A 41,270-nucleotide genomic window follows, 5' to 3' on the forward strand; every position below is an offset into this window, starting at 1 on the left:
AGTTCTTCGAGCAGGCCGTACTGCAGCTCGCCCGCTCGGTCGGCCTGCCCGCGCCCCCACGCTGAGCCGGCGGCCGACAGGTCCGCGCGCGGCGGAACGCCCCCGGCCGCGCTTCCCCGCCCCGTACTCCCCGCGGAGTACGCGGGCGCACCGCGCTCGGGGGACGTCGTGCGAGGTCGCAGCGGGCTAGCGTGACCGTATGGACAAGGGACGGCCGTCGTGGGTGCGGCACTGCCTCGCGTACGTACGCGGCGGGCGCCGGTCGCCCGCACCCCGAGGCACGCCGCCCTCCGCCGACCTCCCGGACGCCGACGGCCTGCCGGGTGCCGACGCTCTGCCGGGCGCCGACGCCCTGCCGACCGGCGACGCTCTGCCGGGCGCCGACGCCCTGCCGGACGGCGGCATCGGAGGCGGGCCCCACGGGACACATCGCCCGGCCCCGTTCCGCTCCCTCCCCTGGCGTTCGACGGTGTTCATCGCCGCGATCGTCCAGGTCGGTACGCGGTTCGCGGCGCACGGGCAGCCGGGGCGGGTGGCGCTGGACGGTCCGGCCGAGGTGCTGCTCGTCGTGGGCTCCCTCCTGTTGCTCGTACGGCATCGGTGGCCGCGCGTCGCCGCGTTCGGTACGGCGGCCGTGGCGACGCTGTACCTCGCCGGCGGCTATCCGTACGGTCCGGTCTTCCTGCTCGTGGCGGTCGGCTGCTTCGCCGCGGTCGTGGCGGGGCGGCGGATCGCCGCCTGGAGCGCGGTGGGGCTGGTCTGGGCCGGGCACCTCCTCGTCGCGCACTGGCTGTACCGGTGGCTGCCGCCCGGCACCGACGGCGCCGCCCCCTGGGGACAGGAACTGGCCGTCACCGCCTGGGTGGTGGCGATCCTGGCCGCCTCCGAGCTGGGCCGCGTACGCCGCGAACAGCTCGCGCACGCGCGGGCCGAGCGCGCGGCCGCCGAACGCCGCCGGGCCGACGAGGAGCGGCTGCGGATCGCCCGCGAGCTGCACGACGTCCTCGCGCACAGCCTCTCGGTCATCAACGTCCAGGCCGGTGTGGGACTCGCCCTGCTCGACGACGACCCCGAGCAGGCCCGTACCGCCCTGACGACGATCAAGGGGGCCAGCAAGGAGGCGCTCGGCGAGGTCCGGCAGGTGCTCGACTCGCTGCGCGCGCAGGGGCGGGCGCCCCGCGCGCCGGCGCCCGGACTCGCCCGGCTGCCCGAACTCACCGAACAGGCGAAGAGCGCGGGCCTGCACGTGACGGTGACGGTCGAGGGCCGGACGGCCGGAGTGCCGCCGGGCGCGGACCTCGCGGCGTTCCGTATCGTCCAGGAGGCGCTGACGAACATCGTGCGGCATTCCGGAGCCCGCACGGCACGCGTCCACGTGGCGCGTACGGCCGACGCGCTGCGCATCCGTATCGACGACGACGGTCCGGCCACCGGTGGCGGCCCGGCCGGCGGCGGGAACGGCCTGGTCGGCATGCGGGAGCGCGCCGCCGCGCTCGGCGGCGAGGCCGAAGCGGGGCCGCGCGCTGACGGCGGCTTCACCGTGCGCGCCACGATTCCGCTGCGGGGCGGCGGCGGGGCCGGCCGGACGGCGGCCGGGGACGACGAGGAGGGCACGTGATCCGGGTACTGCTCGCTGACGACCAGGTGCTGGTGCGGGCCGGCTTCCGGGCGCTGCTGGCCGCGCAGGCCGACATCGAGGTGGTCGGGGAGGCCGCCGACGGGGACGAGGCGCTGGCGGCCGTGCGGGACCTGCTGCCGGACGTCGTGCTCATGGACATCCGGATGCCGGTCGTGGACGGCCTCGAGGCGACCCGGCGGATCACCGGGGACGAACGGCTCGCCGCGGTGAAGGTGGTCATGCTGACCACCTTCGAGCTGGACGAGTACGTGTTCGAGGCGATCCGGTCGGGCGCCTCCGGCTTCCTCGTCAAGGACACCGAACCGGACGAACTGCTGCGCGCCGTGCGCGCGGTGGTGGCGGGCGACGCGCTGCTGTCCCCGGGGGTGACCCGGCGGCTGATCGCGGAGTTCGCCGCCCGCTCCAAGGAACCGGCCGCCGCGGCGGAACTGGACCGGCTGACCGAACGCGAGCGGGAGGTGATGGCGCTGGTCGGCATCGGGCTCTCCAACGAGGAGATCGCGCGCCGGCTGGTCGTCAGCCCGCTCACGGCCAAGACGCACGTCAGCCGCACCATGGTGAAGCTCGGCGCCCGGGACCGGGCCCAACTGGTCGTACTGGCCTACGAGTCGGGGCTGGTGCGCCCCGGCTGGCTGGGCTGACGCCACCGCCACAGGACCCGCACCACCCGGAGCGCGCACGCCGCGCCGCCGAGCACCGCGGCCGCCATGAGCCAGGAGCCGCGCCAGGAGGCGGACACCAGTCCCCACAGGACGGGCGCGGCGCAGAGCAGGAAGACGAGGCCGCCCGCGAGCGCACCGGTCACGACGGCGAAGGCGATCTCGACGGTGACGGCGTCCCGTTGGGCCTGTGAGCGGGTCGGAGACACGGAAGGAGTCTGTCATGCGCCCGGGATTGCCGCTGCCCTCCGGCCCTACATAGGCTGAGCGCTCCCGGCCGGTCACCGGCCGGAACCCGCGCATGCACGGCAGTGGCGCACGCCTCGTGCCGGGGCTGTTCGCGCCCGAAGAACTGGTGCCGGAGGAAGGCGAGCGGTCATGAGGCATTGGGACGTTGCCGTACGGTCGAGTGCGCGGCTGGGCGAGGGGCCCACGTGGGACCCCGCGCGGGCGCTGCTGATCTGGGTCGACATCCTCACCTGCCGGGTGCACTCCTACGATCCCGCCACCGGCCGCCGGACCGTCATGGTCACCGAACAGCACGTCGGCGCGGCGAAGCCGCGCGCGGGCGGCGGGCTGGTCGTCAACCTCCGGGACGGCGTGGGCCTCTACGACGCCGACGGGGCCTTCTCCTGGCTGGCGTACGAGGCCGTGCCGGGGCGGCGCGGCAACGACGCGGCCGTGGCCCCCGACGGCGCGCTCTGGGCCGGGACCATGCGGTACGACGAGGCGCCGGGCGGCGGCACGCTGGCGCGGATCGCGCCGGACGGCAACGCGGAACCCGTGCTCCCCGACGTCACGGTCAGCAACGGCATCGGCTGGAGCCCGGACGGCCGGCTGATGTACTACATCGACACCCCGACCCGGCGGATCGACGTCTTCGAGGCGGGCGAAACGGGCTGGGGCGGCGCGGTGGAGAAACTGGTGCCCACCCGCCGCGCCTTCGTGGAGATCGAGGAAGGCGCGGGCTTCCCGGACGGGCTGTGCGTGGATGCGGAGGGCGGCGTCTGGGTGGCCCTCTGGGACGGCGGCCAGGTGCGCCGCTACACGCCCGAGGGCACCCTCGACCGCACGGTCGACCTGCCCGTACGCCGCCCGACGGCCTGTGCCTTCGGCGGCCGCGACCTCACCGACCTCTACATCACCACGGCGCAGGAGGACGCGCCGCGGCACCCCCTGGAGGGCTCGGTGCTCGTCGTCCCGGGCGCGGGCAGGGGGCTCGCACAGCCGGCGTTCGCCGGCTGAGGAGCGCCGCCAGGCCCGTCTCGGGGCGGTCAGACGGCGAAGAGCTCCCGCCAGAGCCGCGCGAACGAGCCGTCCTCGTCCGACGTCACCGTCACGGCCGCCGAACTCTGCCACGGCAGGCGGTTCCACAGCATCGCGTAGAGATCCGCCGCCGGGCCTTCGAGCACGCAGTCCGGCGCCGGGCCACCGGAGCCGGTCGTGGCGCCGTCGTCCTCGCCGGTCGCCGTCACCCGCTCCGTGCGCGGCGGTTCGTCCGAAATCCGCACTCGCCAGGCGGCACAGCCCGCCCCCGAGGCGTCGGGTGCGTCCGTGGTGCGTATATACAACTCCTTGGCGGGCGTCGTGCGCGCGCGGTCCCGGTCCCGGGGGAGGAAGCCGGTCAGCAGCTCGTCGATGCCGTCGGCGGCGAACACGGGGTCGACCGCGGAGAAGCCGGCGCCCAGCGCGGTCTCGGCGTCGATGCGGTGCATCGTGGTCTCGTGCGCCTGCCGGCGGGCCCAGAACGCCAGCGGGGAAGGGGCGGACAGGAACGTCCAGCAGGACAGGTCGGCGGGCGCTGCGGACAGCGCGGCGACCAGCGCGTCGTGCCCCTCGCGCACCCACGCCACCAGCTTCGGCCCGTCCAGGTCGGGCGCCTCGGGGAACGGCACGCGTCCTCCCGGCGCGCCCGTGACGTATCCCGTCGCCCAGCGGTGGACGCTGCCGATGTGCGCGAGCAGGTCGCGGACCTGCCAGTCGGGGCAGGCCGGGACAGAGGCGTCAGGGCCGGCCCGGTCGGCGGCGTCGGCGAGCAACGAGCCCTCCCTGCGGAGGATTTCGACGTAGTCAGTGATCTCCATGGCGTTGAGTGTGCCAGCCGCCACTGACAACCGGCCGGGGCGCGGCGGGCCGGCCGCGCAGACCGCGGTGTACCAGGCCGAGCAGCAGCGCGTTGACCAGCGCGGCGAGGGCGAGGGTGGTGACCGAGTACCACGCGGGCGCACCCGCGCCGGACCACAGCGCGTCCCCGGCGAACCACAGCGGGAAGAGCGTCGGGGAGGTGAGCAGCGCGGCCCAGACGCCGGACATGGAGGCGTCCGGGTGGTCGATGAAGAGCGAGTCGACGACGGCGAAGACCACCGCCGCTGCGACCAGCGCCAGGTAGACGCGCGAGACGGGATTCCCGAAGGTCAGCCGTCCCAGGCCGCGCAGCCAGGGCGCCTGCTGTGCGTCGGGGCGGGGCTTATCGGGGGCGCGGAGCCGGGGTGTGGCGTTCATGTGTCCCCCCAGGGGCGGTCCAAGTGCGGATACAGCGGTACGCGTCCAGTCGTACGTGCTCCGGGCGGGACGGACATCCGTGTTCGTACTCACGAAGCGGTGTCCGTACTCAAGTATCGAGCCGGTTCCGGCGGCTGTCAGTGCGTGGTTCCGGCCGCGTCCGCGCCGGGCGTACCGGGGCGGGCCGGGCGCTCCTGCCCGCAACGGAGCGGTGGGTGCGGTCCGTACCGGGGCGGGCGCGAGGTAGCGTCTCGGTGTGCGGTGCGCGACGGGGCGATTTCCGTGAGGCGGCGGGCCGTGTTTTGTTCATGACGGATACAAAGTCAGAATGGACGGCGTGACCCACACTCGGACGACCAGGCTGGAGCGGGGCCGCGGGGCGCTCGGACCCGCGCTGGAGCTCGTACACACCGGGCGCGCGCCCACGCGTGCCGTACTGACCTCCGAACTCGGCGTGACGCGCGCGACGGCCGGCGCGGTCGCCGCCGAACTCGAAGCACTCGGCCTCATCACCGTCGACGCGCACCCGACCGCCGCGGCGGGCACCCAGGGCCGCCCCTCGCACCGGCTGTTCATCGCCGAGCGGGGGCCGGTCGTGCTGGCCGTGCAGATCCACGCGGACGGCTACCGGGTCGCGCTCGTGGGGCTCGGTGGCCGGATCGTGTCCACCACGTCCGGCTGCGGCACGATCCCCGCCGATCCCGCCCGCATCCTGTCCGAGGCCGTACAGGCCGGCTCCGGCCTGCTGCGGGAGAGCGGGCGGCGCTGCCTGGGCGCGGGGCTCGCCGTGCCGTCGGCGGTCGCCGAGCCGGACGGTGAGGCGCTCAACCCGCTGCACCTCGCCTGGCCCGCCGGCGCCCCCGTACGGCGGCTGTTCCACCAGGCGCTCACCGACGCCAAGATCCCCGGCGTCACCCCGGACGTCGGCTTCAGCGGCAACGACGTCAACCTCACGGCCCTCGCCGAACACCGCCACGGCGCCGGCCGCGGCGCCCGCGACCTGCTCTGCGTGGCGTCCGGCCACCGCGGCGTCGGCGGCGCGCTGGTCCTGGACGGGCGGCTGCACAGCGGCAGTTCCGGGCTGGCCCTCGAAGTCGGCCACCTCACCGTCAACCCCGAGGGCGCGCCCTGTCACTGCGGCAGCCGCGGCTGCCTGGACGTCGAGGCGGACCCGCTGGCCTTCCTGGGTGCAGCGGGCCGCGCTCCGGGGCCTGAGGGCTCGCTGCTCAAGCAGGCGACCGACCTGCTGCGCGAGCAGTACGCCGACCCGTCCGTACGGGCCGCGGGGGAACTCCTGATCGACCGGCTCGGCCTGGGCATCGCGGGGCTCGTCAACATCCTCAACCCCGACCGCATCATCCTGGGCGGGCTGCACCGCGCGCTTCTGGAGGCCGATCCGGAGCGGCTGCGTGCCGTGGTCGCGGACCGCAGCCTCTGGGGGCGCAGCGGCGGCGTACCGATCCTGCCGTGCACCCTGGACCACAACGCGCTCGTGGGCGCGGCGGAACTGGCCTGGCAGCCGGTGCTGGACGACCCGCTGATCGTCCTCGGCGCCGAGTCGGCCGGCTGACCTCCCGGGTCTGCGGTCGGCTGCCCCGTACGTCAGGCCCGTCACCAGCGTGAGCCGCGCGTGTACGTCCGGGCCGCGGTGTGGACGGCGCTCCCCCCGGCGTACTCCCCGAGAGGTAGCCGGGGTGCCGCTGTCCGTACGACGACGGCGGGCGGCCGGCGGAGGAGGCTCGAACTCGAAGGTGCTGCAGAAGCGGCACGGCTTTCGAGGAGCTGATCATGATGGACGTTCTGGCGATGCCCTGGTCCGGCGGTGGCCCCGGGCCCTGGATCCTGTTCTTCCCGCTGCTGTGGGCGGTCGCCGTCATCGGTGCGGTGGCCGTGCTGCGGCGCTTCGTGTGGCGCGGCCGCGGGCCCTGGCAGCGGCCCGGCGGACCCGTTGGCGCGGCGTCCGGCGCGCCCTCGCCCCTCACCGTGCTCGGCAACCGGTTCGCGTCCGGCGAGATCGACGAGGACGAGTACTGGCGGCGGCTGTCCGTCCTGGAGGAGCAGTTCGGGGTCCGTGACAAGCGCAAGGGGAGTGCGCCGTGACCCCGGCCGCCACTGAGAGGCGGCGGCCCGCGTACACGAAGGCGCCCCGGCCCGCGAACGGCTGAGCGCCCGGCCCCCGAAGGGACCGGGCGCTCAGCCCACGTGTGCGCCGCGTGCGGACGCGCGTGCTCCGCCGCTCGCCTCCGTGTGCTCCGCCTCGGGCGGCGCCGTCGGCAGGGCGGTGAGCGCGTGGCCCGGCTCCTCGCGGCCCCGGGTGGGCGCGGGCAGCGTGAACCAGACGACCTTGCCGCTCTCCTCCGGGCGGGCGCCCCAGCTCTCGCTCAGCTCGGCGATCAGGGTGAGGCCCCGGCCGCCGACGTCCAGCGGCCCCGCCGTCGTGGGCTGCGGCAGCCGCGGGTCGAAATCCCGTACGGACACGGTCAACTGGTCCAGCAGGACCGACAGTTCGACCGTGCACTGTTTGCTCGGACGGGCGTGCTGATGGACGTTGGCGAGCAGCTCCGTCACCCCGAGGGTCGCGGCGTCGATCAAGGCGTCGAGACGCCAGTAACGTAGCTGTGCCGATACGATTCTGCGCATCTGTCCGATGCGTGCCGGCAGGGCTTGGAGCTCCACCGCGCAGTGCCTGCTGGGCTGCCTGATCACGACCGCGACTCCCTGATGAGGCCGGGCGCGCCCGCCGCTACGGATCGCGAGGACCGGGTCCGGCGATGTCCCGTCCACCGAGAGTCACCGATGGTGAACTCTCGGTGATACGAGTACCAGGGTCGGCCCGCTCCCGTACTCCCGCAACCGCAGGCCGCCCGCAACCCCAGCGCGTCCCACCGGTCTTCACTCGAATGCAGTCGGCGTTCCCCCGCATGCGGACGCGTGCTCCCGCTGTCGTCCGCGTGCGGCCCGTAGGCCCCGTCGTGCCGTGTCCGTCCGCCGTCCCCGGCGTCAGGTGCGTGCGCCCGCCGCCCGCACCGCATCCATGAAGCGCTCGGGCGCGCCCATGGTCAGCGAGTAGCGGTGTCCGTTGAGCGTGGCGAAGGCGCGGTCCCTGGCCAGCAGCTTCGGGCGGTGGGCCTGCACCGACGACAGCGGGGCACTGTCGATCTCCGTGCCGTAGCTCGTCAGCAGCGCCAGCCTGCCGTCCCTGATGATGACCTGACCCGCACGGGTCAATGAACGCAGCCAGCGCTCGATGCGCACACCGGTCGCGTTGAACTCCGGCTCCCTCATGGAGCACCGCCTCCTCCGCACACATGGCCCGGGGGTGAGGCCCCCGCCGTCAAGAAGTCTGCCCGGAACCCGGCCCGGGCACCAGTTCCCCTGGTCGCAAGCCTCTCGAACACGCATACCCAGATCGCTCCTTGGGGCTACCCAAAGCGCTGTTTATGCAGGTGAGAACTGTGAGGCGGATGGTTATCATCGACCCGGCCCGGCAGGAGCCGCGGGCCGGACCCACCGCGAGGAGCACGCCGATGAGTACCGCACAGCACACGGACGGGCGGGACGGCGGCCTCACGGGCGACAGCCGTCCCTCCTGTGCCGCGCCGGCCGCCCCGGAAGGCGCGCCGCTGCCGACCCTCGACGTCGACCGCACCGACGCCGACTACCGCAACTGGCTGAAAGATGCCGTCCGCAAGGTGCAGGCGGACGCCAACCGCAGCGCCGACACCCATCTGCTGCGCTTCCCGCTGCCCGAGCAGTGGGGCATCGACCTCTACCTCAAGGACGAGTCGACGCACCCCACCGGCAGCCTCAAGCACCGCCTCGCGCGCTCCCTCTTCCTCTACGGGCTGTGCAACGGCTGGATCCGGCCCGGCAAGCCGGTCATCGAGGCGTCCAGCGGCTCCACGGCCGTCTCCGAGGCGTACTTCGCCAAGCTCATCGGGGTGCCGTTCATCGCGGTGATGCCCGCGACGACCAGCCGCGAGAAGACCCGCCTGATCGAGTTCCACGGCGGCACCTGCCACCTCGTCGCCGACCCGCGTACCGTCTACGACGTCTCCGCGCGGCTCGCCGCGGAGACCGGCGGCCACTACATGGACCAGTTCACCTACGCCGAGCGGGCCACGGACTGGCGCGGCAACAACAACATTGCCGAGTCGATCTTCCAGCAGCTGCGCCTGGAGCGGTATCCGGAGCCCGCCTGGATCGTGGCCACCGCCGGCACCGGCGGCACCTCCGCGACCATCGCGCGCTACGTGCACTACACCCAGCGCGACACCCGGGTGTGCGTCGCCGACCCGGAGAACAGCTGCTTCTACGACGGCTGGCTCAACGGCGACGCCGAGACCGACTGCCGCACCGCCTCCCGCATCGAGGGCATCGGACGGCCGCGGATGGAGCCCAGCTTCGTGCCCGGCGCCATCGACCGGATGATGAAGGTGCCGGACGCGGCCAGCGTGGCGGCCGTACGGGCCCTGGAGGGCGCCATCGGCCGCAAGGCGGGCGGTTCGACCGGCACGGGGCTGTGGAGCGCCCTGCGGATCGTCTCGGAGATGGTCGCGGCGGGCCGTACCGGCTCGGTGGTCACGCTCCTGTGCGACCCCGGCGACCGCTACCTGGACAAGTACTACTCCGACGCCTGGCTGGCCGAGCAGGGGCTCGACATCACGCCGTACGAGCGGACCCTGCGGACGTTCCTCGCCGAGGGCACCTGGCCGGACTGACGTAGCGGGAGCCCGTGCCGTACCGGGGCGCCGGGTGCTTGCGCCGTACCGTGGCGCCGGACGGTCACACCGAGCCGAGACGCGGCACGGTCACACCGTGACCAGGCGCCGGTCGAGCCGGCGCATCGAGTCGCGGAAGGCGCGGCCCAGCATGGGCCGGGCCAGCTGCATCACCGTGCGGAACGCCGCGGGGCCGTCTGCCGCGAACGTCCAGCGCACCAGCGTGCCGCCGGTGCCCGGGGTGAGCCGCCAGTCCTCCAGCAGGGCGCGGAGGCCCGGCGCGTTGGTCTCGTCGACACGGTAGGCGTAGTGCTCGGCGGCCTCGGCCGCCATGATGCTCTCGCGGAAGCGGGTGCCGCCCGTCAGCCGTACGACGCGGCCCTTGCCGCCGTCGACGGGCGTGATCCGGGAGACGCCGGTGAACCAGGCGCTCCAGGCGCAGACGTCGTCGGCGAGCGCGGCGTACACCGCTTCCGGGGGCGCGGACAGCTCGGCAGCGAAGACCATCCGCAGCGGCGCGGACTCGGCGAAGTCGAGCCCCACCGGGCTCAGTCGGCGCGTCATGGGACGGACACCCCCTGCAGACGGTGACGAAGCGGACACCGGCCGTCGAACACACCGGCGACGCACACCATAGCTGGCGCCTCGTCACATGTCTGCGTCGTCCTCCGGCTCACCCGCCACCACCAGCCGCGGCGGCAGCTCGGCGAACTCCGCGCGCGCCCGAGCCGGCAGCCCGGAATCGGTGACCAGCACGTCCACCTGGTCCAGCGAAGCGAACGAACTCAGACCCACGGTGCCCCACTTCGTGTGGTCGGCGACCACCACGACCCGGCGCGCCGACCGCACGAAGTGGCGGTTGGTCTCCGCCTCGGCGAGATTCGGCGTCGACAGCCCGGCCTCGACGGATATGCCGTGCACGCCGAGGAAGAGCACATCGAAGTGGAGCGAGCGGATCGCGGCGTCCGCGACCGGCCCGACCAGGGTGTCCGACGGCGTCCGCACGCCCCCGGTCAGCACGACCGTGGCCGCACCGGGGCGCGGGCCGCCGGCACCGGCCGCCGCCCGCTGCGCGGCGTAGAAGACGTCCGCCACCCGGACGGAATTGGTCACCACGGTGAGGTCCGGCACGTCCAGCAGCTGATGGGCCAGCGTGAACGCCGTCGTGCCGCCCGCCAGCGCGATCGCGCTGCCCGGCGCCGCCATCTGCGCCGCAGCCTCGGCGATGGCCTCCTTCGCCGACAGCTCCAGCGAGGACTTGGCCTCGAAGCCCGGCTCGTGCGCGCTCGGCTCGCTGACCGGGACCGCGCCGCCGTGCACCTTCTCGACCACGCCCTGGCGGGCCAGCGCGTCCAGGTCCCGACGGACCGTCATGTCCGACACGCTCAGCTTGCGCGTGAGCTCGTTGACCCGGACGCCGCCGCGCCGCCGCACCTCGTCCAGGATCAGGGCGCGCCGCTGCTCGGCGAGGAGGTTCTGGTTGTCACTCACCCGGCCTGTCCCTTCGTCCCGGCTCACCGCGCGCCGCACAAGCGCTGTCGTTCGGAGACATCCTCGCACGGCGCACTGACACCGACTCGCGGGCCCGGACGAGGTGAATGCGGTGCCCGGGCGGGCAAGAAAGAATCCGGGACGCACATCGACGTACGGACAACGGGGGAACCACCGTGGACAGCACGCACCGGTCCGCACCCGCGGCCACGACCGACCCGGAGGGCGACGCGGAGGCCGGCGCCGCGCACAGACCACCCGGGACCGCCCTCGAACTGCTGGTGCACGGCGTCGGCGGCACCACGCCCGCCGAGATGCTGGACGACCCCCGGGTCGTACGGGTCACCGGCGACGACACGGCCGCCATCTACCGCCGCACCACGGACGCGGAGGCCGAGGAGCACCCCGCGGACCCGCGCGAGGGCCGTCCCGAGGAGCCGATCCCCGAGGCGTACGTCTGGTGCAACCTCACCTCCGGCAACGGCAGTCGCGCCCTGTGGCTGATCCTGCTGCCCTTCATGGTCGCCAACCTCGCGCACTGGATGCGCCCCGCCGCTCCGCGCGGCCACCCCGCCCAGCGGCTCTACGACGTCCTCGTACGGATCCTCGCGCTCACCCTCACCGTGCTGCTCGCCGCCGCGGCCTGCGAGGTGGCCCTGGACCTGATCGCCTGGCAGTGCGCGGGCAGCGCCGCCTGCTCCGCCGACCGCTCCTGGCTCGGCTTCCTCACCACCGCGCACCACGGCTGGTGGAGCCTGCCGGGCCGCCGCCTCGTGGTCGCCGCCGTCCTCCCGCTGCTCCTCGTGGGCCTGCTCTGGTGGCTCTCGCACCGCACATGGAGCGCGTACGAGTCCGCCTCGCCGCCGCCCCGGCGGCCCGCCACCTCGCGCGACACGCCGCCCTCGGAGCGCCCCGCGCTCTGCCTGGACGGCTTCTGGTACGGCCGCCGGGTCGTCGCCCGGCTCCGCTCGGCGCACGCCACGGCGGGCCTGCTCACCATCGCCACCGCGCTGCTGCTGACCGCGCACGACGCCGACGTCCGGCCCGGCGCCGACCCGGTGCTGCGCTGGACCGGGTACGCCCTGGCCGCGCTGGTCGCCGTCCTCGCGGTGCTCAGCGCCGCCATCGTCTGCCGTACCGCGCGCAGCGAGGCGGAGCCCGACGTGGAGACCGACCGGCCCCTCGTCCGCTGGCTGCCGTACGCGGCGCTCGGCGTCCTGGGCCTGACCGCCCTGCACACCGCCTGGTGGCGGCCCGGCTGGACCTCCTCGGGGCACCTGCCGGGCGCCGAGGCGTTCGCCGTCATCGCCGTCCTCCAGGGGGCGCTGGTCGTCGGCCTGCTGCTGACCGCCGCCGTGCTCCAGCGGGCCGCGCGCGGCACGGAGCGCACCGCGCTGGCGGGCCTGGCGGGCGGCTCGGTCGCGCTGCTGGCCTGCGCGCTGGGCGGGGTGTTCACCGGGGGAGCGGCGCAGCGCACCGCCGACTGGCTGGACCGCGGCGCCACCCCGGGGGACCCGCACGACTCGATGGCGGGCCCGCCCGTGCTGCTCTCGTGGCAGGCCTCGGTCATCCCGCTGCTGCTGGTCGTCGTCCTCGTGCTGGTCGCCATCGCCGCCTTCCAGGTGCTCGCCGTCCGCCGCAAGGTCCTCCCGGACATCCCGGGCCTGTACGAGGGCGAGGAGAAGCCCGACGCGCAGCGCGCCCGCAGGATCGCGGGCACGATCGCCCGTGCGGGGCTCACCGACCGGGCGCCGGTGCTGATCGGCGTGATCACCGCGGTCACCTTCGTGCTCGGCACGGGAGCGGTGCTCGGCGCCTGGCTCACGGGGCTGCCACCGGGCCGCGCCCTGGACGACGCGCCGGCGTTCGTGGACGCCGTCGCCGAGACGGCACAGGCGCTCGGCTCCTGGCTGATGGGCGCGGGCGTCGTCCTGATGCTCGCCATGGGCCGCCGCGCCTACAAGGACGCGTCGGCCCGCCGCACCATCGGCATCCTCTGGGACGTCGGCACCTTCTGGCCGCGCGCGGCGCACCCGTTCGCGCCCCCGTGCTACGCCGAGCGGGCCGTACCGGACCTGACCTGGCGGATGGCCACGTGGACCGAGACCTACGACGGGCGCCTGGTCCTCTCCGGGCACTCGCAGGGCAGCGTCCTCGCGGCCGCCGCCGTCTGGCAGCTGGACCCGGTGACGCGCAGCCGGGTCGCGCTGCTCACCTACGGGTCGCCGCTGGAGCGGCTCTACGGGCGCTGGTTCCCCGCCTTCTTCGGGCCCTCCGCGCTCACCGGGCTGCACCGGGAGATGGACGCCTGGCGCAACCTGTGGCGCTTCACCGACCCCATCGGCGGCCCGGTCCGCCTCACCTGTGAGGACGGCGCCGCGATCGACCGCGGCCCGCTCCGCGACCCGCTCGTCTTCGGGCGCACGCTCCGGTACCCGCTGCCGGCCCAGATCCTCGGCCACGGCGACTACCAGGCCGATCCGGAGTTCGGCGTGGCCCGCGCGGAACTCCTCGCCCACCTGGCCCCCGGAGTGCCGCAGCAGCCGAGGGGGCCGGAAGCCGAGCGCAGTCCGGGGGAGCCGCACGCCGCGCCTCGGGGCAGCGCGGGCGCGGCGCCTCAGGGCAGTGCCGGGAGATCCTCGGCGTAGAGGTGCGTGAGGTCGTCGGTGCTCGGGTCGGGGAGCTGCGCCACCCGGCCCGCGTGCCGCTCGACCATCGCCTCGAACGTCTGCCGGGCGGTGCGCCCGTTGCCGAACGACGGGCCCTTCGGGAGCGCGGTGAAGTACTTCAGCAGCGCCTCGGAGGTGCCGTCGGCGAGGTGGTACTCCTGCTCCTCGGCCTGCTGTCCGACGATCCGCAGCAGCTCCTCGGGGTCGTAGTCGCCGAACCTGATGGTCCGCGAGAAGCGCGACGCGACGCCGGGGTTGACCGCGAGGAAGCGCTCCATCTCGGCGGTGTAGCCCGCCACGATGACCACCACCGCGTCCCGGTGGTCCTCCATCAGCTTCACCAGGGTGTCGATGGCCTCGCGCCCGAAGTCCCGCCCGGAGTCCTCCGGGGACAGCGCGTACGCCTCGTCGATGAAGAGCACCCCGCCGCGCGCCCGGTCGAACGCCTCCTGGGTACGGATGGCCGTCGAGCCGATGTGCTCGCCCACCAGGTCCACCCGGGAGACCTCCACGAGGTGGCCGCGCTCCAGCACCCCGAGGGACGCCAGGATCTCGCCGTACAGCCGGGCGACGGTGGTCTTGCCCGTACCGGGGGAGCCGGTGAAGACCAGATGGCGGCGGACCGAAGCGGCCTTCAGGCCCGCCTCCTGCCGGCGCCGCCCCACCTCGATCATGTTGATCAGGCTGCGCACCTCGCGCTTGACGCTGTCCAGGCCGACCAGCGTGTCCAGCTCGCCGAGGACGACGTCGGAGGGGCGGGTGTCCGGGACCGGTTCGGCGGCCGCTGCGGGCGGCGCCGCCGGCGCCGGGGGGACGCCTCCCAGCAGGCCCGCCGTGCCCGCCGGCTGGGCCGCCGGCACGGTCGCCGGGGGCGTCGTCGGCGGGGGCGGGACGGCCGGTGCCGCGGCGCCCGCCGGCTGGGTCATCCGGCTCTCGTCGCTGGTGCAGTCCACCGCCGACGGCCCGTCCTCGGCGAACTCGTACCCGCCGCGCGCGCACCGCTCCGTACGGCACCGCGTCAGCGTCGTGCGGCAGCCGTCGATCACGTGGAAGCCGTACCCGGAGCTGCCCGTCACGCGGCAGTTGTGGAACGTGCCGCGGCCCTCGGCGGACACGTAGAAGCCCGCCTCGGCCGGCGTGCTGACCGTGCACCGCTCGACGGTCGGGTCGGCGCCCTTGGTGACGATCACGCCGGTCTGGGTGTCCTCGAACGTGCACCCCGAGAGGGTGCCGCCGCTGCCGTGGTCCCGGAACCACGCGCCGGTCGCGGCCTCCCGGATGCGGCAGTCGTCCAGCTGCACGAGGGCGCCGTCGCTGACCGATACGGCGGTGTTCCGCACCTGCGCCAGATCGGAATCGACCACATCGGCGCGTGAGCCGCGGTCCAGTACGAAGAGCGCGTCCGGCACGTCGTGCACCCGCGTCGAGTCCAGTACGGCCGTCGCGCCGTCGCTGACCCACACCGCCGGGTAGTCGCCCGTACTGTCGTGGATCTCGCACTGGTTGGCGTCCACCCGGGTGCCCGGGTCCCATACGGAGAGGCCGTTGCGCCCGAAGTGCCGCACCCGGCTGCGGGTCAGCGTCAGGACCGAACGTGACCGCAGGTCCAGCGCGTTCTCGGGTATGTCGTGGATGTCGCAGTCGGCGACCGTGAGCACCGCGTCCGTGTCCAGCGTGACGCCGTCCGCCGAGGTCCGGTGCACCGTGCAGTCGGTGAGGTGCCCGGTCGCGCGCGAGGCGATCTGCACGCCCGCGCCCTTGATCTCGTACAGCTCGCAGCCGATCGCCTCGACCGCGCTGCCCTCGCCGTTCACCGACAGTCCGGCACCGCTCGCGTGGTGCACCCGGCAGCGCTCGAGCCGCGGGTGCGCCCCGCCGCGCACCGCTACGCCCGCCTGCCCGGCCGCCAGCACCTCGCACTCCTCGAAGACACCGCCCGCGGCATCCAGGACGCTGATGCCCACGCCGCCCGGATTGTCCACCGTGCAGCGCCGTACCGTGGGCCGGGCGCCGCCGCGCACCTCGATGCCGGCCGCCGACCGCGTCACCACGCGCAGGCCGGCCAGCTCCGGCGCGCCGTCCTCCACCAGCAGCGCGGGCGCGGCCGAGTCCTGCGCCTCCACGTGCAGGTCCTGCACGGTCGCCGAGGCCCGTACGGTCAGCGCCACGCCGTCCGCCGGGGCGATCCGCACCGAGCCGCGCGCTCCGTCGGGCCCGCGCAGCGTCACCGCGCGGCGCAGCACGAGGTTCTCCCGGTACGTGCCGGCGGCGATGGTCAGTACGTCGCCGTCCCCGGCGGCTTCGAGGGCGGCGGCCAGGGAGCTGTACTCCCCTGTACGACGCCGCCAGCGCGACGTCCCGGAGTGCGTGACCTGGACCGAGCCCTGTGCCATGGCGATGTCGTGCCCCCACCTCGTGCGGCGTGCTTCCGGCCCGCGGTGGTACGCACGAAAATGTCCGCGTACGGGCTGCGCAGGCCCCAGCCGAGCGGCTGGCTGCACCACCGTAGCGCGCTCCGGGCAAGGCAGTTGACGTGGTCGGCGGCTCGTGCGCGAGGGCGCGGGAAGGTCAGCTGCCGGCGCCGGCCCGCCCCCAGTCCTGGCCCGCGCGCTCCCACGCCTCGTCCCAGGCGCGGTACCGGCGGCGCATCAGCTGCCACAGCACCAGCCGACGGCCGCCCTCGACCACGGCGCCGACGAGGGCACCCGTGCCCAGTCCGGCGAGCACCGCGTGGGAACTCGCGGTGGAGGTGTCCATCGGGCGGGGCGTGATGCGGCCCCGGTCATCGGTCCAGATGCGGAAGCGGTCACCGGGCTCCACGGGGCGCGGCGCCGCCACCGGCCCGATGTGCCGGCTGCCGTCCACGCCGCGCCAATTGGCCAGCACCCTGCGGTGCGCGTCGCGGCGGGTGGCCGTCTCGGGGTCGGGATCCACGGGGGGATGCGGCAGCAGCCGGTCCACCTGCGCCCACACCAGGTGCCGTTCGGCCAGCTGGGACCGCACGGCCTCCTGGAGCACGCCGTCGGCGGTCCGGGCCGTGGCCCAGCCGGCCGCCGCTCCGCCGAGGACGATCAGCAGGGCGGCGGCGAGCGCCAGCCACGCCTCGGCGAGATCGGTGCCACGCCGCAGCGGATTGCGCCGCCAGCGCCAGAGTCCACTCATCGCTCGCACGGTCCGGCACCCCCCTTCCGTGTGCCTAACTACCTCATTCCGTGCCCCACATGCACGCTTTTCACCAAGTGGAGAGCAGAATCACCGGACATGACCCTGCTCGGCGGCGGCCGTCGCGACATGGTGCGGGAGGCGGGTGCTCCGGGGCGCGAGGCGCCCGGCGCCCCACCGGTACGGACCGCCACTCTATCGCTGCCGGGTGTGACGGCCGTGCGACGGGAGGCCGCGAGAGGGCCGTGAGAGGGCCCGGAGAGCGGGCGGGGCTGTGCGGGGTGCGGGAAGTGGCGCGAGGACGCTGAGCGGCCATCCAGGGCCCTTGTCGCGGGCGTTCAGGACAGTCGTATCGCCAGCGTGACCACCGCGCCGCCCACCGGACCGCGGTCGATCGTCAGCCGGTCGGCGACCAGCCGGGCCATCCACAGCCCGCGCCCCGTGGGCGCACCGTCCAGCCCCGGCAGCAGCTCGGGGATGACGGAGTCCGTGAAACCGGGGCCGGAGTCGGTGACCAGGCACTCCAACTCGTCCTGGACCCGGCGCAGGACGAGCCGGCCGCTGCCGCCCGCGTGCTCCACGGCGTTGCCCGCCACCTCGTCCACCGCCAGCACGAATTCGCCGCGCCGCGGCTCGGCCAGCCCCTCACGGGCCGCGCACTCCTCGACGAGCAGCCGCACCTGCGGGAGCAGCCGGGCGGTGAAGCGGCGCTGCAGCAGATATCTGGCACCCGGCTCGTCGGTGGTGCCCTGGGGGCGAGCGGACTCGGGGATCAGCACGGGCGTGCCACCTCCGACAGCGTCAGCCGCGGAATCGATGAGGCCCCCAGCCGTTGCAGGAGGCGGAGCTGCACCGGGCCGCACCGCACGTCGACCCGGTCGTGGCCGTCTGCGTCCTGGACCATCGAGAGGAGCACGGTGGCGCAGCCGACCGACAGGAAGTGCAGCCGGTACAGGTCGAGGACGAGCCGGCCCGTGGCCGCGCTCTGTGCCAGGGCCAGCTCCAGGGTGGTGCGGAGCAGCCGCTTCGTCGCCGTGTCCGCCTCGCCCACGAAGCACAGCGCGCCGTCCGGTGCCCGCTCGGCGCGCAGTGCGCCGAGCCGCTCCAGGAGGTTGCGGGGGTGCGCGTCCGCCATGGCGGTGAGCACCTCGGGGGCGAACCAGCGCCGGTCGTACGCGCAGATCTCGCTGTACGGGCGGTCCCGGAACAGGTCGTGGGCGTTCGACTCGCGGTGCATCATCGTGTGCACGTCCGCGCCGAGGTCCGGCACCCAGTGCATGTCGATGAACGTCCGCAGGCCCGTGAACCCCTCCGCGACGGCCCGCGCGGTCTCCTCGCGCAGCCGGCTCCACTGCCGGTCGGCCGTGAAGGCGGGGTCGGGGCTGATGAGCCGGCGCATGCTGCTGAGCACCAGCCGGCCCTCCGCGCGGGCCGTGGCCGTGGTGCGGTGGGGGAAGTCCAGCCGGGCCAGGACCTCTTCCTCGCTGACGGCGGGGTGCGGGAAGACGATGACCCGCTCGCCGCGGGCCAGGCCGAGCCGGGTGAAGGCGGTCAGGGTCTCCCAGCGGACCTCGTCGTTGTCGTAGCTGACGAAAGCGTGGTCGCCGGGCCGCATGTGGTGCACCGGGATCAGGCGCGCGTCCGACGCGTCCCCGGCGGGCATCCGCACGTGAATCCCCCTGTCGCAATACAGTGCGCTCACCATAGGCAGCGCGGGCCGGGCCCCGCAACGCGGCCGGGAGGGGAAGCGCGAGGTGCACGGCGGTACGCGTAACCGTGCCGCGCCGCGCCTCGGGACGCGGGCGCGGCGGGGCGCGGAAACAGGGCGTCGCGGCAGCACGGGCACGCCTGCTGACGTCAGCTCAGGACCTCGAAGTCGTCACCGGTCCTGAGGGTGCCGCGCGTCTCCGGTATGAGGTTCTGCCCGAACACCAGGTCGTCGCCGAAGCGGCGGTGGCGGGCGAGGGTGCGCAGCGGCTCCTTGCCGCGCTCGGCGGTGCGCTGGTCGGTGGTGGTCACCACGCAGCGGTCGGAGGGCTTGGCGACGCGGAAGGTCACCTCGCCGATCCGCACCCGCCGCCAGTCGTCCTCGGCCCACGGAGCCGTGCCCTCGATGACCACGTTCGGCCGGAACCGGTCCATCGGCAGCGGGCCCTCGTCGGCGTGGTCGCCCTGGGCGATCAGGGAGTTGAGGGCGTCCAGCGAGGACGCGGTGGTGAGCAGTAGCGGGAAGCCGTCGGCGAAGCTGACCGTGTCGCCGGGCCGTGCGTACTCCTGGTGCACGGCGCGGCGGACGGCCGGGGCGTCCATGTGGACGAGCGTGACCTCGGTGCCCAGGTACGTGCCGAACCACTCGGCGGCTTCGGCGGAAGCGGGCACGGCGTCCACCTTGTCCCGCCAGACCTGCACCGGGACGGTCGCGCCGGGGTCGGGGACCTCCACGGACAGGTCCGCCATCCCCGGCGCGCTGAGCCTGATTCCCCCGTCAGGCCGTGCCTCCGCGACGGCGAGCGCCAGCCGCGGCCGGGACCGCTGCGTGACGAGCCGCCGCTCCTCGTCGACCAGCATCCAGCGCCGGTCGCCCGCCAGGCCCCACGGCTCCACCTCGGCGGAGTCGGGGGAGGTACCCGCGAGCGACTTCACCGGGTACAGCTGGAGGGCACGGAGGCATGAGTTCGGCATGTGCCCATCCTGCCAGCCGGCTCGGACAATTGGCCGGACGGCCGGACAGTTGTCCGAGTAGCGGGCTCAGTAGCCGCGCGGCGGCTGCGGACGGCCGTACGGGTCCTCGTACGGAGCGGGGCGCGGCGCGACCGGGGCCGCCGGGCGCATCGCTTCGTACCCCGTGCTCATCGGCCGCCGCGGCTGCTGATGCTGGCCCGGGTAGCCCTGCGGACCGGACTGCTGCGGGATGTAGGGCGTCGGCGCGGGCTGCATCGGGGCCTGCGCGGGGTACCCCTGCTGCGCGGGCGTGTGCGAGGGGCCCGAGGGGAGTGCGGGGAGCGCCGGCAGGGCCGGTGCCGAGTACGAGGACGACGAGCCGATGTCGTACGGCGGCTGGACCCTGATCGGGGCGATCTGGGGTGTGCCGCGCTCGGCGACGAGGCTGTCGTAGATCGGGGTGTCCGGGAAGGAGGGCGAAGCGTAGTAGCCGCCGCCGTAGGTAGAGCGGGGGGAGGTCATGCCTCTTAAGTTAAGCCCACGATGTGCTGGTTGGGGAGCCTGAAAAGAGGGTTGTTTTACGTGTCGGTAGTGGTGGCGGATCACTAATGCGGGTGAACCTGGGAAAATCGGTCGCCAACACCCGTTTGAAACGTGTAAAGGCCCACCCACCAACAGGTGAAATCTTGCCTTCCGCACGAGGTCCGGAGCGCGTCGGGCACCCCGTAGGTTGGGAGGTGGCGCGCCGCGAAGCGGGAGCGCGAATCCGAAGGAGGCGGCCATGTCGATGCCCAAGGGGGGCAACGCTCCGGTGGAGTCCGGTGCGGTACGGATCGAGGTCAGCTGGCGGACTGGTCCCGGCGTCCCGGACGTGGACGCCTCCGCGCTGCTCCTGAGCGGCGGCAAGGTGCGGCACGACGGCGACTTCGTGTTCTACAACCAGCCGGTGCACGCCTCCGGCGCCGTACGCCACGAGGGCAGGCGGACCGCGGACGGCACGGCGGCCGACACCCTCGCCGTCGACCTCGCGGCCGTGGAGCCGGCGGTCGAGCGCGTGGTGCTCGCGGCCTCGGCGGACGGCGGAACGTTCGGTCAGGTGCCGGAGCTGCGCGTACGGGTCCTCGACGCGGCGGGCGCCGTACCCGGAGGCACGGCGCACGCGGCCCCTGATGGCGCGGAGCTCGTGCGGTTCGACAGCCGGGACGCCACCGTGGAGACCGCCTTCGTGCTCGGCGAGCTCTACCGGCGGCAGGGCGGCTGGAAGTTCCGCGCGGTCGGCCAGGGCTACGACCGCGGCCTGGCCGGGCTGGCGACCGACTACGGGATCACCGTCGACGACCCGGGCCCGGCACCCGCCGCCGCGGCTTCCGGGGCGCCGGCGACCGTCCCGAGCGCGCCGGCGGCCGCCCCGGCGCGCGTGCTGACGCCGGGTCAACCGGATGCGTCAACTCCCGCGCCCCCGGCGCGCGCGACAACCGCGCCCGCCCCCGCCCCGGTACGCCTCTCGAAAGTCACCCTGACGAAGGAAGCCCCAGCCGTTTCGCTGACGAAGCAAGGGGGCACCTCGGGCGAACTCCGCGTGAACCTCAACTGGCAGACGCGCCCGGCGCCCCAGGGGGCGGGCTGGGGCCGCAAGCTGAGCCGGGCGCTCGCCGGCCCCGCGGCGCTCGACCTCGACCTGTGCGCGCTGTACGAACTCACCGACGGCAGCAAGGGCGTGGTCCAGGCGCTCGGCAACGCCTTCGGCTCGCTGCACGGCCCGCCGTACATCCACCTCGACGGCGACGACCGCACCGGCGCCGTTTCCACCGGCGAGAACCTCACGGTCAGCCTGGACCACCAGCACCTCATCAAGCGGATCCTGCTCTTCGTCACCATCTACGAAGGCGCGCGCAGCTTCGAAGGGCTGAACGCCACGGTGACGCTCACCCCGCAGCGCGGCGCGTCCGTCGACTTCTCCCTCGACGAGTGCACCGTCCCGTCCAACGTGTGCGCCCTGGCGCTGCTCCTCAACACCGGCAGCGAACTGGTCGTCCAGCGCGAGGCCCGCTACCTCGTGCCCGAACGGGGCGTCAGCCCGCAGCGCACGGTGGACCAGGCGTACGGGTGGGGAATGCGCTGGGCGCCGGGCCGGAAGTGAGCCCGGCAGCCGCGCGGGCCCGTACCCGGCCGTGCCGCTACGCGCCCTCGGACGCCTCTCCGGGCGCCGCCCCCGTGGGCGGCGCCCCGTACGTCCGCCCCTTCCAGGCGGCGCCGCGCCCCCTGTAGTGCTGCACGGCCGAGTCGACCGTCATCAGCAGGTACAGCAGCGCGGTGAACGGCAACAGGGGAGCCGTCCACGGCGGCAGCCCGTAGTAGCGCAGCATCGGCACATACGTGCCCGCCATCAGCGCCCACGCCGTGCCCCCGAGGACGGCGGCCGGCGCGGCACCGGCCACCAGGCCCGCGACCAGCGCGACCGGCGGCACCGGATAGACCAGCGCCAGCCCCAGCACCGTGCCCGCCAACAGCAGCGGACTGTGCAGCAGTTGCGCGTACGCGCTGCGCGCCACCATCCGCCACAGGTCGGCCAGGCGCGGATACGGACGCACGCTGTCCACGTGGTCGGCGAGACCCAGCCAGATCCGCCCCGAGCCCGGCCCCTGCCGGCCCCCGGAGCGCTTCACGGCGCGCGCCAGCGTCACGTCGTCGATCACCGCGTGCCGGATGCGGTCGGGAATGCCGGCCCGCTCGGCGGCGTCCCGGCGCAGCAGGACGCAGCCGCCGGCCGCCGCAGCGGTACGCGCGCCCGGCCGGTTCACCCAGCGGAACGGGTACAGCTGCCCGAAGAAGTACACGAACGCCGGAACGATCAGCCGCTCCCAGAAGTCCGCCACCCGCAGCCGCGCCATCTGCGACACCAGATCCAGGTCGGCCGCGCGCGCCGCGGACACGAGGGAGCGCAGGCTGTCCGGCCCGTGCGCGATGTCCGCGTCGGTCAGCAGCAGGTACTCCGCGTCCGTGTGCTCCCGGGCGAGCGCCATGCCGTGCCGTACGGCCCACAGCTTGCCCGTCCAGCCGGGAGCCGGTTCGCCGGGCGAGGTCACGGTCAGCGGCAGCCCGCCGTGCCCGGCGGCGAGGGCCCGGGCCAGCTCCCCGGTGCCGTCCGTGCTGCCGTCGTCGACGAGGAAGACCTCGGCGCGCCCCGGATACGCCTGCGCCAGCACCGACGGCAGGCTCGCCGGCAGCACCGCCGCCTCGTCCCGCGCGGGGATCACGACGGCCACGGAGGGCCAGTCGCCGGCCGCCCCGGGAAGGCCCTGTGCGGCCCCTGGACGGCCGTCCGGCGGCCGGCGGGCCGTCCCGGACGGCAGGCGTACGTCCGTCCGCCAGAAGAAACCCTGGCCCGCCAGCAGCCACACCCACGCCGCCAGCGACGCCCCAGCGATCCATGCCATCACAGCCACCCCGGCAGTCTGCCGCACGGCTGACCGGCGGCCGTGGAGGCGGCCCGGTGCGGCCCGCACAGGGCCCGGCTGAGTAAAGTGTCCGGGTGAAGATCGCGCTCATGGACTCCGGCACCGGCCTGCTCGCGGCCGCCGCGGCCGTGCGGCGGCTGCGGCCCGACGCCGCCCTCGTGCTCTCCTCCGACCCCGACGGCATGCCCTGGGGCCCACGGACCCCCGCCGACCTCACCGAGCGCGCGCTCGCGGTCGCCAGGCACGCCGCGGCGCACCGTCCGGACGCCCTGATCGTCGCCTGCAACACCGCCTCCGTCCACGCGCTGCCCACGCTCCGCGCCGAGCTGGAGCCGGACCTCCCGGTCATCGGCACCGTCCCCGCGATCAAGCCGGCAGCGGCCGCCGGCGGCCCGGTGGCCATCTGGGCCACGCCCGCCACCACCGGCAGCCCGTACCAGCGCGGCCTGATCCGCAGCTTCGCGGCGGACACGGAGGTGGCCGAGGTGCCGTGCCCCGGCCTCGCCGACGCCGTGGAGGCCGCCGACGAGGCGGCGATCTCCGCCGCGATCACCAGGGCGGCGGCCCTCACTCCACCGGACGTACGCTCCGTCGTCCTCGGCTGCACGCACTACGAGCTCGTCGCGGACCGCATCAGGGACGCGGTGCAGCGCCCCGAAGGGCCCGCGCTCACGCTGTACGGGTCGGCCGAGGCGGTCGCCGCCCAGGCGCTCCGCCGCATCGGTGCCGAACCGGCTCCGGCGGCCACCCCCAGCCGTGAGCTGACCGTCCTCCTCAGTGGCCGCGCGGGCACGCTCCCGGAGGCGGCGCTGGCCTACGAAGAGGGCAGGCTGCTCGCCGGTACGGCCACCGGCGCCCCTACGGGTGCCGCGGTCCCCGCGCCCGGAGAGCCGGCCGCGGAACCGGCGCACTGAGAGGCGCTGCGGGCAGCGGCCCTCCAAGAGGCGCCGCGCCGTAGCGGCCACCCGGACGTCACGTGTCCGGCGTATTACGGACGGGTCCGCTGAAGGACCGGCTCCGCCTCGTCGGCATCCGTACCACCCCGCGTCTCGTGCGTCACAGTGTGCCGCGTCGCCCGCTGCCGGGCGGGGGCGGGGCGCGTACGCTGCGAACCATGAGGGACCACCCCCAGGAGGGGGCAGCTGCCCCCCACGGCAACGGCGCGCAGGACTCGCCCTGCGCCTCCGTACCCGAGGTCTGGCACGGCCGGGCGACCAACCGCTTCCAGTGGCTGCTGGCCGCCGCCGGCGCCGCGTGCATGGCGCTGGGCATCGAACTGGCGGTCGACAACGCCTGGACGTCGGGCGCGACCCCGCTGGTCATGGCCGTCGTCGGCTGCGTCGCCGCCGGACTGCTCGTCCTCTTCGGCACGCTCGCCTTCGTCCACGTGGCCGTACGGGTCGACAAGGACTGTCTGGAGGTGCGCTGCGGCCACATCGGACTGCCGCGCCGGCGCATCCCCCTCACCCACGTGGTGGACGTCGACTTCGCGCCGCGCGTCACGCCCTGCCACTGGGGCGGCTGGGGCTACCGCTGGCGCCCCGAGCAGGGGACGGGCGTCATCGTGCGGCGCGGTGAGGCGGTGATCCTCAGGCTCGGCGACGGCCGTACCTTCACGGTCACCGTCGACGACGCGGAGGCCGCGGTCCGCTGCATCCGCTCCCGCCTCGGCCTCGAACCGAAGCCGGCCAGGGGCACCGCCTAGCGGGCCGCCACCGGGCCGTACCGGTCCGGGAGACCGGCCGCCGCGGAGCGTCCGTCACGCCTCCGAAGCATTTCGTTCCGCCCTGGCGGGCTCGCTAGGGTGCGGGGCATGGCGACACCCGACTTCATCCGCGAAATCCGTGCGACCGCCGGCCATCAGCTGCTCTGGATGCCGGGCGTGAGCGCGATCGTCCTCGACGACGAGGGGCGGGTGCTGCTGGGACGCCGCGCCGACAGCGGCCGCTGGTCGATCATCGGCGGCATCCCCGAGCCGGGCGAGCAGCCCGCCGTCTGCGCCGTCCGCGAGGTGCTGGAGGAGACCGCCGTCCACTGCGTCCCGGAGCGGCTCCTCCTGGTCGAGGCCTTGGAACCGGTGACCTACCCGAACGGCGACCGCTGCCAGTTCATGGACATCTGCTTCCTCTGCCATGCGGAGAGTAACGAGTGCCGCGTGAACGACGACGAGTCGCTCGAAGTCGGCTGGTTCGAGCTCGATGCTCTGCCCCAGCTGGAAGAGTTCGCTCTTCATCGAATCAAGCTGGCCACGGAGGATGCGCCGACTTGGTTCGAGGGCATGGGAGAGGCGTAAGGGCCGCCCGGCCGAGCTGGATGAGGGCTCTGTCGCATCAGTCACTCTCCGTGACGCTGGAGAGCTCTGACGGCAAAAGTCAGCACGAAGTCAGCACCAAGTCAGCACGGCACTCCTCCTCGGTCGCCGCCTCGGGGGCGGCATGGGGCCGGTACGTCGACTCCAGGATCTGCCGACAGCGCTCCCGCCCGTCCAGGGTGAGATGGCCGTAGACGGCCGCCGTCGTGTTGATCGTGCGGTGTCCCATCCAGTGTGAGACCTCGTGCAAAGCGGCGCCGTGGGAAAGCGTGACGGTAGCCCATTGGTGCCGTAGGTCGTGAGGCGTGTATTTCGGAAGGCCGAGTCGCTCGATCGCCCTGTCCCACGACTTACGGACCAAACCGCTGTGTGGGATACCGCCCCGCTCATTGAGGATCGGTAGCCGATCTTTGAAGTGCTCCAAGAATTCCGGGATTGGTATGTCTCGCCACTCGCCTTCCTGGCGATGCTTCAGTGCCGCGTAATTCGCTGCGTACTTACCCGACGCGTTTTTGACGCGAACCACTTGTCGCCGAGCTCGCAGAACACCACTCGAAACATCCTCAGGAAACACTCCAAGAGATTCGCCGATTCGAAGCCCGGCGCATGCCATGAGCCACACAGCCGGCTCCAGGCGTGGACCGATCTCCCGAGCCAGCGCCGCGATTTCATCAGGACCTGGAAGCGCTCGCTCATCCACCGGAAGAATCGGGTTGTCAAGCTTCTTCGCTTCCTTGACCGGGTTGCTCGGTATCCGCTTGTGCCGTACGGCGTGCGAGAACATTCCTGACAGAGGGATGCGCCGGGCTTCGACCGTGTTGAGTGCCGCACCGCCCCGACGCCAGAGCGCGTACAGCCCCTCCACATCCGAGGCTGTCACCTGGGCAATGGTCTTGCCGCCCAGATGCGGCACCACGTGCAGCCGCATGACACGCTCGTACGCTTCATAGGTCCCGGCCGCGCCGCTCATCTGCTCCAGCCACTCCGTGGCGTACCGGCGGACGGAGACCTTCCCCGCTGACGGGTCGATGTATGTGTTCTCACGCTTGTCGTTCTCCACCTTGGTGGCGAAATCGATGGCGTCCTTCTTACGCGCGAAGGCCTTCTGGCGTTGCCGCGCAGAGCGCCCTCCCGGTTCTCGGTACCGAACCACCCATCGCTTGCCAGAAGCCGTAGCTCCGCTGTCGCTGATCGTGGCCAAATTGCTCACCCATCTCTCGGAAGCGCCGCGCTGCGTCCGCAGCTTCGGCGAGTGGATGATGTTGTAATCCATAATCCCGGCCGCGCCAAATGTGCTCAGTGCGACGGGATCTGGCACCAGGGGAGGACGCTTAGGGGAATTACAGGTAACCTCTGATGCGGTTGGCTATGGTTGGCGCGTTCGCTTGGCGTGGGGCAGTGTGTTGGTGGTCATGTCGGGATTGAAGCCATTGGTATCTCGGGCAGTGGTCAGACTGGGGCCAGCTCAGGCTCGTGAGGCTGCCACAACGTCGTCCCGCTGACTCGCCCCAGAGAGAACTGTGAAAGTGCTTCCAACGGTCCTCATGCGTACGGCGCGTCCCGCCGGCCATGCCGCTCCCCACGGGAGTCGAACCTGGCATCGGGCCGAGGCGGTAGCTCACGTGGCGCGGTCATCTCGGGCTGCCCGACTTCTGTTCCGGTCAGTGCTGACGTGCAGGGGCTCAGACCAGCGTGAGCAGGGCGACCGGTTGCTTCTCGCGGGAACGACGTCAACGGCCGCGTGCGCACGCTGTCCGCGGCAGGCAACGCCTATGCCTTGATCTCCGTACCTCTGCTGGAGCATGGCCAGGTGCCGGTCGGCACGGTGGTCACTTGGTAGCTAGTCGACATACCGGTCCTCGCCTTGACGAGGCGCGGCTGAGACTTCCTCTTCGACCAACCGCGGCCGACCACGGCCGTACTGGACTACGGATGGAATTAACGGCGGCGTAGCGGACGGCGATGTGGAGCCGATCGTTGGTGCTGGGACGGCGTTTCGTGTAGGCGGACCCGCCCACGTGCCTGTGGCTGGCGTGGATCGTCTTGCCGCAGCGGGAGTGCGAAGCCCACCGAGCTGGCCCTCACAGGACGACCGGCGGGATCAGCTTGTTCTTGTGCGCCCCCAATGCACCGTTGCGATCCCTGTGTGGTTGGTGTCTACTCCATTTCTCAGAGCGTCCATTGGGGGGACTATGCGATTAAAGACCTGTGCCGTGGGGCTGGTGGTCGGCATTGGATGGTTGCGTAGCTGGAGCACCGGTGACGCTTGGGCCTGCTGATGGTGGCCGGCGGAGCCGGCGCGGTTTTCTGTACCAGGACGCGGTCACGCTCCTGGACTGCCTCGACATGCTGGACGGCCACTGGACGGAAGTCTCTTGGGAGGATCTGGAGGACGTCCTCTGCTATACGGCTGACGCGCCTTCTTACCGGCAGGTGAAGACAGTTGAGGGGGCGAAGCGTCACAGCATCGCAGATATCTGTAAGCCGGATCCAGCGAAGAAGACCGAGAACAGAACGGCGGCGACGAGCTACCTCGGCAAGCTGTTCGGCGGAAAGCCACTTCCTGAGGGAACGCGTTTCACGCTGATCGTGAATGAGACGCCCCAGCGCGATCTGTTCCAGTTTGTCTGTGAGCGCGGCGGCACGCGCGGGCCGATCAGCGCCGAGGACCGCGAGCGGATTGTGGAGAAGCTCGACGGTCTGAGCCTGCCCGACGGTCGTGACGTCGGATGGTGTGTCGACCGCCTGGATGTCCTTGTCACAGCACGCAGCTGCGATCAGGTCGAAGATGAAGCCCGTCGACGTCTGGTTCCGCTGATCACGACATACCTCGGCCAGGACCCTCTGGCGCAGGAAGTGGACAACGTCCTGCTGGGTCTCCACGGTTACATCGCGCGCCGGGCTACCGAACCAGAGCCTCGACGCCACACGGCCGACGAATTCCGGTGCATCCTTGGAAAGACCATTCTCCAGGTGACCGGTCAGCGCCCCGATGGTTCCACTGAGCCTCTGATGACACTTCAGGCGAAGCTCCGGCCAGCCGGCGTACCCAATGCGGAGGCCGAGCGCCAGCATCAGGCCATGCTGGCGTTCCGTCAGACCCAGCGCCGCAGTCTAGGCAGCGAGCGCCAGCGTCTCGCCGAGCTATCTGACAAGGTCTACGCCATCTGCCAGCTCACCTCAATGCAAAGGCGCGGCGGCCTGATCGAGGCAGGGGAACCCGCGTACAGGGCAACCATGCTTGCAGTCAGCCAGATGCGGGAAGTGGTCTCTGGCACGGTAGACCTCAGCCAAGCGCTGGCTGCGCTGAGCGACATCACCGCGCGCTGCCAGAACAGGTACGAAGATGCCTCATAAGATCGGCAGCAAGGTCGTGCCGCCCCTCCATAGAGCATGGGATCCCGACGACTCCATCGACTTCCATGGCTCGCGCCTGTTGCTGCTCATCTATCTGTGCGGTCAGAACCCTGGGTCGTACATCGAAGGACGTACGAAGTTCGCGAAGCTCGACTTCTTCCTGCGCTACCCCGGATTCCTAGAACGGGCCCACGCCACTCTGCTCCCGGGGAGGGATGGCCCGTCAGAGGTGTTCGTCGCACCGGATGCCTCCGAGATCGAGGCGCCGATGGTGCGCTACCGGTACGGCCCCTGGGATCACCGCTACCGTCAATTTCTGTCCTTTCTCACCGCGCGCGGTCTTGTGACCGTCACCGTTAGCCACAACCCGGAGCGGGTGAAGCTCACGTCCGCCGGCAAGACGACGGCGGCGCGGCTCACGGCGATGAAGCAGTTCCAACCCCTGGTCCAGCGATGTCGAGCCATGCAGGGCAACCTGGCGGACATGTCAGGTACCGACCTCAAGAATCTCATCTACGAGCTGTTTCCGGATGAAGTCGGCAACGTGACCTTCCACCAGGAGATCCGTCCATGAGCGAGCCCAGCACATCCGAGCGCGGCCTGCGGATCGCCCAAGTCAGGCTGGTACACCCAGGCGGCGAGTTCGACGAGTATGTATTCGAATCTGGCAAGCTCAACGTCCTCACTGGCGTGCCCAACAGCTCCAAAACCACGACGCTCCGAGTGATCGACTACTGCCTCGGCGACCGGGGTAGCCCTGCCGAGGCCCTCAAAGCGGCGGTCGCCGATGAACACGTCGAGGTCAGCACGGCCCTGAGAATCCACGGGCGGCCCTACACCCTCACGAGGTACCTCACGCAAGGGCGGCTGGGAAAGGTCAGCATCAACGGTTCGGAGATCGCAGCAGCTGAGTTCTCCGACTGGATCCTGGGCGAGCTGGGATGGCCCAACCTTCGCATTCCCAAGGGGCTTCACGCGACTGCGGCCAATGAACAGGTTTCTCTGTCCTTCCGCAACACCTTGCGTCATTTCTACCGGAACGAGGATTCCTGGACGAGCTTCGCGAACAAGGAGCATGAGTTCGTCCGGCGAGCGGTCGTCAGCCAGCTCCTAGGGTTCGCCCGGTCACGAACCGCCCAAGCTAACCGGGACTTCCAGCTCGCTCAGGCAAAGCGGCGCCGTGACGAGGCCGAGGCCGTGAGCAGAGAGGTCCGGGAGAGCACTCTCCAGGCCGTCACCGCGATCTCCGAGAACCTGGGCCTGCCCGTCGTCCACTCCATAGAGCAGGTCGCCTCAGCACGCCGCGAGCTGCAAAGTGAGCTCGAAGCCATCTACGACCATCGGCGCCGTCTGACAGCTGAGATCCAAAGCATCACTGGAGGAAGCGCGTCTGCCGGCGCACCCGCGGGCTACGACTCCTCATTGACTGCTGCCTATGGCGACGTCACCAGCCGACTCAGGCGCGCAACCGATGAGGTAGCAGGTCTGGAACACCTGCTCGAGGAACACCGCCGCTCGGCTCGCACCGTCACGGCTGAGGTAGGCCGGATGGAGCGCCTCATCACCTCCATTGAGGTCTTCGACGCCTTGCCAGTTCGCTTATGTCCTGCCTGCGAGCAGAGCGTCGATCCGCACCGTGATCACCATGAGGATGCCTGCTATCTGTGCTTCCAGACGGTGGACGATGACAAGCGCCAGCGCAGAGCGCAGGTCGAGATCAGATCCCTGAAGTCAGAACTGTCCGATCTGGACGACGTCATCGCACACACCGTGAGCGACCTTGAAGCCGCGCGAGGGCAGCAGCAGGCCCTGCATACCCAGCAAGCAGAACTGGCGCGGCAACTCAACCAGCAGCGCGCTGCGCAACTTGCCCCTTTCATGGCAACGCTGGAAGAACTCGCCGCGCGGATAGCCCAGCTGGAGCACAAGCTGACTGCCCTTCCCGCTGTAGAAGAAATCCTTCAGCGTCGCGACGAAGCGCACCACACTCTGCTCTCCGCTCAGCAGACCGTGGATCGGATCGAGAAACAGCAGCCGGTATCCGTAAGGCCCGTACTGCCCCCTATGGACCGGTGCTCCGCCTTCGCCGACCGCATGAACGACTTCCTCGCCCGTTACCGTGACACGCTGTGGGTGAATCGGGACGTATCGATCAGGGACACTGATCTCACCTTCTACGTCGGTTCCAGACCCTGGGACCAGGGCCTGGGGGCAGAGGCCACAGTCCTGTTCTTCCTGGCGTACAGCTATGCCACCTTGTTCCTCGAAAGAGACCTCGACCAGGAGTGTGCCTTCCCCGGGCTGCTCCTGCTGGACAACCCCTACCAGCAGGGCATCGCCCACGCCGTAGTGCGCCAAGCTCTCACAGAGCTGGCCGACGCCGCACGCGACACCGGAACCCAAGTCATCAGCACGCAAACGCTGAGGCCACCCAACAATCCTGAGATCATCCGCGAGATCGTGATGCCGAGGGCGTACGCCACCCCGTAGCCAAACAGCGGCATACCGCGGGCGCGCCACACGGCGGACCACTCTCTGTGCCGTACTCCTCGAACCGCTCCACCTCGGTGAGCCCCAGCTTCGCCGCGAGGAGCCTCGCGCGGTCGTTGGCGGTCTGGGTGCAGAGCACCACCGGTTCGCCGGGAAGCGCACCCGCGAACCAGTCGAGTGCCGCTGCACACGTCTCGGCGGCGTACCTGCATCCCCACGCCTCCGGCAGGAACATGTAGCCGAGCCCGGCCTACCCGGCATCCGGACGGACGTGACCCGGACGCTCTGCGTCGCGCCGTTCGACCATGATCATGCCGATCATCGCTCCGGCGAGAGCGATCACAAAAAAGCCAGTCGCCGCCCGGGCACTTCAGGCCCCGTGTGTTCAAGCTCATCACGCGGTCGAGAGCCACCGATGTAGGTGCTCACCTCTGTTGATGCGAACACCTCGATGAACGCCGCACGGTCTCGTGCCTCGGACTCGCGGAGCACGAGCCGTTCGGTCCTTTATCGGGGCAGGTGGCCAGGCGACGGGGCCCAGTTCAGTCACGGGCGGGCAACCTATCGCCCGCCCGTGAGTTATCCGAAAGAGGAGGAATGGAGCGTATATCGAAAGTGCCTGGTGAGGATGGCGGAGAGCCCATTTTGTGATCAGAATGCTTGGATGGTCACGCTTGAGACTCCTCGTTTGATCCTGCGTCGCTGGCGCGAGGAGGACGTGGCGCCCATGGCTGCCATCAACGCCGACCCCGAGGTCATGCGGTGGATCCGCGACGGCAGCGTCCGTGACGAGCAGCAGACCCGCGAGGGGATCCGGGCATGGGAGAGCGAGTGGGAGTCACATGGCTTCGGCCTGTTCGCCGTGGAGTTCCGTTCCACCGGTGAGCTGGCCGGGTTCACCGGCCTTTCGTTGCCCCACTACTTGCCGGAGGTGCTGCCGGCGGTTGAGGTCGGCTGGCGGCTGGGACGTTCCCACTGGGGGCGGGGCTTGGCCACCGAGGCGGCTGAGGCCGCCGTACGGTTCGGGTTCGAAGAGCGAGGGCTGGAGCGGATCGTCAGCATCACTCAGGTGGGCAACGACGCCTCTGAACGAATCATGACCAAACTGGGGATGCATCCGGTTCGTGAGACCGTCCATCCCACCGGCGGTCGGCGAGTCCGGGTCTTCGAGTTGTCGTCGGACCAGTACCTCACCGCCACTCGTTGATGGCGGCAACGAGGACGGCGGCCTCGTAGCGGACCGCGAGTTTGTCGTACCTGGTGGCCACGGCTCGATGTCTCTTGAGGCGATTGATGCCGCACTCGACCGCGTGCCGGACCTTGTAGTCCTCTGGGTCGAACTCCGGTGGCCGGCCACCGCTGGACCCCGCATTCTGCGGTCGCGGACCTGGTCGACCTTCTCCGGAATGGTGCAGCGGATTCCCCGGCGGCGCAGGTAGGCGCGGTTCTTCCGGCAGGCGTACGCCTTGTCAGCCCGCACGCGGTCGGGGCAGCCGCGCGGTCGCCCCGGCCCTGTGCGGGACACACCGACCTTCTCCCGCACCCGTTCGAACTGCGGCGAGTCTCCCCACTGCCCTGCCGTCACCACGATCGTCATGGCTTCTGACCCTGCCCGACAGCCAAGTGCAGCTTGGTGGTGAACCTGCCGCGCGAACGCCCCAGCCCGTGCTCTCCGGGTCGTCGAAGACACGGCCCGGTGATTCCCTTGGCTCCTTCTGCAGTTCACCCTGCTTGCGGGCCCCGTCCGCATGTTGATGCGCACGGCACACGGTGCTTTCGATGCTCAGGTCCCACACGATCCCGCCCTTCGCATCGGCCAGGGCCTGGAGCCGGGTGAGAACCTGGTGCCAGGTGCCGTCTCGCTGCCACCGGCGAAACAGGTCGTAGATCCGGCCCCACGGCCCGTACTCGACGGGCACATCCCGCCATGGCACCCCGGTGCGGACCCGGAACCGCATGCCGTCGATCAACTGCCGCCGAGACCACCGGCGGCCGCCCCACCTTCCTTCTCTTCGGCAAAAAGGGTCCAGCACCGCGCGCTGCTCATCCGTGAGATCTCCCCGTCCTATGAACCGAGATCATTCACAGCTCAAGATCCACTTTCGATACACGACCTATCACGGCACCGCAGAGATGCCGGCTGTCGCGAACTGGTGCAGATCGACCGTTGGGATGAAGGCTAGGACTACACGCCCACGACCTAGCCGACCGGGACCTGCGCCCACTTGGGATCTGACGCGAGCAACCCAGACGAGCTTCACACGCGCGGATCAGCCACCTAGCGGCTTCCCCAGCTGTGGTGGGGGAGAGGGACGTTAGGATGAATGGCGATTGAGGTTGGCGGGATTGTTCCAACGCGCAAGCACACGGGGTGGGTTCATGTCCGACTTTGTAGAGTTCAACTTCTCTGATGGCACTGGAGTGCTGATCGAGGTATGGCCCACGCAGTCCTCAGCTCCCCTCACCGATCCACAAGATCAGCTTCCTGGGAACAGCACGGTGGAACCGGTGGGCATAGGCGCACGAGTCGTGGAGCAGGCTGGCCAAGCTCTGAACGATGCATTCGCCCCGCTCGTACCGGTTCTGGGCAGCTTGCATGAACAAGTGCGACGGTTGCCCCGAACACCTGAGGAGGTAACGGTCCAATTCGGCGTCAAACTCACGGCTGGACTGAAACTGGCGATCATCAGTGGTGGCGAGGCCACCTTCAACGTGTCGGCCTCGTGGCGCCTCAGTGATGCCCGAGAGGGCCACGAAGGTGACGCTCCTGCATCCTCATCCGAGTAATCTCAGGCGCCGTACCGTGCATCCCCCTGACACGGATGATCCGCTGCACTCCGCTTTCGTCTCGGTCCTGAACACCGATGGCCGTGTAGTCGGTGGTGGCGTTCTGGTGCAGGCCGGAAACCCAGCCCAAGTGGTTGTGCTCACCTGCGCCCACGTGGTCAATTTGGCCTTAGGAAGAAGGCAGTTCGCCTTCACAGAACCTGACGCTGGGCACCGAGTAACCCTAGCCTTCCCTGCGGCTCCGGGTAGCAAGACAGAGGCGTACGTGACCGGTTGGTGGCCGGCAAGCTCTCTGCGAGACGCTAGCAGTCGACTCACCGGCTACGAACAGCGATGGCGCGGAGACATCGCGCTGCTCCGTGTTGCTGCCGACCTACCGGATTGCTCCGGCCCCGTCCCACTCGCTGCTCCAAGCCTTGGGCAGGAGTCATGGACGTGGTTCGGAAGCGGAGAACCCACGACGGTCGTGCGGACGAAGGTCACTGGCGTGGCCGACGACTGGCTCGTCCTGGGCGGTTCGGCGACAGGCCATGCTGTACAACCCGGTTACAGCGGAAGTCCCCTGTGGGACCGCGACCGACAAGCCGTCGTCGGCATAGTCGTCAGCGCCCATCAAGCGGTGCTGTACGCCAAGATGAGCGCTTCTGACCCTACTCGGCAAAGCTATGCAATTCGCGCAGACGCGATCGTGGAGCACTGCCTTGGGAATGAATCTGAACCCCACTGCGAGACCCTGCCGCGCGGCGTTGAAGTCCTGCTCCAGGCGCAGAAGAGCGCGGCCCACGCTTTCCCCTACCGGGCCGTTGGGCTTCACCGTCGCGATCCCGCAACCGTCTATGTTCGACAGCAAATGTCGGCCTCTGTCGGGGCAAGGAAGCGTATTGCTGCGCACCCGGGAACTCACGTCTCGCCCCCGAAGCCTGAAGAGCTAGCACCCAAGTCCATCGAATCGGCGCTGGCTGCCCACCGACACATTCTCCTGACTGGCGACGCCGGGGCCGGGAAGTCAACTCTCACGCTCCAGCTAGCCACACGCGAAGTGGAGTTGCCGGAAGCGTCGGATGCCAGACTGCTGCCTGTCCGCGTACTCGCCCGAGAGTTGGCCGCCAGGCCTCACATGCGGCTATTGACAGCTGTCATGGATGCCGCTCAAGCCCAATTGGCGCGCTTCCTTACGCATGACTTGGATCCGGACCTCTTGGAACACGATCTGCCAGGTTACCGGTGGCTCATCATCGTAGATGCACTAGACGAGGTCACGAACACCGCTGATCGCACCGACTTGGCCGAGCAGCTAATGGTGTTCATGGAGCAATTCCGTGCTTATAGTGTGCTTGTTACTTCCCGCCCCCTTCCTGAGGCCGAGCGGGATAGATGGGAGGAGCTGAAAGAACTCACTCATTTCACTATCGAACCATTTCGTCGTGATCAGCGCGCAGAGTTCGCTCATTCGTGGTTCGCTAACGACCCCGGTTTGGGTGAAAAATTTTTGACTCAGCTTTCAGCGGCGAGATTCAGGGAAGTTGCGTCCATACCGCTATTGGCTACTGTCGCTGCGATAGTCTTCGAAGCGAATCCTGACCGGCCACTACCTGCGAGCCGTTTCGGTCTGTACGAGCAGTATTTTTCGCATCTGTATGACTCTCGAGCGCGTCAGTTCCACGATGATGTGAGGGCGCGGCTGGCTGGGTGGCCTCAAACGGAGAGCATCGCCCAACATCTCACTGAGTCACGAGTGAGCCTTATCGAACACCTCGCTCCCCGCGCCCTTTCGAATAGTCCGCTCTTGCCTGAGGCACTGATTTGGCTCCGAGCCGCGGGGCTCGAGCCTACGCCGCCGCCACCGGATTGGTCGGCAGTTGTCGCCACCGCACTCACTTCTACAGGCCTGTTGGTACACGACGGTGACGGACTGCGATTCACGCACCATACTTTTGCAGAACATATATGTGATGCACTCGACGCCCGCCGCTTGTCGCCGCAATTCGACCCGGATGATCCATCTTGGTGGCGCACCCTTTGGGAGGCATGCAGTTTAAGGCGGGCCAGCGCGCGCCGCACTATTCTACATCGAGCCCTTCTCGGCATGAACGCCGAGGAACTTTTGGAATGGCTGCTGGCTCATAATGACTCGGCCCGAGAACTGGCCATCGAGATGGCTTCTCATGGCATCATGGCGACCCCAGGGCAGCAGGCTGCAATCTCTCGCACTTTCGATTACTGGATTTGGAGAGCGACTCGTGAAGTAGGATTCCAAAACCAAGTGATCAAGGCACTGAGAACGGTCCGCAACGCAACTCGTCCGCTGCAACGTGTCCTTGGTGACGCCATACGGGATCCTGAGAAACCAGATACTTTGCGGATAGAGGTCGCACAGGCACTCGTGGCTTGTGGTGAACCGAACCGGTCGCACGGGCTGAACGCATTGCGTTGCTTCCTGAGCGACGACAGATTCTCGGGAAGATGTCGAATCGAGGCAGCTAAATTGCTGCAGGAAGCAGGAGACTTCCAAGCGGCGCAGGACGGGCTTTTTCGCCTCGTCAACGGTGCATCCGCGCATCACGTCCATCGCCGGGCAGCGAGAGATCTGTTGAACATCAGAAGTTCTGAACTCATTGGCACGAACTCCTGCTCTCTGCCTCCGGACCAGTTCGACTCGCCTTCTCGTGACAAGCCTACGGTTCCCACGGCCACTACTATGGTTGATAGGTCAGCACGAGAACTCAATTCTCCATCCAACTTGGACGCGGGATTCTCAGGTGAGGAAATCCCAGAGTGGGCTTCCCCTACGCTACTGGTTCGTGAGCACGGCGATTCGGAGCGTGTATTGCTGGGCTCGCCAGTTCCGGACAATATAGTCAGTTACTTTGCGCTTGAAGGGGTAGTGCAGGTAGAAGACGTAGCTGCCGCTGCTGTCGCAGAAATTTCTGAAGAGATCACCCGCCAAACGAAGCGCAGGAAGGCTCTCTCGAAGGGGCGACAGCGCGAGAACTTCCAGATATGGTCAGCCATTGCTGACTGGCTCACTTCGCAGCCGGCGAATCACGAGTCTGCGGCCGCTAACCAGGCTCGGGACCTAGTCCAAAAGGTGCCGTCACTGACGGCTCCGGATTCTCACCGGTTTGCTGGGGTCAGTCGCGCAAAAAGATTGACTCTAGCAGCTGTGTTGGCGCGTGGGGATCTCGCGCACCAACGAGCCTGCGTTGACCTGGTCACGTTTGATGTCGCTTCCTGGAATCCCGGGCAAGTTGTGAATTTGGCGTACCGTCTCGCTTCTTCGTCTACAGAGCTAAATTTTCTCATCATCAGCCAGCTCTGCCGGATTGTCACCAACTCAAAAACGACGAGTGTGTCTCGCTCTGTGATGCTTGATGCGATTCGCGACCTGGGCGCTGACACTGCTGTGCAATTCCTTGTAGGTTGCTCCACTCTCGACCCGCACCTCGTGGTGTCCACACTATTGCGGCTCAGTCCTGAGTACCGAGCTGATGCTGTCATTTACCTGGAATCCTTGGCGTCAGGTAGCCTTGACGCGAAAGTTCACAGTTGGTGCCAGGCCGCATACGAATTGACGCGCACTCCCGATACAGTGGATCGCAATGAAGCTATCCGCCTGATCAAGCGAGCTGCCGGCCGAGACAGAAGCGCAGTTGAACGCCTCGCTATGGCCAAGACGCTGACGAGGTATGCCCCAGAGACGACACTTCAGATCGTCAGCGCTGTCGTGCGGGATGTAGAGACCACTAAGTCTGAACAACTCATGGCCGCGCAACTCCTCGCCAGACTAGATCATGCACCAGCGGACGTGGCTCTGCATATCCTTGACAGTTTGGAGGGTGCAGCTGAGCCAAGAGAACTTTCCTTTGCTGCGGTACTCCTCACGCATATAGCCCCTGCAGTGCGCGACAGATGCGATAGGGTTCTTCGAGCGCAACTGGTTCACAACGATATCGGGCATTCACTTCGATTGGAGATAGTGGGTGCCCTGACTTCCTTGAGTCCGCAGGTGCGAGCCGACTTGGCGAATCAGATCGACATCCTCTCTGGTAAGGCCAAAATCAAGCACGCAGCATGGCTGACCATGTTGGAGGCTATCGCTTTAAAAGGGCCGGATCTGCATGACCTCACACAGGCAACCCTGACGAAACATGCGCTCGAACATGACTCTTGTGACCGAATTTCTACTATCACATATATTCGCGACCTCGACTGGCGAGGAAACGGGACTCGCGCCGCTGCAATCCTTAGCGCAATCGCTGTATCCGATAGCGAGACACCAGCCATGCGTGCCTTGGCAGCCCGAAAACTACTGGCTTACGGTCAGCATTTTCGTCTCGTGGCCCAGGATGCGCTTCGCGCGCTCACGGAACAATCGGACATCGCCCCACTTCTGAAGCTTCAAGTCTGCAGGGAGCTCGCCATCGCGGGAGACCGCGCCAGGGCGCTCGCGAGTCTCGCCAACATGGCCACCGACTCTGCCCTCCGTGATGCTGACCGATCCGAAGCAGCCATACTTATGCTGATGATCGACCCATGGTGTTCAGAGATCACTGTATCCACTTTGGGTGCGATGTCAGGTGACCGTACGCTGACACTCGATACCCGTGAGTGGGTATCAAATGCTCCTATGCTGCTACAGTTTGAGGCTTCGAGAGAGTGATCATGGGGTTACTTCTGTGTAGCACCGTCAGGCTTCTGAAGGTGCTGGCGCCAGCTTGCAAAACCACAGCGATTAAGAACCTCGCCACCGAGGACAGTCCGCCCGGGAGCCAGCCGTTCCGTCGAGAGAGTCGGAAGATCGTGCACGGGCAGCGGCTGGGACTATGCCGGGTGAAATTGGCGGCGCTGCAGGTCGTACATGGCTCGGAAGCGGCCCGCCGGAGCGACATCAGGACTCATGAGGCCCGCGAAGCTCCCGTACTCGGTGACTTGACCATGGTCGAGATAGTAGATGAGGTCGGCCTGGCGAACGGAGTGGAGGCGATGCGTGATCAGGACGATGGTCTGGCCGGCGGCAGCCAGGTTGCGGATCTTCGTGAAGACGTCCTCTTCGGACTCCGCGTCGAGCGAGGCGGTGGGTTCGTCGACGATGAGGATGTCGCCGGCGCGGTAACGGGCGCGGGCGATGGCGAGTTTCTGCCACTGGCCGCCTGAGAGGTTGTGGCCGCCTTTGTAGCCGCGGGCGAGGAGGGTGTCCAGGCCGCGGGGCATGTCGTCGATGATCGGCTGGGCGTCGGCGTAGTGGATGGCGTCGTCGAGCCGGTGGTCGGTGCTTCGGGGCGGCCGATGGTGATGTTGGCGCGGGCGGTGAAGGGCCAGCGGTAGTAGTCCTGGCTGACGAGGGCGACGCGGGAGAAGAGGGCGTGGCGGTCGGCCTCTGCGGTGCTGACATCACCGAGGAGGATGTGTCCGTCGTCGGGGAGGTAGAGGCCGGCGAGGAGTTTGGCGGTCGTGGTCTTGCCACTGCCGTTGCGGCCGACCAACGCAATGATCTTGCCGGTGGGGATGGTCAGGTCGAGGCCGCGCAGGGCCGGCTCGTCGTCCCCGGGGTAGGTGAAGGTGACGTTCTTGAAGCGGACGGCGTCGATGCGCGCGGGCAGCGGTACGCCGCCGGTGGAGATGGCGCGTTCGTCGGCCTCGGTGCGTATGCCGTCGAGGTCGGCGACGAAGAGGGCTTCTTCGTAGAGGAAGTTGGCCTGGCGTACGAGGTTGTCCAGGGCGCTGGAGCCGGTGCGGATGGCGATGACGGCGGTGCCGCCCACGGACAGGACCATGACGCCGGTCCACAGCAGCCAGCCGAGGGTGCCGAAGGTGATCAGCATGGCGAGCCCGGTGCAGCAGGCGGCGATCAGGCCGGTGCGGGCGGCCAGGCGCGCCAGGCGGGCCTGCTCTTGCTCGGAGTCCTCGGCCATGAGACGGAAGTGCTGCAGGAGGAAAGCGCCGATGCCGTGGACGCGGATTTCGGCCGCGGCTTGGTTGGAGACCAGCAGGTCGCTGATGAGGCGGCCGGCGCGGGCGTGTTGCATCCAGGCGTGGAAGGACTGGTACCGCCGCCGGGCTACGGACAGCGATGCCCAGGCGCTGGGCACCGTCGTCAGCACGATCAGGGGCAGTAGGGCGGGGTGCAGGGCGGTCAGTACGCCGACCGAGGCGACCAGCGAGAGCAGCGCGTTGATGATGGAGGTGCTGTACGGGATCATGCGACGCGCCGACGCCGCACCGAACCGCGCGCTCTCCTGCCGCTTGCGGTACTCGGCGTCCTCCACCGCGGACAGCTCCACCTTGGCGGCGGACTGGAGGTAGATCTCGGTCGCCACCCGCTCGACGGTGGGCTCCAGCACCCCCGTGCCCTGTACCGACACCGCCTTCAGCAGCGCGCCGCACACCCCGGTGACGCAGGCGATGACCAAGGCAGGCGCTGCTTCGCGTAATCGCTCGGCGGTGGTGCCTGCCGCCAGCAGGGCGGCCAGTACGTGATTGACCTGCACCATCCCCACCGCCTGGGCGGCACCGCGGCCGATCTCGGCGGCGACGACCCTGTGCAGCGCGCGGGCGTCGGCCTGATGGGCGAGTCGGGCGGTGAGAGCGAGGAGCCGTGGCAGACGCAGCACCATCGCCAACAGGCTCATCTCCAGGAAGGCGCCGTGATGGCGCGTCCAAGCGAAGTCCTCCCGTAATCGCCCACCGAAGAGCAGCCGTTCGGAGTCCGACATCTTCTCCTCGGCGGTGGTCATCGGCGTACCTCCTGTGTGCCCGTCGGCTGCTGGTCGTCCTCCAGGTACAGCGGGGCGTCCTGCGCCCCGGAAGCTGCCTGCACGGCGGCGGTCAGGAGCGGCGCGTTCGTCCTGTCCATCACCGTCAGGGCCGCCTCGGGCTCCCACCAGTCCCAGCCGAGCAGCTCTCCTTCCGGGACGCGGATGCGGTCGTAGTGCTGCGGGGAAATGGTGGCGCTGAACACGAAGAGGTGGCACGCGCGAGGATTGCTGTAGTTTCCCGGACTCCCGCTGGACAGCCACTGCACTACAAGGAGGCGGCCCACTTGGACCGGTACGCCGGTCTCCTCCCTGCCTTCCCGCTCACAGCACTGGAGCGGTGTCTCTCCGCCTTTGGGCCCGTCGTCGGTCTTTCCGCCGGGCATCACCCAGTGCTTCGTCCCAGCGTGGTGGACCAGGAGCACGCGCCCGTCCTCGCGCTGAATGAAGGCGGCGGCTGCGGAGGTGACCAGGGCTCGTTGCTGCGGAGAAGGCGTGGACTGCGGGAGCGTGGACATTGGGTCATTCATGCGGTGATCACCTCGGGATCTCGTGGAGATGCAGTGGCACGTACTGCGTCAGGCTTTCGACCTGACGGTCGTCCGGACGGT

The 41,270-nt window shown here is 70.0% G+C and carries 34 protein-coding genes and 4 pseudogenes; 18 read left to right on the forward strand and 20 right to left on the reverse strand.

Annotated elements, in window-relative coordinates; genetic code table 11:
- Positions 1-199 precede the first annotated feature (199 nt).
- Positions 200-1,618: a sensor histidine kinase gene (locus tag C3486_RS26135; RefSeq protein WP_103835216.1), complete on the forward strand. Its 1,419-nt coding sequence runs from the start codon at positions 200-202 to the stop codon at positions 1,616-1,618.
- Positions 1,615-2,280, forward strand: coding sequence for a response regulator transcription factor (locus C3486_RS26140; RefSeq protein ID WP_103835217.1), 666 nt, complete (start codon positions 1,615-1,617; stop codon positions 2,278-2,280). The genes C3486_RS26135 and C3486_RS26140 overlap by 4 nt, the downstream gene beginning before the upstream one ends.
- On the opposite strand, the gene C3486_RS26145 is transcribed toward C3486_RS26140, so the two are convergent.
- Positions 2,241-2,507, reverse strand: coding sequence for a DUF6332 family protein (locus C3486_RS26145; protein ID WP_103835218.1), 267 nt, complete (start codon positions 2,505-2,507; stop codon positions 2,241-2,243). The two genes, C3486_RS26140 and C3486_RS26145, sit on opposite strands and share 40 nt — an antisense overlap.
- A gap of 169 nt (positions 2,508-2,676) precedes the next feature.
- Between C3486_RS26145 and C3486_RS26150 the strand changes: the two genes are divergently transcribed.
- Positions 2,677-3,543 (forward strand): SMP-30/gluconolactonase/LRE family protein, encoded by an 867-nt coding sequence (locus C3486_RS26150; RefSeq protein WP_103835219.1) that lies wholly within the window; start codon positions 2,677-2,679, stop codon positions 3,541-3,543.
- Between the two features lie 29 nt (positions 3,544-3,572).
- Here the strand turns inward: C3486_RS26150 and C3486_RS26155 are convergent, their stop codons facing one another.
- Both C3486_RS26155 and C3486_RS26160 read right to left on the reverse strand, forming a co-directional pair.
- Positions 3,573-4,382 carry a maleylpyruvate isomerase family mycothiol-dependent enzyme gene (locus C3486_RS26155; RefSeq protein ID WP_103835220.1) on the reverse strand — a complete coding sequence of 270 codons (810 nt, stop codon included), beginning with the start codon at positions 4,380-4,382 and terminating at the stop codon, positions 3,573-3,575.
- Positions 4,369-4,800 (reverse strand): SCO4225 family membrane protein, encoded by a 432-nt coding sequence (locus C3486_RS26160; protein WP_103835221.1) that lies wholly within the window; start codon positions 4,798-4,800, stop codon positions 4,369-4,371. Before C3486_RS26160 ends, C3486_RS26155 begins: the two co-directional genes overlap by 14 nt.
- Positions 4,801-5,137: 337 nt before the next feature.
- On the opposite strand from C3486_RS26160, the gene C3486_RS26165 reads away from it, so the two are divergent.
- A complete protein-coding gene (locus C3486_RS26165; protein ID WP_103835241.1) occupies positions 5,138-6,370 on the forward strand; it encodes an ROK family protein in 1,233 nt (410 codons plus the stop codon).
- A gap of 221 nt (positions 6,371-6,591) precedes the next feature.
- Positions 6,592-6,900, forward strand: a complete 309-nt coding sequence (locus tag C3486_RS26170; RefSeq protein WP_103835242.1) for an SHOCT domain-containing protein — start codon at positions 6,592-6,594, stop codon at positions 6,898-6,900.
- 93 nt (positions 6,901-6,993) lie between these two features.
- Here C3486_RS26170 and C3486_RS26175 read toward each other — a convergent pair whose 3' ends face one another.
- Positions 6,994-7,506, reverse strand: a complete 513-nt coding sequence (locus C3486_RS26175) for an ATP-binding protein (RefSeq protein ID WP_103835222.1) — start codon at positions 7,504-7,506, stop codon at positions 6,994-6,996.
- Between the two features lie 294 nt (positions 7,507-7,800).
- The gene (locus tag C3486_RS26180) at positions 7,801-8,085 is read right to left on the reverse strand and encodes a hypothetical protein (protein WP_103835223.1); all 285 of its coding nucleotides are present in this window, start codon (positions 8,083-8,085) and stop codon (positions 7,801-7,803) included.
- Positions 8,086-8,327: 242 nt separating this feature from the next.
- Here C3486_RS26180 and C3486_RS26185 point away from each other — a divergent pair, with 242 nt between their 5' ends.
- Positions 8,328-9,521 (forward strand): PLP-dependent cysteine synthase family protein, encoded by a 1,194-nt coding sequence (locus C3486_RS26185; protein WP_258052998.1) that lies wholly within the window; start codon positions 8,328-8,330, stop codon positions 9,519-9,521.
- Between the two features lie 90 nt (positions 9,522-9,611).
- Here C3486_RS26185 and C3486_RS26190 read toward each other — a convergent pair whose 3' ends face one another.
- A complete protein-coding gene (locus tag C3486_RS26190) occupies positions 9,612-10,085 on the reverse strand; it encodes an SRPBCC family protein (RefSeq protein ID WP_103835224.1) in 474 nt (157 codons plus the stop codon).
- An 84-nt stretch (positions 10,086-10,169) separates the two neighbouring features.
- Entirely contained in the window at positions 10,170-11,012 is an 843-nt protein-coding gene (locus C3486_RS26195) for a DeoR/GlpR family DNA-binding transcription regulator (RefSeq protein WP_103835225.1), read from the reverse strand.
- A 314-nt stretch (positions 11,013-11,326) separates the two neighbouring features.
- Here C3486_RS26195 and C3486_RS26200 point away from each other — a divergent pair, with 314 nt between their 5' ends.
- Positions 11,327-13,660: a hypothetical protein gene (locus C3486_RS26200; RefSeq protein WP_258053001.1), complete on the forward strand. Its 2,334-nt coding sequence runs from the start codon at positions 11,327-11,329 to the stop codon at positions 13,658-13,660.
- Here the strand turns inward: C3486_RS26200 and C3486_RS26205 are convergent.
- From C3486_RS26205 to C3486_RS26230, 6 genes are all read right to left on the reverse strand, one after another.
- Positions 13,630-16,074, reverse strand: coding sequence for a right-handed parallel beta-helix repeat-containing protein (locus C3486_RS26205; RefSeq protein ID WP_103835226.1), 2,445 nt, complete (start codon positions 16,072-16,074; stop codon positions 13,630-13,632). The two genes, C3486_RS26200 and C3486_RS26205, sit on opposite strands and share 31 nt — an antisense overlap.
- Positions 16,075-16,249: 175 nt before the next feature.
- Positions 16,250-16,843 (reverse strand): hypothetical protein, encoded by a 594-nt coding sequence (locus tag C3486_RS26210; RefSeq protein WP_103835227.1) that lies wholly within the window; start codon positions 16,841-16,843, stop codon positions 16,250-16,252.
- Between the two features lie 338 nt (positions 16,844-17,181).
- The gene (locus tag C3486_RS26215) at positions 17,182-17,622 is read right to left on the reverse strand and encodes an ATP-binding protein (protein WP_258052999.1); all 441 of its coding nucleotides are present in this window, start codon (positions 17,620-17,622) and stop codon (positions 17,182-17,184) included.
- Positions 17,616-18,506, reverse strand: coding sequence for an MEDS domain-containing protein (locus C3486_RS26220; protein ID WP_103835228.1), 891 nt, complete (start codon positions 18,504-18,506; stop codon positions 17,616-17,618). Before C3486_RS26220 ends, C3486_RS26215 begins: the two co-directional genes overlap by 7 nt.
- 194 nt (positions 18,507-18,700) lie before the next feature.
- Positions 18,701-19,525: an MOSC domain-containing protein gene (locus C3486_RS26225; RefSeq protein ID WP_103835229.1), complete on the reverse strand. Its 825-nt coding sequence runs from the start codon at positions 19,523-19,525 to the stop codon at positions 18,701-18,703.
- Positions 19,526-19,591: 66 nt separating this feature from the next.
- Positions 19,592-20,026: a DUF6643 family protein gene (locus C3486_RS26230; protein WP_103835230.1), complete on the reverse strand. Its 435-nt coding sequence runs from the start codon at positions 20,024-20,026 to the stop codon at positions 19,592-19,594.
- A gap of 259 nt (positions 20,027-20,285) precedes the next feature.
- On the opposite strand from C3486_RS26230, the gene C3486_RS26235 reads away from it, so the two are divergent.
- A complete protein-coding gene (locus C3486_RS26235; protein ID WP_374936921.1) occupies positions 20,286-21,644 on the forward strand; it encodes a TerD family protein in 1,359 nt (452 codons plus the stop codon).
- A 37-nt stretch (positions 21,645-21,681) separates the two neighbouring features.
- Here C3486_RS26235 and C3486_RS26240 read toward each other — a convergent pair whose 3' ends face one another.
- Positions 21,682-22,941 (reverse strand): glycosyltransferase, encoded by a 1,260-nt coding sequence (locus tag C3486_RS26240; protein WP_103835231.1) that lies wholly within the window; start codon positions 22,939-22,941, stop codon positions 21,682-21,684.
- Positions 22,942-23,036: 95 nt separating this feature from the next.
- Here C3486_RS26240 and C3486_RS26245 point away from each other — a divergent pair, with 95 nt between their 5' ends.
- The 3 genes from C3486_RS26245 (at position 23,037) to C3486_RS26255 (ending at position 25,255) form a co-directional block, all read left to right on the forward strand.
- Positions 23,037-23,876, forward strand: coding sequence for a glutamate racemase (locus C3486_RS26245; protein ID WP_181138699.1), 840 nt, complete (start codon positions 23,037-23,039; stop codon positions 23,874-23,876).
- A gap of 200 nt (positions 23,877-24,076) precedes the next feature.
- The gene (locus tag C3486_RS26250) at positions 24,077-24,667 is read left to right on the forward strand and encodes a hypothetical protein (RefSeq protein ID WP_103835232.1); all 591 of its coding nucleotides are present in this window, start codon (positions 24,077-24,079) and stop codon (positions 24,665-24,667) included.
- A 108-nt stretch (positions 24,668-24,775) separates the two neighbouring features.
- Positions 24,776-25,255, forward strand: a complete 480-nt coding sequence (locus C3486_RS26255) for an NUDIX domain-containing protein (RefSeq protein WP_103835233.1) — start codon at positions 24,776-24,778, stop codon at positions 25,253-25,255.
- Between the two features lie 79 nt (positions 25,256-25,334).
- Here the strand turns inward: C3486_RS26255 and C3486_RS26260 are convergent, their stop codons facing one another.
- Positions 25,335-26,591, reverse strand: coding sequence for a site-specific integrase (locus tag C3486_RS26260; RefSeq protein ID WP_146075063.1), 1,257 nt, complete (start codon positions 26,589-26,591; stop codon positions 25,335-25,337).
- A gap of 941 nt (positions 26,592-27,532) precedes the next feature.
- Between C3486_RS26260 and C3486_RS26265 the strand changes: the two genes are divergently transcribed.
- From C3486_RS26265 to C3486_RS26275, 3 genes are read left to right on the forward strand one after another with little or no spacing between them, the layout of a single operon-like run.
- On the forward strand, positions 27,533-28,630 hold the full coding sequence (locus C3486_RS26265; RefSeq protein WP_181138700.1) for a dsDNA nuclease domain-containing protein: 1,098 nt from the start codon (positions 27,533-27,535) through the stop codon (positions 28,628-28,630).
- Complete coding sequence (locus C3486_RS26270; protein ID WP_103835236.1) at positions 28,620-29,204, forward strand: hypothetical protein; 585 nt, start codon at positions 28,620-28,622, stop codon at positions 29,202-29,204. Before C3486_RS26265 ends, C3486_RS26270 begins: the two co-directional genes overlap by 11 nt.
- Positions 29,201-31,120 carry a hypothetical protein gene (locus C3486_RS26275; RefSeq protein ID WP_103835237.1) on the forward strand — a complete coding sequence of 640 codons (1,920 nt, stop codon included), beginning with the start codon at positions 29,201-29,203 and terminating at the stop codon, positions 31,118-31,120. The genes C3486_RS26270 and C3486_RS26275 overlap by 4 nt, the downstream gene beginning before the upstream one ends.
- 43 nt (positions 31,121-31,163) lie before the next feature.
- Here C3486_RS26275 and C3486_RS26280 read toward each other — a convergent pair.
- Positions 31,164-31,670 (reverse strand): annotated as a pseudogene (locus tag C3486_RS26280) (GNAT family N-acetyltransferase); the annotation flags it as partial.
- 114 nt (positions 31,671-31,784) lie between these two features.
- On the opposite strand from C3486_RS26280, the gene C3486_RS26285 reads away from it, so the two are divergent.
- Positions 31,785-32,327: a GNAT family N-acetyltransferase gene (locus C3486_RS26285; protein WP_103835238.1), complete on the forward strand. Its 543-nt coding sequence runs from the start codon at positions 31,785-31,787 to the stop codon at positions 32,325-32,327.
- On the opposite strand, the pseudogene C3486_RS26290 reads toward C3486_RS26285, so the two are convergent.
- Positions 32,311-33,189, reverse strand: a pseudogene (locus C3486_RS26290) (IS5 family transposase). The gene C3486_RS26285 and the pseudogene C3486_RS26290 sit on opposite strands and share 17 nt — an antisense overlap.
- A gap of 310 nt (positions 33,190-33,499) precedes the next feature.
- On the opposite strand from C3486_RS26290, the gene C3486_RS37465 reads away from it, so the two are divergent.
- The 3 genes and pseudogenes from C3486_RS37465 (at position 33,500) to C3486_RS26305 (ending at position 38,567) form a co-directional block, all read left to right on the forward strand.
- The gene (locus C3486_RS37465; protein WP_181138701.1) at positions 33,500-33,907 is read left to right on the forward strand and encodes a CU044_2847 family protein; all 408 of its coding nucleotides are present in this window, start codon (positions 33,500-33,502) and stop codon (positions 33,905-33,907) included.
- Positions 33,858-34,493, forward strand: a pseudogene (locus C3486_RS38820) (trypsin-like peptidase domain-containing protein); the annotation flags it as partial. The gene C3486_RS37465 and the pseudogene C3486_RS38820, both read left to right, overlap by 50 nt.
- Before the next feature lie 33 nt (positions 34,494-34,526).
- Positions 34,527-38,567 (forward strand): NACHT domain-containing NTPase, encoded by a 4,041-nt coding sequence (locus C3486_RS26305; protein ID WP_258053000.1) that lies wholly within the window; start codon positions 34,527-34,529, stop codon positions 38,565-38,567.
- 161 nt (positions 38,568-38,728) lie between these two features.
- Here C3486_RS26305 and C3486_RS38825 read toward each other — a convergent pair whose 3' ends face one another.
- From C3486_RS38825 to C3486_RS26315, 3 genes and pseudogenes are all read right to left on the reverse strand, one after another.
- Positions 38,729-39,118 carry an ATP-binding cassette domain-containing protein gene (locus C3486_RS38825; RefSeq protein ID WP_374936922.1) on the reverse strand — a complete coding sequence of 130 codons (390 nt, stop codon included), beginning with the start codon at positions 39,116-39,118 and terminating at the stop codon, positions 38,729-38,731.
- Between the two features lie 155 nt (positions 39,119-39,273).
- Positions 39,274-40,641 (reverse strand): annotated as a pseudogene (locus C3486_RS38605) (ATP-binding cassette domain-containing protein); the annotation flags it as partial.
- Positions 40,638-41,189 (reverse strand): NUDIX domain-containing protein, encoded by a 552-nt coding sequence (locus C3486_RS26315; protein ID WP_103835240.1) that lies wholly within the window; start codon positions 41,187-41,189, stop codon positions 40,638-40,640. The gene C3486_RS26315 and the pseudogene C3486_RS38605, both read right to left, overlap by 4 nt.
- Between the last annotated feature and the right edge of the window lie 81 nt (positions 41,190-41,270).

Origin of the sequence: Streptomyces sp. Ru73, assembly GCF_002920575.1 — a bacterium.
Lineage (GTDB): Bacteria > Actinomycetota > Actinomycetes > Streptomycetales > Streptomycetaceae > Streptomyces.

What these genes read in the sequence shown, in the direction of transcription:
- C3486_RS26255 (WP_103835233.1), top strand. Translation starts at nt 24,776, where the DNA reads ATGGCGACACCCGACTTCATCCGCGAAATCCGTGCGACCGCCGGCCAT.
- C3486_RS26160 (WP_103835221.1), bottom strand. Translation starts at nt 4,800, where the DNA reads ATGAACGCCACACCCCGGCTCCGCGCCCCCGATAAGCCCCGCCCCGAC.
- C3486_RS26235 (WP_374936921.1), top strand. Translation starts at nt 20,286, where the DNA reads ATGTCGATGCCCAAGGGGGGCAACGCTCCGGTGGAGTCCGGTGCGGTA.
- C3486_RS26170 (WP_103835242.1), top strand. Translation starts at nt 6,592, where the DNA reads ATGGACGTTCTGGCGATGCCCTGGTCCGGCGGTGGCCCCGGGCCCTGG.
- C3486_RS26200 (WP_258053001.1), top strand. Translation starts at nt 11,327, where the DNA reads ATGCTGGACGACCCCCGGGTCGTACGGGTCACCGGCGACGACACGGCC.
- C3486_RS26225 (WP_103835229.1), bottom strand. Translation starts at nt 19,525, where the DNA reads ATGCCGAACTCATGCCTCCGTGCCCTCCAGCTGTACCCGGTGAAGTCG.
- C3486_RS26210 (WP_103835227.1), bottom strand. Translation starts at nt 16,843, where the DNA reads ATGAGTGGACTCTGGCGCTGGCGGCGCAATCCGCTGCGGCGTGGCACC.
- C3486_RS26220 (WP_103835228.1), bottom strand. Translation starts at nt 18,506, where the DNA reads ATGCCCGCCGGGGACGCGTCGGACGCGCGCCTGATCCCGGTGCACCAC.
- C3486_RS26315 (WP_103835240.1), bottom strand. Translation starts at nt 41,189, where the DNA reads ATGAATGACCCAATGTCCACGCTCCCGCAGTCCACGCCTTCTCCGCAG.
- C3486_RS26275 (WP_103835237.1), top strand. Translation starts at nt 29,201, where the DNA reads ATGAGCGAGCCCAGCACATCCGAGCGCGGCCTGCGGATCGCCCAAGTC.
- C3486_RS26250 (WP_103835232.1), top strand. Translation starts at nt 24,077, where the DNA reads ATGAGGGACCACCCCCAGGAGGGGGCAGCTGCCCCCCACGGCAACGGC.
- C3486_RS26205 (WP_103835226.1), bottom strand. Translation starts at nt 16,074, where the DNA reads ATGGCACAGGGCTCGGTCCAGGTCACGCACTCCGGGACGTCGCGCTGG.
- C3486_RS26240 (WP_103835231.1), bottom strand. Translation starts at nt 22,941, where the DNA reads ATGGCATGGATCGCTGGGGCGTCGCTGGCGGCGTGGGTGTGGCTGCTG.
- C3486_RS26185 (WP_258052998.1), top strand. Translation starts at nt 8,328, where the DNA reads ATGAGTACCGCACAGCACACGGACGGGCGGGACGGCGGCCTCACGGGC.
- C3486_RS26190 (WP_103835224.1), bottom strand. Translation starts at nt 10,085, where the DNA reads ATGACGCGCCGACTGAGCCCGGTGGGGCTCGACTTCGCCGAGTCCGCG.
- C3486_RS26150 (WP_103835219.1), top strand. Translation starts at nt 2,677, where the DNA reads ATGAGGCATTGGGACGTTGCCGTACGGTCGAGTGCGCGGCTGGGCGAG.
- C3486_RS26230 (WP_103835230.1), bottom strand. Translation starts at nt 20,026, where the DNA reads ATGACCTCCCCCCGCTCTACCTACGGCGGCGGCTACTACGCTTCGCCC.
- C3486_RS38825 (WP_374936922.1), bottom strand. Translation starts at nt 39,118, where the DNA reads ATGCCCCGCGGCCTGGACACCCTCCTCGCCCGCGGCTACAAAGGCGGC.
- C3486_RS26285 (WP_103835238.1), top strand. Translation starts at nt 31,785, where the DNA reads ATGGTCACGCTTGAGACTCCTCGTTTGATCCTGCGTCGCTGGCGCGAG.
- C3486_RS26270 (WP_103835236.1), top strand. Translation starts at nt 28,620, where the DNA reads ATGCCTCATAAGATCGGCAGCAAGGTCGTGCCGCCCCTCCATAGAGCA.
- C3486_RS37465 (WP_181138701.1), top strand. Translation starts at nt 33,500, where the DNA reads ATGTCCGACTTTGTAGAGTTCAACTTCTCTGATGGCACTGGAGTGCTG.
- C3486_RS26180 (WP_103835223.1), bottom strand. Translation starts at nt 8,085, where the DNA reads ATGAGGGAGCCGGAGTTCAACGCGACCGGTGTGCGCATCGAGCGCTGG.
- C3486_RS26155 (WP_103835220.1), bottom strand. Translation starts at nt 4,382, where the DNA reads ATGGAGATCACTGACTACGTCGAAATCCTCCGCAGGGAGGGCTCGTTG.
- C3486_RS26135 (WP_103835216.1), top strand. Translation starts at nt 200, where the DNA reads ATGGACAAGGGACGGCCGTCGTGGGTGCGGCACTGCCTCGCGTACGTA.